The organism is Chromobacterium sp. W521 (assembly GCF_052805975.1).
Genome location: NZ_JBRBAF010000014.1, coordinates 57489 through 106032, shown reverse-complemented (window position 1 = coordinate 106032; position 48544 = coordinate 57489). Strand labels below are relative to the sequence as shown.

Genomic DNA, 48544 nt, shown 5'->3' with positions numbered 1-48544 from the left:
ATATCCACTGTCTTCTGATTCGCCCGGCGGCGGCGCGCCGCCGGGCCCGAGAACGGAGCGGAAACCAGTTCCGTTCCATCCAGTTTCCCGCTGCCTTAGAGCTTGTAATTAGCCCGGAGGAAGAAGGAACGTCCCATCGGATCGGTAAAGCGCGGATCGTAGTTTTGCTGCGTGGTGCGCGTCATCTGATTGGAGTACGGCGGCTCTTGATCGAACAGGTTCTTGATGCCGGCGGTTACCGTCAGTTGCTTGTTCCAAGCGTAGGTGCCGGACAGATTCCAGGTGGAATACGGTCTGACCTGATGGAACGGCTGCCCCTGCTTCAGATAGGGATTGGAATCGGTGTAGCCGGACTTGTAGTTCTGCGCCAACATCGTGCTCCACGGACCATAGGACCAGCCCAGCGTCAGGTTGTGCTGCCAGCGGAAGGTAGGGGCACCATCCAGGAAAGTACCCAGATTGCTGTAATACGGGCCGTTCTTCTCGGTCTGATAGGAGTACTTGGACAGATAGGTGCCATCCAGCGTTGCCGTGAAGGTACCCACCGAAGTTTTGGGCAAGACCCAGTTCAGCTTGATGTCGACACCCGCGGCGCTCAGATTGCCCAGGTTGTCGTAGTCGTCGATGATATAGGACAGATTGCCGCTGCCATCCCGTACAAAACGATTCGCGTACTTGGCCGGGTCGGCGAAGATGGCGGTTTCGTCCAGGAAGCTGATCTGGCCCTTGATCATGGTCCACCAGAAGTCGGCGCTGGCGGTGAAGTCCTTGACCGGCTCGATCACCATGCCGAAGGACAAGGAGGATGACTTTTCCGGTTCCAACTTCTTGTTGCCGGCGATGCGTTTATTGCGCTGCATCTTGGTGCAAGCGGTGCCATCTGCGCCCGGTGCCGGGTTGACGCCGTCCGGACAAGCGCCGTAATCAACATAGCTGCTGCTGGTCAGCTGCAACTGGTTGGGACGGTAGATGTTGTACAGCGACGGCGCGCGGAAGCCGGTGCTGGCGGAGCCGCGGAACATGACTTGCGAGCTGGGCTGGAACTTGAACGCGACCTTCGGATTGATCGAGCTGTCGGTATCGCTGTAATGGTCGTAGCGCGCAGCCAGTTGCACGTCCAGGTTCTTCAATACCGGAATGTCCGCTTCGCCGTAGAAAGCGTAGGCGGAACGGCTGCCGCTGGAGTCTTCGGTCTTGTCCTGGCCAGTGCTCAAGGCATCACGAGTCACCGCTTTGTTGTAGATCGTGCTCAAGGACTCGCGGCGCACTTCCGCGCCCAAAGCGATAGCCATCATCCCCGCCGGAAGCTGCAACACTTCGCGGCTGGCCTTGATGTCCGCCATGTCGATGGTGGACTTGGCTTCCTTGGTTTGACCGGTCATGCCCACCGAACGCCAGGCCGCCAGATTATTGCCGGACAGATCGAACGGATCCAATGCCCCGCTATCAACCGCGGACTGCATCTTGCTCTTGCTGACATAGCCGGAAGTCAGGTTTTCCTTGATCAGGTTTTCCGAACGCCCGATGCCGGCGCGGTAATCCCAACCGGCGATCAGGCCTTCCATATTCAACATCAAGCGCTGCGTCACCGAGTTGGCCTCGGTTTCGCGATTACCCAGCGGGATGGTGCGCACATACAGCTTGTCGCGTTTGCTCGGATCCACCGCGTTGACGCGGGTGATGTCGCCAGCCGTGGGCAGCGGCGCGTTCTGCGCAGTGGTGATGGTCTCGGTGCGGGTGTATTGCAACGACAGCTCGTGATTATCGCCTATGCGCTTGGTGGCCTTGACCAGGCCGGAAATCTGCTCCACCTGCGGGATAATGCTGGGGTACAGAGAATAGTACTCCAAGCATCGGTTACCAAGCTTAGAGTCACTAACGTATTGGGAAAACGGCGGACGGCAATTTGGCGCGGACGGAGCCACCCACTTGCCGGTGACGCCATCGATATAGTTGCCCGGCCATGCACTAGAGCTGGTACCGGTGAATTTGTTGACTTGGTGGGCGTAGTCGCGCTGCCCCGCCATCACCATGTCCTGCTTCATGTAGTCAATGGCGCCATAGACGTTGAAACCGTCCTGGCCCAGATCGCCAATACCGTAGGAAGCATTGATGCGCTTTTCATCACCGCCGCCATGCTGTGGATTGGCCAGGCTGCCGCCGATGCTGAAACCCTTCAGGCTTTTCTTGGTGATGAAGTTCATCACGCCGCCGATGGCGTCGGTGCCGTAAATGGCGGAGGCGCCGTCCAGCAATACTTCCACGCGCTCAATGGCGGACAGCGGGATGGCGTTCAGGTCGGCGGACGTGCCGTCGATCGCCTGGTTGGCCATGCGGCGGCCATCCAGCAGTACCAGCGTGTATTGATTGCCCAGGCCGCGCAGGCTGGCGAAGGAACCGCCGCCGGAGGAGGAGCCGACAGAGGAGCTGGCGCCTTGCGACGACTGGTTGGCTGCGATGCTGTTGACCACCTGTTCCACGGTGGTCAGGCCTTGCTTGGCCAGATCTTCGGTTTTGAGAATGGTGACGGGCAGCGCCTTTTCCTGCTTGATGCTGCGCTTGATATTGGAACCGGTAACCTCTACCCGATCCAGCTGACCGGAGTTCGCCTCAGCGGCGAATGCGAACGGCGCATGGCTCGCCATGCCGGCCATGGCCAGGGCAAGCACTAGCTGCTTCTTTTGACTTCTCAACTTGATTTCTCCTTAACTGCACACGGAAACCAGCAGCGCTTCTGGCGAACGTTTGCTGGATACTGCAGGTCGTCGACAATCGAACGTCATGACCATGTTTCGAGTGTGTTAAGGATTGTTGCTTCTCGTCAATATTTGTTGAGGGACGATCCACGGTGTCCGGCGGTTTGTTCCAGCGCCCCATTTGGCGGAGAAATGCGTAAAAATCATGTTAGCGCTTGAAAATCAATAGACTATCCCCCTGATTTTTGCCAGCAGCTTTTACAATCACCTGCTAATTCCATGTCATTTTTTATAGTGAACACCCCTTGCCATTGTTGCTTTTTTGCATTTTTACGACAATTTTGTACAAGAATTTCAGATTAGACTAATTTTGCAAAAACTTATGCATTCGTTTTTTTAATGGCTGGTATGAAAAAAGTCTTCCTCTCATAATCAAAGCCTCCCTGCCTGCCTCCCGCTCAAATAAGAAAAATAACTCTAAAAGCATAAAACCCCGCCACACCAGATGGTGCGACGGGGCTTGATCAAACGACTCTTGGCGAGGATTAGAGTTTGTAGTTGGCTTTCAGGAAATAAGCGCGCCCCACCGGATCCGCCACCACTGGATCAAAGCCATACTGGAAGGTTTTGGTCTGGTTGCTGTAAGGCGGCTCCTGATCGAACAGGTTGCGGATGCCGGCGGTAATGGTGAGCTTCTTGTCCCATACATAGCTGCCGGACAGGTTCCAGTTGGAGTACGGACGCACGTTATGACCTTCATCATTGGGATTCAGGTCGGTATAGCCGGACGAATAATTCTGCACCAGCACTCCGCTCCACGGTCCCCGCGCCCAGTTGAACGCCAGGCTATGCTTCCAGCGCAAGGTCGGCTGCAGAATATCCTTGTACCACCCGCCCAGCGAGCTCAAATAGGGGCCCTTCGGCTCCAACTGCTGCTGGTACTTGGAAGTGTAGGTGCCATCCAGGTTGACGCTGAAATTGCCCAAAGCATTCTTGGGCAAGCGGAAGGCCAGGCTGATGTCCACGCCGGCCGCGCTCAAGGTACCCAGGTTCTGAGTGGTGGTGATCACATGGTTGAGCGAGCCGTCCGCGTTGCGCACGAACTTGTCGGCGTACTTGCCCGGATCGGCGAAAATCACGCCGGGGTCCAGCGAGTTGATGGTGTCTTTCACCGTAGTCCACCAGAAATCCGCGCTGGCGGTGATTTCCTTGATCGGCTCAATCACGATGCCGAAGGTCAGCGAACTGGCCTTCTCTGGCGACAAATTGTTGTTGCCGCCCTGCAAGGCTTCGAACTGGGTGTTGCAATCGTCCACCTTGTTGCCGCCGTTGGCCGGCGTGCCGCCCGGGCAACGCAAGGGGTCGTTGAACTTGTTGGCGGTGTAGGTCTTGCTGTTGGGCGTGAACACATCGTACAGCGTCGGCGCGCGGAAGCCCTTGCTGGCGGAGGAACGGAACAAGACCTGCGGGATAGGCTGGTACTTGACGGCGACCTTCGGGTTGAAGGAGCTACCGAAGTCGGTATAGCGGTCGTAGCGCGCAGCCAACTGGGCGTCGAAGTTTTTGAAAATCGGAATATCCGCTTCCACATAGGCCGCGGTCACGCCGCGGCTGCCGCTGGTGGACTTGGAATCGGCGATGCCGGACCCCAGCGCGAACTGGGCGAGGTCCTGGATCTGGCTGTCCAGTTTCTCGCGCCGGGTTTCCACGCCGAAAGCCGTCGCCATCATGCCGGCCGGCAGCTGCAACACCTCCTTGCTGACCTTGAAGTCCGCCATCACCGTCTGGTATTTGGCGATCCAGCCGTCGCCCTTCAGTTCAGTGCTCTGCCAAGCGCCGGGCGCAGAATCTCCAAAGGGATTGATGGTGCCGTCCTGGAAAGCGGCGGCGATCTTGTCGCCGTGCACATAGCCGGACTTGTAATTGATGGTGGTCTTGTTTTCGGAGTAAGCCACCCCGCCGCGGTAATCCCAGCCCGCCAGCAAGCCTTCGGCATTGAAAGCCAGCCGCTGCGTGGTGGACAGACTCTCGGTCACGCGCGGCCCCAGCGGCACCGAGCGCGAGTTGATCACCACGGCGCTGCCGTCGGTGGGCGTGCCGTCCGGCAAGTGGGTGGGATAATACTTGTCGCCCGCCTTCAGGGTGGCGATCTTGCTTAGCGGCGCCGGCGAGATATGCGTGGTGCTGACGTTGCGCGCGCCCATGTACTGCAGCGACAGCGTGTGATCCCCAATCTGCTTGGTGCCCTTGACGAAGGCGGTCAGTTGTTCCACCTCCGGCGTCAGATCCATGTAGAGGTTGGCGTTTTCGCCACAGGAGTTGGCGTCTATCGGCTTGGCGTACGGTGGTTTGCAATTGGGCGCAGCCGGGTTGTAGGCGTTGCCCTTGTAAGTGAAGTTGGATGGGAAGACTCGGCCGCTCAGGTTGTCCGCGGTCAGGTATTTGTTGGCGAAGGAACGGTTTAGCGTGGTGATGGCGTCCAGCTTCTGGTAGCTCAAGGAGCCGTAAACGTTGTAGCCGTCCTTGTTCAAGTCGCCGATGCCGGCGGTGATGCTGGCGCTGCCGGTATTGCCGCCCTTGTGATCGGTGGACACCAGTTCGCCCCCCACCGTCACGCCTTGGTAACTCTTCTTGGTAATGAAGTTGATCACGCCGCCGATGGCGTCGGTGCCGTAGATGGCGGAGGCGCCGTCGCGCAGTACCTCGATGCGCTCAATCGCCGACAAGGGAATGGCGTTCAAATCCGTTGCGTAACCGCCAATCGCCTGGCTGGCGACACGACGGCCATCCAGCAGCACCAGCGTGTACTGCGACCCCAGACCGCGCAGGCTGGCGTAAGAAGCGCCACCCGACACGGACTGCACCGACGAGGCGCCCACCATGCTGGACTGGTTGCTGGCCAGCGAATTCACCACCTGCTCCACCGTGGTGAAACCCTGCTTGCTCATTTCCTCGGTGCGCACCACCGTCACCGGCAGCGCCTTTTCTTGCTTGATGCTGCGCTTGATGTTGGAACCGGTGACTTCCACCCGATCCAGGGTGCCGCTGCTGGACTCCGCCGCCCAGGCGCTGCCGGCTTGGCCGCCCAGGCCTGCCAGGGCCAAGGCAAGCACCAACTTCTTCTTGCTAGTTCTCATGATTTCTCCAGTCATGTGCCTAACCTGCTTAGCGCGCTTCTCTAGACACGCTTTCAGCAGATCATCCAGCCACAGACTATTTGTCATATGGCCTGACACGATGCTTGAAGCATTTATTACAGACGGTCAATCAGCATCACGATTCGTCACATACGGTCTTCCCGCCCATGGCGGCCTCCAAAGCGGAAAACACCATGCCCCAACCTTCCGGAAAGACCGCCGGCAAAGGGTTTCATGCCATGAGCAAGCATGAGCCCTCGTTGTGAAAAGCGCAGCGGCGCGTTGCCTTTTTGCCAATAGGCTGCGCCGCGCAACACTTTCATGACATGTGTAAAAATCAGAAAGACGATTAAATCAATGCGTTTAACTCATATCTGTAGAGGACTGCGCCAAACACCGGCTCATGGCGCAAGACCCGGCTTACAGTCCTCTAAAGAAACCGTGCGCTCCGGCTGTCCGGCCAACTGCGCTCGCATCGCCTGGCCGGCCAACTCGCGCCCTTCAAGCAAGCGCGGCTCCGCGCTGAAATTGACTGTCAGCCGGCTGCCGTCGGCGAAACGGGTCTGTTGAGCTAGGCGATCCGGCGTCAACCAGGCAAAGCCGGTCATGGCCTGAGTCGCCAGTTGTCGGTGCAAGGGCCGAAACACCTGATCCGCGCAACGCATCAGCGGCAGCCGCCTCGTCAGGCTTTCCGCGCTCACATGCCAGAGCGGCGGCGTGTTGTACAACCATTGCGCCAATAGATTGTCGGCATAGGCGTTGCTGAACTTCAGGTTGTCGTACAGCCAGTGATTGGTGGTGACGATGGAGTCGTGGAACACCGCCTGATAGAGCGGCAGCCGGTAGCGCGGCTGGTAGTAAATGTTCAGATAGGGTTGCTTTAAGGGTACCGAGCGGAAAAACACCTCGGGCTGATCCGCCGGAAACCAGCGGCCCAGGAAGTACGGCGACTTGGGGTTTTTCTGCAAATCGGGATCGCCCCACCCCAGCACCGGCACCTGCATGCCGTGCGCGAAGGCGATTCCTCGCGAGGTGGCCGCGTTGCCGTTCTCAGACCCCACCGGCACGCCGAAACGATCCCTCACCCAGGCCATGCTGCGTTCGTTGCCGGCCGCCACGCCGGCCTGGCTCATGCGCCGGCCCGGCGTGTAATCGTCAAACACCATGCCGGTGGCGTAGGCATCCAGAAACCAGCTGTTGAAGCCCAAAGCCTTATGCAGCGCCTGACTGCGCTGACGCAACACAGGCCGCACGCACTCCGGATTGGTGTAATAGCCGGACTGCTGGAAACCGCTCTTGCGCCGGCCGCTGGCCAAGGTGATGCCGCAGTCTCGATACGCGGCGGCGCCCTGCTGCGCCGTCAGCCAGTCTTCGCGCTTCCCTGGCGGCAAGGCGGTTTCGTAGGAGTCGTAGGACGCCATCAGATAGCCAGCGCGCACGCCCTCCGCCATCGCTTGCGGCTGCCACAGGCCCCCTTCCCAATTGTCCACCCCCAGCCATAGCCGCTCCAGTCCGGCCGCGCTCAAAGCCCGGAGCGTGCGGCGCGATAAGCCGCCTCCCCAATCGTCCGGCTCGGCCAAGGCTGCGCCGAACACCGCTCTCACCTCGCGCCGCAAGCGGCGGTAAGGCGCGGCCAACTTGCTCCACTCCGGCGCGGCGCTCAGCCAACCGGCGCGCGCCTCCGCCGTGGCCGCCTGATTGAAAGCCGTCAACAAGACCCGGCGCTGGTAGGCGTCCGGCCGGGCCGAAGCCGCCCGCAACGCCGCGGCGGCTTCCGCGTCGAAGCGCCCTCTCAAGCGCCGCGCCAGCGCGCTGTCGCCGCGCAACAGGTTCACCCAGCGTCCCCAGTCGCGCACATCGGCCGCACCCAGCAAATCGTTGCCCCATAGATAGACATGGCTGGCGCCCACCAGCTTGGCGGTTTCCGGCTGCGCTCGCATCTTGTCCGCCAGGCTTTCGAAGCGCCCCGCCTCGAACAACCATTGCCGATAACGTTTGGCTCCGGCCAAGGGGTCCCCGTCCGCCAAATGCAACAGCAGCGTCATCGGTTCCTGTCGGTTCAAGACGTTGAAGTCATGACTCAGCGCCAGCCCCAGACCGGCGCCGTCCCGGCTGACCTTCAAACGATTGTTGAAGGGATTCAGCAGCAGCCAATGCAAACTGCTTGCGCCGTAATCCATGCCCCACAGAGGCAGGCTGAGGTTTTCCGAGGTGTTCAGCCCATCGCCGGCGAAGCGCGGTAGAAAATCCAGCCACAGCGGATCGCCGGCCGGCGCATAGCTGCCCTCCGCCAAGGGCAGCAGCAAGCCGCGCCCCATCGCCGCCGCCGGCTGCCGCAGCAGCGGCATGGTTTCCGCTGCTCCGGTCCCGGCTTGCACCGTCAACGTCAGGTCCGGACCATCCAGGCGCGCGCTCAAGCGATAACGATCGTGCTCCCAGGACCATGCCGCCCCGGCCGCGTCCGCGCTCAGGTTCGCCACTTCCCGCGCGGGGCCGCCCATCGACACCTCCAGCGGCGGTTGTCCGGCCGGCGTCGCGGTCACCGCCAGGGTGGCCGGGTCCAGCGCCACCCGCCACTGGGCGTTTTCCAAGCGGATCTGCGCCCAGGCGCTCAAGGGCAGGCTCATTGCCGCCAGCGCAAAAACAAGGGAACGGGGGGATATCGACATCGCGGGCACTCTCCATATTCGAATCAAGATGAAGAGATTAGAAAGGCAAAGGCCGTCGCGATTGTCAGGCGAATGTCAGGATTTCAACGCGGCCCGACCTGGCGGTGCGCCACCCTCAGAACCAATTGACCGCGCGCCTCGACGCGAACCAAGGCCACGCTCTGCCATAGCTCGCCCCGGCTGGACGGCCAGCGCAGCGCCTCGCCCAATTCCCGCCGCCGCCACCAGACAAAACCGTAATCGCTGCGCCTCAGCAGCGATTGCTCCAGCCAGGGCTGCGCGCAAGCCGCGCGCGGCGGCGGCAAGCGCGATACCGCCAGCGGGCTGCGCGACAGCCAGTCCAGATTGGCCACCTCCGGCAACGCCAGCTCGGCCTGCCATTGCCGGCCGGCGGCGCTAAGCTGCAACCGGTAGGCCCCCGCCGCCAGAGGCCGGCTCAAATCCGCGCTTTCCAAGCGGAAATTTTGTCCTTCCTCCCGCTCCAGCAAGCCGCCGCGCAACAGGTCATGCCCGTGCGCGTCCAATAAGCGCGCGTCCTCCAGCGCGCCGTGCCCGCTCAGCACGACCCGGTACGCACGCGCCAGCGGCATGTCGCGCTGCGCCAGCTCCAGCGTTAAACGCGGCAGCCAGGCCGGCAGCGTCAACGGCGCGTCCTTGCCGCAATGCTCGGCGCTCAGCGCCGCCAAAGCCTGGGTCCAAGCCCGCCGCTGCGCCTGGCTGCGCAGAGCCGGCCAGCTTTCGGACAGCGCGCGCCAGGCGGCGTCATCGTCCGCCCCCAGCAAGGCTCGGTTCAAAACCGCCAGCGGATCGGCGCAGGCCGGCGCGGCCAGCGCCAGCCACAAGCACAATGCGCGCCGCATCAGAGCTTCTCCAGCCGGTAGCCGACGCCGCGCACGGTTTCGATGCCAAGGCCGGGCAGTTTCTGCCTCAGTTGCAGAATATGCGTGTCCACGGTGCGAGTGGATGGGAAATGCTCATAACCCCAGACCTGGTTCAGCAATTCGTCGCGGCTCATCACCCGCCCGGCCATGCGCGCCAACAACGCCAGCAGTTCGAACTCGGTGCGCGTCAAGGCCACTTCCCTTCCCCGCCAGTTCGCCGACTGCCGGGCGGGCTGCAAACTCAAGGCTCCCAGGCTCAGGCTGCCGTCTCCCAAAGGCCGCAGCTGAGCGCGAATCCGCGCCAGCAATTCCGCATGGGCGAAGGGCTTGCTCAGATAGTCCCGCGCCCCCGCCTCCAGCCCGGCCACCCGGTCGCCCACCTCCACCCGCGCCGTCAGCACGATCACCGGCAAGGCTTTCTGCGCCAGCCAGCCGGGCAAATGCCGCAGGCTATCGCCGTCCGGCAAGCTGCGGTCTAGAATGACCAGATCGGCGCGCAGCCACTGCGCGGCGGCCTCTTCCGCCCGCCGCAGCCACAGGCAGCGATAACCGGCGTCCTCCAAAAAACGGCTCAGGCCATCGCCCAGCGTTGCGTCGTCTTCAATCAGCAGCAAAGTATTCATAAAGGGGAGTCCTGTTGCGGCGCTCGTTTGGCAGGCAGTTGCAAGCTAAACCGGGTGGGCGGCCCAGACAGGCGCAAGCGTCCGCCCAGCCGCGCCAGCACCCGCCTGACAATGGCCAGGCCCAAGCCCATGCCCTCGCCGCCGCTGCCCCGCCGCGTCAGCCGACGCAGCCGGTAATCCGCCAAACGGCCGCCGTCGCACACCGTCAGCGTCAGGCTGCGGCCGTCCCAATTCGCCAGCAATCGCCACGGCGGCCGGCCATGCCGACGCGCGTTGACCAGCAAATTGTCCAAGCACAGGCCCAACCAATAAGCAGGCAGCAGCAGCGTCGCGTCCTCGTTCAGGCAAAAAGCGGCCTGATGCCGCTCCGCGATCGCATCCAGCCATTCCGCCAGCCGCACCGCTTGCCGTCGTTCGTCCAACCTGTCGGCGGACAAATAATGACGGCTGGCTTCGGCCAACTGGCGCAGGCGGCTAACGCCGCCGGCCAAATGTCCAAAATGATCTTGAGCGGAATCCGGCAAGCGATCGAAGTCCCGTCGCAGCCCCTCCACCACGCCGGCCAGGCCGGCGATAGGCGTGCGCAGCTCATGGGTCAGCATCTGCAGGGCGAAACGCCGCTCCCGCTCCAGACGTCGCCGCTGCCAAGCCAGCCAGCCGCCGCCGGCCAGCGCCAGCCCGGCCAGCCCCGCCCATAGAGCCCGCCAAGACCAGGCCGACGCCGGCGCGGGGTTCAAACACAAGCCGTCCAAACGCTCCACGCAGGCACCCGCGTCCGCAGACACCCTCACCCCAACCGCTTCCGCTCGCTCCCGCCAGGCCGCGGCCGGGTAAACCCGCCAGTAGCCGTCGCGCAGCCGCCACAACGCGCCGTCCTGCCACAACCAGTGCGCGCCGGCCAGCAAAGCGTCCAGATTGTCATCGGACAAGGCGCCCAACAGTCCCAGCTCGTCGTTGCGCTCGCGCACATGCAGCCAGTCCGTCGCCTCCGCCCTCGGCCGCCCTTGCCGCCAATGCGCGGCGCTGCTGCCGCCCAGGGGGTGGACCGGATGCCGGCGCAGCCAATCATCCGGCAAACGCCCGTCCGCACAGCGTCTGCGTTCAAAATCACGCCATAGCGCCGGCACGGACGACACCTCGCCCTCGCAGCCGCGCTCGTGCGCCGCCAGTTGCCGCAAGGCGCGCAGACCGTAGCGGGACCAGGCCGGCTGCAAGGAGGCCGGATCAATCAAGCCCTCGTCCAGCGACTGAATCCGAGCCAGCGCCAAAGACCGCGCCGGTGCGGATTCCGCCAAGACGGCGTCCAGCCTCGACGACAGCTCCCCGGCCCAGGCCGCATGACAGATCAGCAAGCAACAACACAGACGTAGCATCATGCGCCGCATTATACGGAAAACCCTCCACCGCTCGGCTGACAGCCCGTCGCGAATCCGCTAGCATGCGTTTCCGGCTCATGACACAAGATCGGCATCCACGTGAAAGCAGGCTTTTCCTTCTTCGCCACCCGGCGCTTCTTTCCGCTGTTCGGCACCCAGTTCCTGGGCGCGTTCAACGATAACCTGCTGAAAACCGCCATCGTGGTGCTGATCAGCTTTCACGGCCTCAGCCTGGCCGGCCTGCCGCCGGAACAGCTGGTCAACTTGGCCGCTGGCGTGTTCATCCTGCCCTTCTTCCTGTTTTCCGCCACCGCCGGCAAGTTGTCCGAACGCTACGACAAAGCCGTCATCGCCCGCTGGATCAAGCTGGCCGAAATCGCCATCATGCTGTTGGCCGGCGCCGGCCTCTTCCTTCACTCCGCCGGCCTGTTGCTCGGCGCGCTGTTCCTGATGGGCGCCCACTCCGCGTTTTTCGGTCCGCTCAAGTATTCTGTACTGCCGCAATATCTGAAGGAACACGAATTGGTGGGCGGCAACGGTCTGATCGAAATGGGCACCTTTCTCGCCATCCTGATCGGCCAGATCGGCGGCAGCATGCTCACCACCGGCGGCCCCTACCTGATCACCGCCACCTTGCTGGCCACCGCCCTGCTCGGTTACTGCGCCAGCCGCGCAATGCCGCCGGCCAAGCCCGGCGCGCCAAAGCTTAAGCTGTCCTTCAATTTCCTCAAGGATTCCGTGCTGCTGATGCGCGACGCCTGGCGCATCCGCGACGTGCGCTGCGCCATCCTCGGCATTTCCTGGTTCTGGTTGATGGGCGCGGTTTACACCACCCAGTTGCCCACCTTCACCCGCCTGCACCTGGGCGGGGACGCCGGCGTCTACACCCTGCTGCTGGCGCTGTTCTCCATTGGCATCGGCCTGGGCTCGGTGGTCTGCGCCAAGTTGTCGCAAGGCAAGCTGCAACTGGGCATGGTGCTGGTGGGCAGCGCCGGCATGACGCTGTTCGGCGGCGATCTGGCGCTATCGGCCATGCAGCACTATCGCGGCGAGCTGATCGGCCTGAGCGAGTTCCTGGCTCGCGCCGGCAGCTGGCGCAATATGGTCGACGTGGCGCTGCTGGGCTTTTTCGGCGGTTTCTTCACCGTGCCGCTGTACACTTGGCTGCAAACCGCCAGCCCTGACGATTTCCGCTCCCAGGCCGTGGCCGCCAATAATATCGCCAACGGCTTCTACATGGTGGCCGCCGCCATCGGCAGCGCGCTGGCGCTGAAGCTGTACGACAGCATCGCCATCCTGCTGCTGGCCACCGCCGCGCTCAACATCCTGGCCACGCTGCATCTGCTGAGTGCCGCCCCGGTGATTTGGCGACAGCGGCTGGACTGGCTGCGGGCGCTGCGCGGCTGATTAGAGAAAACCACGCGCCTCCGTCCCCTCTCGCTCAGCCTCGTTGATCCCATGAAAAAACCGCCCCGATGCCTTGGGGCGGTTTCACAATACGCTAGGCTTTCATTGCAGCGCACAGTAAGTCGGCTCCGCGGGACAATAAGAGCGAGGAAGACAACGCCCATCCCAGCACCATCAACCCGATTCCCGCCACGCACAGCGCCATACGTTCATGGTTCATGCATTTCTCCAAATAATTTACCGGCGATCTTGCCTGGCCTGGGGAGATGCACAACAGGCGCTGATAATCCGCTGCCTTTTACCAAACAGCAAGACAAGGCGAAAACGAGCGAAAAAACGGTTTGAGATGGTTTTCAACGCCCTTGCCTAAAATCCCGCTGAAGCACAGTGGACATTGAACAGGGTCTTAACCGCGTCGCCATAAAAAAGCCCGCCATGGCGGGGACCATAAGCGGGCGTGCGGTGCCGGATGCGGACCGAAACCGGGGCATCCAGCGCGGCAAGCTTTAAGCAAGCACCTTGGCCGCGGCGTCGCGCAGCGCGGTGCGCAGGCCTTCCTCTATCACCGGGTGGTAGAACGGCATCTCCAGCATCTGGGCGATCGTCAGGCCTTGCTGATGGCTCCAGGCCAGCAAGTGGGCCAGGTTCTCGGCGCGCGGGCCTATCATTTCCGCCCCCATGAAGCGGCCGCTGGCGCGATCGGCGTAAACATGCAGCAAGCCTTGGTTGACGCCCATGACCCGGCTGCGGCCCTGATCTTCGAAGCTGACTTCGCCCACCACGAATTCGCCCTCCGGCAAATCGGCGAAGCGGCTGCCCACCATCATCATTTGCGGGTCGGAAAACACCACGGCGATGCTGGAGCGGCGCAGGCCGGGCCGTACCGCCGGATACAGCGCGGCATTGTCGCCGGCGGTCTTGCCTTCGTCCGCGGCCTCGTGCAACAGCGGCAGGATGTTATTGGCGTCGCCTGCGATGAAAACCGGCGAGTTCCCGCACTGCAGGGTCCGCGGATCGAACTTGGGCACGCCGCCCGCATCCAGATCCAGACCGGCGTTCTCCAGCGCCAGGCCGCGCACATTGGGCGCGCGGCCGGTGGCGGTCAGCACGTAATCGAAACGCTCGCAAACCTCCTCGCCGTCCAGATTGACGTAGCGGATTTGCGCCTTGCCGTCGGCCAAGCCCATTTCCAGTATCTTGGCGTCCGGGTCCAGATAAAACTCCCGGCCCAGCGTCTGGCTGGCGTAGTCGCGCACCGCCGGATCGGACAGCGGCCCAATGCCGCCTCCGCGACCGAACACGCGCACCTTGACGCCCAGCCGGGACAGCGCCTGGCCCAGTTCCAGACCAATGACGCCGGGACCAAACACCGCCACGCTTTCCGGCAGCGTTTCCCAGTCGAACACATCGTCGTTGATGATCAATTTGTCGCCGAAGGCCTGAAACGGCGGCGGGATCAACGGCGAAGAACCGGTGGCGATCACCACGCGGCGCGCTTGCACCAACGTGTGTTCGTCTACCTGCAAAGTGGTGTTGTCGATAAAGCGGGCGTAACCGCGCAGCCGGTCTTGCGGCGGAATGCTTTCCACGCCATTGAGCACGAAGCCGACGAAACGATCGCGCTCCCGCTTGACTCGGTCCATCACCTCGCGGCCATTGATGCGCACTTCGCCATCGATATGCACGCCGAAGGGCGCGCTGTGGCGCGGCTGGTGCGCGGCCTCGGCGGCGGCGATCAGCAGCTTGGACGGCATGCAGCCGACGCGGGCGCAGGTGGTGCCGTAAGGGCCGCCTTCAATGACCACGGCGCTGGCGCCGCGAGCCTTGGCGGCGCGGTAGGCTGCGAGGCCGGCGGTGCCGGCGCCGATCACAGCGACATCGATGTTCAAGGTATGCATCTCATTCCTTTCGGTATCGGGATACGGCACGGCACGCTGGGCATGCCGTCTCGTATCCCGGTAAAAAAAGGGCCGGACGGAGCATCCGGCCCGCAACAACTCCGGTGGCGTCAGGGCCCGAGCCACCGGGGGACGAACACGGTTGAGGCTTACTTGGAGAAGTACTTTTCCACTTCGTCGGCGGAGCCGATCAGCTGGCCGTTGATGAACACCTGCGGCGCGGTCATCTTGCCGGCCACGGCGCCCAGCACCTTGCCGCGCACCTTGTTGTCCAGCGGCACTTCAACGAAGTCGTAGCCGTTTTCGCTCAGCACCGCCTTGGCGCGCGCGCAGTGCGGGCAGCCCGTCTTGGAGAACACCACCACTTGGTCCGGCTTCTTGGCGCTGGGGTTGATGTAATCCAGCAGGGTATCGGCGTCGGACACCTTGAACGGATCGCCCGGCTCTTGCGGCTCGATGAACATCTTGTCCACCACGCCGTCCTTCACCAGCATGGAGTAGCGCCAGCTGCGCTTGCCGAAGCCCAGGTCCTGCTTGTCCACCAGCATGCCCATGCCCTCGGTGAAATCGCCGTTGCCGTCCGGAATCATCACCAGGTTCTGAGCTTCCTGGTCCTTGGCCCATTCATTCATCACGAAGGTGTCGTTGACCGATACGCACAGGATGGCATCCACCCCGTTGGCGAAGAAGGCCGGCGCCAGCTCGTTGAAGCGCGGCAGGTGGGTAGAAGAACATGTGGGGGTGAACGCGCCCGGCAGCGAGAACACCGCTACGGTTTTGCCGTCGAACAGCTCGGCGGTGCTGACATCTTTCCACTCGTTGTTGTCACGAACACGGAAAGTGACATTCGGTACGCGTTGGCCTTCACGGTTTTGCAACATGGCGAGACTCCTTGTTTGGATTGACTGACAGGTTTAATAAATCGATGGGTGCATTCTGATAGCCGACGGCAAATTCGTCTAATTGATTGTGCCAAGGCTGCTGATTTGCTTTTTTAATCGACAAGCAAGCGGCCTCACTAACCGTTAAAATTGCATAAACAAACCAACAATCAGGCCAACGCGGTGAAGATTCTGATTCTCGGCGGCGGACAGGTCGGCGCCAATGTGGCGGAGAACCTGCTTTCGGAAAACAACGACATCACGGTGGTGGATCAAAATGCCGCGCGGCTCAAGCAGCTGCAGGACAGGTTGGACATCCGCACCGTGGCCGGCAACGCCGCTCACCCGCAGGTGCTGGCCGAGGCCGGCGCGGCGGACAGCGACATGGTGCTGGCGCTGACCCGCGACGATGAAACCAATCTGGTGGCCTGCAAGATGGCCGAAGCCTGTTTCAACATCCCCACCCGCATCGCCCGCATCCGCTCCAGCGACTACTTGGCGTCCGAGCACGGCGACCCGCTCGCCCATTTCGGCATCGAGTCCGCCATCTGTCCGGAACAGATCGTCACCGACCACATCTATCAGCTGTTCGCCTACCCCGGCGCGCTGCAAGTGCTGGACTTCGCCGACGGCAAGCTGCAGCTGGTGGTGTCGCGCGCCCACTCCGGCGGACGGCTGCTGGGCATGCCGCTGCGCAATATCCGCGAACACATGCCGGACGCGGATTGCCGCGTCTGCGCCGTCCACCGCCGGGACAAGCTTCTGGTGCCGGACGGCGACACCGTGCTGGAGGAAGGCGACGAGGTGTTCTTCGTCGCAGCGCGCGAACACGTGCAGGCGATGCTCAAGGAGCTGCGCTTCAGCGAGCGGCCCTTGCGACGCATCATGATCGCCGGCGGCGGCAACATCGGCTACCGGCTCGCCAAACTGCTGGAAAACGATTTCAGCGTCAAAGTGATAGAGGCGCGGCCGGAACGCGCTCAGTGGCTGGCGGAACGGCTGGAGCACGCGCTGGTGCTGCGCGGAGAAGCCACCGACGAAGAGCTGCTGGACGCCGAGAACGTGGACGAGATGGACGTGTTCTGCGCGCTGACCAACGACGACGAAGACAACATCATGTCCACGCTGCTGGCCAAGCGCATGGGCGCGCGACGGGTGGTGGCGCTGGTCAACCGCACGAGCTATGTGGACCTGCTGGAAGGCCATCGCATCGACATTGTGATTTCTCCCCACCTGTCCACCATCGGCTCCATCCTGGCCCATATCCGCCAGGGCGACGTGGAGGCGGTGCATCCGCTGCGCCGCGGCGCGTCCGAGGCGATGGAGGTCATCATCCACGGCGACGCGCAACAATCAAGGCTGACCGGCCGCCGCATCGATCAAATCGACATGCCCCACGGCAGCCACATCGTGGCGGCCATCCGCGGCGAACAGGTGCTGATGGCGCATCACGATCTGACGGTGGAAAACGGCGACCATCTGATCATCTTCCTATCGCGCCGCCGGGTGATCCGCCAGGTGGAAAAACTCATTCAGGTCAAACTGGGCTTTCTGTGACCATGCATCTCACCGGCTTGCACCATGTGGCGATCATCGCCTCAGACTACACCCGCTCGCGCGACTTCTACCACCGCATACTGGGTCTGCCAGTGCTGGCCGAGCACTGGCGAGCGGAGCGCCAGTCCTGGAAGCTGGACCTGGCGATCCCGGGCGGTGGCCAGCTGGAGCTTTTCAGCTTTCCGTCTCCGCCGCCTCGCCCCACGCGGCCGGAAGCCTGCGGCCTGCGCCACCTGGCCTTCGCCTGCTCCGACATCGCCTCCTGCCGCCAAAACCTGCTGGCCGAAGGCGTGGCGGTGGAGGATATCCGCGTGGACGAATACACCGGCGCTCGCTTTTTCTTCTGCGCCGATCCGGACGGCTTGCCGCTCGAGTTCTATCAGCCGCGGGACTGAGACATGCGCAAGATACTCGCCATCCTCTACGTGCTGTCCAAGCTGATCATGCTGTTTTCCTGCACCTTCCTCGCGCCGGCGCTGGTCTCCATCTTGTACCGCGACGGCGCGCTGGACACCTTCGTCACCGCCGCCGTGGCCGGGCTGGCCATCGGCCTGACGCTGTGGTCCGCCACCCGGCGTTACCAGCGAGAACTGAAGCCTCGCGACGGCTTCATTCTGGTGACAACGCTGTGGGTGGGGTTTGCCATTACCGCCTCCTTTCCCTTCATGCTGGCGCGTCCGGACATGCCGTTCAGCCATGCGTTCTTCGAAGCGATGTCCGGCCTCACCACCACCGGCTCCACGGTAATCAGCGGCCTGGACACCCTGCCGGCATCGCTCAACTTCTGGCGCCATTTCCTCAATTGGATGGGCGGCATGGGCATCATCGTGCTGGCGGTGGCGATACTGCCCATTCTCGGCATCGGCGGCATGCAGCTGTACAAGGCGGAAACGCCGGGGCCGATGAAAGACAGCAAGCTGGCGCCGCGCATCACCGAAACCGCCAAGAACCTGTGGCTGGTCTACAGCGGCTGGACGCTGGCGGTGGCGTTGGCGCTGAAAGCCGCCGGCCTGAGCTGGCTGGACGCGGTGTGCCACGCCTTCGCCGCGCTGTCGCTGGGCGGCTTTTCCACCCGCGACAGCAGCGTCGGCGCCTTCGACTCGCTGCCGGTGGAACTGATCCTGAGCTTCGGCATGATAGTCGGCGCGATGAACTTCGCCACCCACTTCCTGGCGCTGCGCCAGCGCTCGCTACGCGCCTACCTGCGCGACCCGGAAGCCAAGGCCATGCTGTGGCTGCTGCTGGGCAGCATCCTGGCGATGAGCGTCTACCTGTGGGCCCACCATGTCTACGACTTCCCCACCGCGTTGCGCCACGTCAGCTTCAACCTGATCTCCATCGCCACCGACAGCGGCTTCGCCAGCGTGGACTACGCGCGCTGGCCCATCTTCGTGCCTTTGTGGATGCTGTTCCTATCCAGCATCACCGCCTGCTCCGGCTCCACCGGCGGCGGCATCAAGATGGTGCGCACCCTGATGCTGAGCAAGCAGAGCATCAACGAAATGACGCGGCTGCTGCACCCGGCGGCGGTGCGGCCGGTGAAAATCGGCGGCAAAGTGGTGCCGCAAGACGTCATGCTGTCGGTAATGGGCTTCATATTTGTCTACTGCATGTGCATAGTGATATTAAGCTTCGCGCTGATCGCCAGCGGCCTGGATTTTCTCAGCGCCTTCACCGCGGTGATCGCCTCGATCAACAACGCCGGGCCAGGGCTCGGCGTGGTCGGCCCGGCGTCGAACTATGCGTCGCTGTCCGACTTTCAAATATGGATTTGCAGCCTGGCCATGCTGTTGGGCCGGCTGGAAGTGTTTACCCTGCTGATCCTGTTCACGCCGGCCTTCTGGCGCAAATAGGACGCGAAGAATTTACCCGCCGCGCGCGGGTCTGAACCAAAGCGGCGCTCAGCGCCGGATAATAAAGACGAAACCGGATCATGAACCCTATGACATTCACCGCCCCAAGCCGCATGCTCGCCCTCAGCCTGGCGCTGACGGCCGCCCTGCCCGCCTTTGCGGGCGCCGACGACGAACTGATCGCCGCCCGCGACGCCTTTCGCGGCAACAAGCTGGGGCAGCTGGCCAGCCTGGCGGGCGGCATGCCGTCCAACTACCCGCTGAAGGACTACCCGGCCTACTGGCTGGCGCTCAAGGCGCTGGACAGCGACGACGACGGCCCGGCCCAAAACTTTCTGGCCCGCGTGGACGAAGGCCTGATGCCCGAGCGCGTGCGCAACGAATGGCTGAAAAAGCTGGCGGCTCGCGAAAGCTGGAGCCGCTTCGCCGCGGAATGGAAAAAACTGCCGCCGGAAGGCCGTGACGAAGAATCCAGCTGTTACGGCCAGCTCAACGAACTCAATCAGGGCAAGACGCCCACCGACCTGGACCGTTTCCTGGAAAGCCGGCCGCTGCCGGAGGGCTGCAACCGCCTGATCGCCGAGGCGGCGCGGCGCGGCGTCCTGAAACGGGACTGGCTGTGGCAACGCGCTCGCCTGCTGCTGGCCGGCAACTACCTGAGCCAGGCCCGCCAGCTGGCCTCCAATACCGGCTTGCCGCTGGACAATGCCGCGCTCAGCAAACCCGCCACCGCCGACCTGTCCACCCCTGGCGGTCAGGAAGCGGCCGTCTACGACATCGTAATCAAGGGCAAGGCCAATATCAGCAACGGCCTGGGCAAGCTGCTCGAACACGAAAAAACCTTAAGCAAGGAGCGCGCCGGCTTCGCCTGGGGCCAGCTGGCGCTGCTGTCGGCACGCAAACAGCAGGCGGCTCAGGCGCTGCAATGGTTCGACAAAGCCGACGCCGATCAACTGACCGCCGAACAATGGGAATGGTGGGCGCGCTCCGCCCTGCGTCTGGAGCAATGGACCCAGCTGGAGAAAATCATCCGATCCATGCCGGCCAACGTCGGCGCCAAGCCGGCCTGGCGCTACTGGCGCGGCCGCTCGCTGCAACAGCTAGGCCGGCAGAACGAAGCCACGCCGCTGTTCAGCCAGGCCAGCGTAGGCCACAACTACTACGCGCTGCTTTCGCTGGAAGAGCTAGGCAACAGCCTGTCCACCCCGGCCAGCAAGAGCGGCCCCGGCAAGGACGACATCAAGCAGATGAGCGAGGAACCGGCAGTCAAGCGCGCGCTGGCGCTGCTGGAGCTGGCCGAACGCCACGTCAAGCCTGAATTCCGCGCCGACGCGCAGCGCGAATGGCGCTGGGCGATGCGCAACCGCAGCGACATCGAACTGCTGGCCGCCGCCGAAGTGGGCCGCCGCGCCAGCTTCTACGACATGGCCATCTACAGCGCCGAGCGCACCAAGGAAGAACACGATTATTCGCTGCGCTATCTGACGCCCTACCGCGATGTCACCCAGCGCTACGCCAAGCAGTTGGATATCGACGACGCCTGGGTCTACGGACTGATCCGCCAGGAAAGCCGCTTCATCACCATGGCGCGCTCCGGCGTCGGCGCATCCGGCCTGATGCAACTGATGCCGGCCACCGCCAAATGGGTGGCCAAAAAAATCGGCCTGGGCCAGTACGCGGTCAACGACATCGAAACCAATGTGCAACTGGGCACCTGGTATTTGCGCTATGTGCTGGACAGCCTGTCCAGCAACGAAGTGATGGCCACCGCCGCCTACAACGCAGGCCCCGGCCGCGCGCGCGCCTGGCAAGCGGACCGTACGCTGGACGGCACCATCTACGCGGAAACCATCCCCTTCACCGAGACCCGCGACTACGTGCAGAAGGTGATGGCCAACGCCGCTTACTACTCCAGCACCTTCGGCCACGCCAACATCTCCTTAAAGAACCGCATGGGCGTGGTGCCGGCGCGCTGAAAACCTGCGCCGCCCCAAGGGCGGCGCCCTCTCCCACAAGCACCATAAAGAGCCTGTTCAAAGGCTAGCGAGCTAGAACGAGACAAGGCGAAACCATTGAGAAAGCGAAATCTACATGCGCTGTATGAGCTTTTCGAAATCGTTTTTTAACGCCGTATCGCCGACGCGCAGCAGGCTTTGAACAGGCACGAAGAAAGGGAACCCATGACGTATCAACGCATCTGCATCATCGGCGGCAGCGGTTTCATCGGCAGCTACATCGCGGAACGCCTGACCGAACAAGGCTGCCAACTGACTATCGCCACCCGCCGGCGCGAACGCGCCAAGGCCTCGCTGCTGGTACTGCCCGGCGCGCAGCTGGTGGAGGTGGACATTCACCGCCCGGAAGCGCTGAAATCATTGATTTCCGGCCATGACGCGGTGATCAATATGGTGGGCATCCTGCACGGCAACGCCGCGCAGTTCGACAAAGCCCATGTGCAATTGACCGAAAAAGTCATCGCGGCCTGCCAAAGCCTGGGCGTGCGCCGGCTTATCCATATCAGCGCGCTGGGCGCCGATGAACGCGGCCCCAGCCTGTATCAGCAAAGCAAGGGCCGCGCCGAGGCCCGCGTGCGCGAGAGCGGCCTGGAGTGGACCATACTGCGGCCGTCGGTGGTGTTCGGCCATGGCGACAGCTTCCTCAATATGTTCGCCATCCTGCTGCGCAAAGCGCCCTTTCTGCCGCTGGCCGGCGCGCATACGCGCTTCGCGCCGATCTGGGCCGGCGACGTGGCCCATGCGGTGGAGGCCAGCCTGTCGCGCCGCGCCGCCATCGGCCAAAGCCTGGACTTGGCCGGCCCCGGCGTCTACACGCTGGCGGAACTGGTGAGCCTGGTGGGCCGCCACATCGGCAAGCCGCGGCCGGTGATCGCGCTGCCGCAAAGCCTGGCCATGCTGCAGGCCGCGTTAATGGAATGCCTGCCCGGACCTACGCTGATCAGCCGCGACAATGTGCGCTCGCTAAGCGTGGACAACATCAGCGATCAACCCTTCCCCTCCGCGTTGCTGGGCTTCAGCCCCACCGCGCTGGAAGCCTTGGCGCCGGGCTTGCTGGGCAGCGATGAATTCAATCTGACAATGTCCGCCTACCGCCGCCAGATTGCGCGCTGAACGGAAAGAATCAATGCAATGCTATATCGTCGGCGGCGCCGTGCGCGACCGCCTGCTGAAACTACCGGTGAAAGACCGTGACTGGGTGGTGGTGGGCGCCAGTCCGCAAGAAATGCTGGCGCTGGGCTACAAACCGGTGGGCAAGGACTTCCCGGTGTTTCTGCACCCGGACACCCACGAAGAATACGCATTGGCCCGCACCGAACGCAAAACCGGCAAGGGCTACCACGGCTTCGCCGTCTACGCCGCGCCGGACGTGACGCTGGAGCAGGACCTGGCGCGGCGCGACCTGACCATCAACGCCATCGCCGAGGCCCCGGACGGCAGCCTGATCGACCCCTACCACGGCCGGCGCGACCTCGAAGCCGGCGTTTTGCGCCACGTCAGCCCCGCCTTCGCTGAAGACCCGGTGCGTATTTTACGGCTGGCGCGTTTCGCCGCCCGTTTCGGCTTCACCGTGGCCGACGACACCATGGCGCTGATGCGGAAAATGGTGGCGGACGGCGAAGCCGACGCGCTGGTGGCGGAGCGGGTATGGCAGGAATTAGCCAAGGGTTTGATGGAGGAGCGGCCATCGCGCATGTTCCTGGCCCTGCGCGCCTGCGGCGCCCTTGCCCGCGTGCTGCCGGAAGTGGACGCGCTCTTTGGCGTGCCGCAACGCGCCGACCATCATCCGGAGATAGACACCGGCGACCACGTGATGCGGGTGCTCGACTGCGCCGCCGCCGAAGGACTGCCGCTAACGGCGCGCTTCGCCGCGCTGACCCACGACCTGGGCAAGGCGCTGACGCCGGCGGAGGTGCTGCCGCGCCACATCGGCCATGAGGCCGCCGGCGAAGCGCCGCTGCTGGCCTTATGCCAGCGCTTGCGCGTGCCGGCGGACTGCCGCGACCTGGCGCGCATCACGCTATTGAGCCATACCAAAGTACACTGTGCTTTCGAATTAAAGCCAAGCACAATACTACGATTGTTCAAGCAAACCGACGCCTTGCGGCGGCCGGAGCGCTTCTTGCTGATGCTGGACGCCTGCCGCGCGGACGCGCGCGGACGCTTGGGTTTTCACGACCGGCCCTATCCGCAGGCGGACTATCTGTCCGCGCTGCTGGACGCGGCGCTGGCGGTGGATGCCGGCGGCATCGCCCGTCAGTGGGAAGACAAGCGCACCCTTCCGGAAGCGATAGACCGCGCCCGGACCCGCGCCATCGCCGTCCGCAAGGAGCAACTGGAGACGCACTGACATGGCCTCGATCTATCGCCTGCCGTCCACGCTGATGCGCGGCGGCACCAGCAAGGGTCTGTTCATCCGCGCCGACGTGCTGCCCGAGGATACCTCAACCTGGGAACGCATGTTGTTGCGCGCCATTGGCAGCCCGGACCCGCACGGCAAGCAGATAGACGGCCTGGGCACCGGCCGGGCCAGCACCAGCAAGGTGATGATCCTCAGCCCGTCGCGGCGCGAAGACTGCGACGTCGATTGCCTGTTCGGCCATGTGTCGATAGAACACGCCTTGATAGACTGGTCCGGCAACTGCGGCAACCTCAGCGCCGCGGTGCCGCTGTTCGCGGTGATGGAAAAACTGGTGGAGCCGCGCGACGGCGTGGCCTCCATCGGCATCTGGCAGGCCAATGTTGGCAAGCGCATCATCGCGGAACTGGAAATCATGCACGGCCAGCCCGTCTGGCAGGGCGACTACCACATCGACGGCGTCGCCTTTCCCGGCGCGCCGATCCGACTTCGTTTCCTGGACCCTGCCGGCGGCAGTTCCGGCGAACTCTACCCCACCGGCAAGCTGGTGGACGAACTGGCGCTGCCGGACGGCAGCCGAGTGGAAGCCACCCTGGTGGATGCCGGAAACCCCACAGTGTTCGTTCGGGCCCGGGATTTCGGCCTCAAGGGCGATGAGGAAATGGCTGCCCTGCAGGAAACCGCGCGCCACCGGCTGGAATGGGCGCGGGAAATCGCCGCCGTGGTCATGGGCTTGGCCCCCGACATCTTCGCCGCCCGGCGCGAACGGCCGGGCTCGCCGCGAATCAGCCTGCTGTCGGAAAGCCGGGACGAGGATTGCCAGATCAACGCCCGCATCCTGACCTCCGGCCGCTCGCTGCACCACGCCTTCACCGGCACCGGCGCCATCGCGCTGGCTTGCGCCTGCGCCACCGAGGGCACGCTGCCTCAACAATTGGCCGGCGCGCCGGTGCGCGGCATGCCGCTGACCTTCAGCCACGCCAGCGGCAAGCAAACCGTGGAAGCGGTGCTGGGCCACTCCGCCGAATACGGCTGGACCATCAGCGAGGTGGTGATGACCCGCACCGCCAGGCCGCTGATGCGCGGCGAAGTTTACATTCCGATGGATTAGCGGCTTGCAGCGTCAAGGCTGCGCGGGCTAGGCGGCCTGCTGTTGACGCAACTGCGCCGCCAGCTCGCTCAAATCTTCTGACCCCAACGCTTGGCTCGCCTGATGCGCGCCAAGCGCCGCCGCCCCGGCCAGCGCGATGAACATCAACAACCGTTGCAGCGGACGCCGCTTCAATCGGTCCAACCAGCCCAGCACGCCCAGCGGCAGGCCGGCCAACAAGCCACCGATATGGCAGGCCTGGTCCACGCCGGACACCATGAAGCCCATGCCCAGATTCAGCAGCACCACTTGCGCCAAGGCCTTGCCCTGCGAACCGCCCATGTCGGCGTCGCTGAGGCCGGCCACGCACAAGGCGCCGGCTAGGCCCATCAGGGCGCCGGACGCGCCCACGCTGGCCACCAGGCGGATGCTGCTCTGCATCAGCAGATTGGTCACCGGATGCGTGCCGTACCACCAAGCGCTGACCAGGCCCGCCGCCAAGCCGGCGGAAAGATAAATCGCCAGGGAACCAACACCGCCAAAGCGCTTTTGCGCCAAGGGGCCAATCAGCAGCAACATATACATATTGAGCAACAAATGCATGGCCCCGCCATGCACGAACATGCTGCTCAACAGCCGCCAGCTATCGCCGCTCAAGGTGAACGGCGCCAAATTGGCGCCCCAGCTCACCAAGTGCTCGGGGTCGGGCTCGGTCCAGGAGACGCCAGAAGCGCCCATCCAGATGTATACCATCAGATTGGCGAGGACTAGGGCGATAGTGGCCCATTGTTGCTGCACAAGAGAGGACAGCCCGCCAAGGCGGGATACGGAAGAGTCAAGCGCGGATTCATTCATATGTACTGGTTTCCTGTCTTTCAATTTGCCGTTTAAATATCACCGACGCATGATAAAGCAAACCAGCCAAAATAAAAACCAATCGCTACTCAATATTCATACGCGAAGACTCAAGCCATTGCCTCGCCGCGCAACAACTCCCGCTCCACCTGCCGCAGCATGCGCCGACGGATCAGGCCGCTGACCGGCCGGATCAAATACCAGTAGGGAGCAAACCGCAAACGGGTGGCCGCGTCGGGGCAATGCACGCGGGTTTGAGTCGATAGGCGAACACCCTCTGCGACGGTTTCGCAATGGAAACTCAACAACAGCCGGGCAACGCCCGGCTCGTTCAACGCCATGAAATCCTCAAGGCCGCCGATCTCGCGCAGAGCGAAGTCCGCGCGCCAGAACGCGCCCGCCAGACCCAGCGTCAATTCCCTATCGCCGTCGCGCGCCAGCGGCGTGAAACTGTGCATGCCGAACGGCGGCCGGTTGCCGGGCAAGGCGCCGCTCAGGCGGCCGGGCAGCTCGCGCAGCGCCATGAAGCGCCGTGCCCAGGGATCGTCCGCCGGCGCAATGCGCTGCACCGCGTCCAACACCGAACCCGACACCGCCGGCAAAATCCGGGAGTGGGTTTCAACATACTGATAGCTCGGCAGAATCCGCTCCGCCAACGCAAAACGCTCCACACGTCCCTCTCTATTTCTAGCGACGGAGGGTGCGGCTCAACCGGCCGCCACTTCCAGCTGCCGTACCCGCTCGAATAAGCACACCGTCGCCGCCATCGCCACATTCAGCGATTCCGCATGGCCCGGCATCGGAATCCTCACCCGCGCATCGGCCAGGGCCAGCGCCTCGGCGCTGACGCCGGCGCCCTCGTTGCCAAACACGAAAGCCACCGGCCCGCGCAAATCCTGCGCGTACAGCGAGGTGGAGCCCTCCAGATGAGTCACTAGCTTGCGGCCGTCGTAGCTCGCCAGCTCCGCGCACAAATCGGCTTGTTCATGGATGTTCAACACGAAGTGCGCGCCCATGCCGGCGCGAAGCACCTTGGGCGAATACACATCGACGCAGCCCTTGGAGAGCGCCACATCGCGGACCCCCGCCGCGGCCGCGCAGCGCAAGATGGTGCCCAGATTGCCCGGATCCTGTATATCCTCCAGCATCACCCGGGACGCGCCCGCCGGGCTGGGGCGCGGCTGCGGCCGTGGGCACAAGGCCAGCAACTCCCCGGCGGTAGCCAGTGCCGTGGCCTTGGCGAGCACGGTTTCCGGCACCGTGATCACGACAGTCGGCGCGCTCAAACGCCGCAACAAGGCTTGCACCTCCGGATGCGCTGCCGCCGCCTCGTTGAGATACACCCGCTCGGGCACGATGCCGGCGTCCAGACAGGACTCGGTCAGATGAATGCCCTCCAGCAACATCGCTTGTTGCTTGCGGCGTTCGCGCGGGCTCTGCGCCAAGCGCGCCAATTGCTTGATTTCGTCGTTATGGGCGGAGGTGATGGTTTTGCTGATGTACGACATGTGTCCTATTGCGGCAGCAGGGTCAGGCGCGCCACTAAATCCTTGAATCGGTGATAACTGTCCTCGTCGATCGCTTGGCCGCTATGGCCGTTGTCGACATAGAACACGCCGGACAGCGCGTGCCCGACAAACAGGGTGATCAGGGCGAATTCATTGTCCCCGACATGCTCGAAAAACAGATCCTCGTAGCGCCGCTCCAACTGCTGGCGCACCGAGGCCGGCGCGTGAAAACTTTGCGGCTTGCTGGTCAACACCGCGAAGAAGGAGCCCGGCTCCAGCCCCAAGGACAGCTTGCGCAACGGGTGGCTATCGCCCAAGCCCAACTGATAACGCAGTTTCAACGCATGCGCGTCCTGATCATAGCGGTAATACAGTACCCGCTCGAACTTGAGGTCGTTGGCCAGGTGGCGGATGGATTCGCGTATCGCCTTCTCCATCTGCTCGACGTCGCTCAAAGCGGCGGTTTTCTGCAAACTCGGGCGCTTATACTCGCCTTCCAGCATCAACAGGCTGCGCACCGGGTACATATAACCCACCGCCCTGGGGTGGCGCGCCACCGACAAAGCCGCGTGCACCACCGCCTGATGCGCCAGAGACGGCGCGCAGCCTATCAGCTTGGCCGCGGCCTCCACCCCCACCTGCCAGGTGCTGCGCCAAGTGCCCTGCTCCAAAGAGTTGGCGGTGGCCATCGCCAGACGCAGCAACTGGCGGCGCTTGGTCGGGCTGCCCGGCCCCAGCAAGGCGTTCAGGCCGGTCGGCAAAGGCATCAGCTTGATGAATTGCTCCAGCACCTGAGCGTAATCGCAATCGAAGGCGTTGGACATTTCCTGCAGCAGCGGGCGGTCCGGCAACTGATTGCGCTGCATCATGAACAAGCAGGCGGGCAGATTGTACAGCAAGGCGGCCACGAAACAGTCCTCCACCTTGTGATCGCCCTGCAAAGAGAGCCACTCCTTGATCAGCAAGGCCGCCACCCGGGAGCGGCCCAGCCAATCCTCCACGGCCTCCAACACCTCCACGTCCAGCTTGTCCGGCACCGCTTCCAGCGCCGCGACGCGGCCAAAGCGGTTGGTGACCGCCTCCAGCCCCATCAGCAGCAGCGTCTGCTCCACCGAGGGGATGCTCTCATTGCGTTGCAAGGCGCGCGAACCGCCCACCACCCGGACCAAGTCCAACAGCAGGAAGGGATCGGACAAACAGAGATTGGCGAGGTCGGTAAAATTGATCAGATCACTGTGGCGAGCGCAGATGTCCTTCAGCTCGCCCAGCGTATTGGGCAGAATCGGCCAGCGCCGTTCGGCGATGGACTTGATCCAGTTAGCAAGCTCCATGAGGGTGGCGCCAGATCAGTAGTTCGGTTTGCAAAGCGCCTCCCAGCGGGATGCGTTCATCAGGTTCGACATCGGGAACGGCAAAAGTATTGCTGACCAGCAGGCTGCCGGGCCGTCCCTCAGCCACAAACTTGCGCCAGACGCGCGCCATCGGCTCCGGGGACAGAAACACATAGACCGCATCGTACTCTCCCCACGGCTCCCGCCAAAAACTGCGGCAGGAGAACTCCAACCGCCGCGGCCGCCGGGCCAACCACCAGCGCGCGCGGGCCAACAGCCAACTGCCCCAGGCGCTTTCCAGCGCCCTCACCCGGAGATCCGGCCGCAACCGGCACAGCCAGACCGCCAGCCTGCCGTCGCCGCAGCCGGCTTCCAGCAAGGCGGCCCGCCCCGGCAGGAGCTCGGCCAGGCGCTCCGCCGCCTGGGCCGAGGAGCGATACAAGGGCACACGCTCCAGCACGGCGTTGCGGCCCAGCGCGAAAGTCAGCGCCAACCCCAGCAAATACACCCAGGACGGCAAGGCCGCCTGATGCATCAAGGCCAGCGCGGGCACAAACAAGCCGTGCAGCAAGCGCTGCCAGCCGGGCAAACGCATGAAAATGGCCAAGGCCGCCGCACACAGGCCTTGCAGGATCGCCCAACCCAGGGGCTGGGCGGCGGGCGCGACGAAAAACATCGCCGCCAACGCAGCCAGCAGTTGCAGGCCAAGATGACGCAAGCGGCTCAACAAGGCAACGCTCGCATCAGGATTATTTGGCCGGCGTTTCCGCCGGCGCGGCGGCTGGCTCGGCCCCGCTTTCCGCGGGCCCGCCGATCACTTCCTGGTTCATCTGCGGCTTGTAGCCGTCGTTGAGGATATTGCTCTCCGCTTCCTTGTTCAGCACCACAATGGCGATGCGCCGGTTTTCCGGGCTGAACACATTGGTTTTGACCAAGGGGTTGGCCGAAGACAGGCCCACCACGCGCAACACCTTGTTGTCCTGTAGGCCGCCGGCCACCAGTTCGCGCCGCGCCGCGTTGGCCCGGTCCGCGGACAGCTCCCAGTTGCTGTAACCGCCCTGGCCGCTGCCAAAGGGCTTGGCGTCGGTATGGCCGGAGATGCTGATCTTGTTCGGCATCATGTTCAGCTCTTTTGCCAGTTGCTGCAGCAACACGCGAGTATGCGGCAGCATGCGCGAGCTGCCGGAGTCGAACATCGAGCGGTTCTGCTCATCGACGATCTGGATCTTCAACCCATCAGGGGTGATCTCCAGCTTGAGCTGATTCTTGTACTCCTTGAGCAGTTCGCTGTGATCCACCGTGCTCTGGATCTTGTTCTGCAACTGCTCCATCGCCACTTTTTCCTGCTGCTTGCGCATGATCTCGTCCTGCGGCGAGCCCGACTTGTTGACCTGGCCGGTCTGTTTGGTCAAATCGTTGCCGCCGCCCTTGATCACGGAAGTGGCGTCGCCGGCGCCGGCGCCGCCGGACAGCGCCACTTTCAGCGGCGTCTTGAAGTATTCGGCGATGCCGTTCAGCGTGCCCTGCGAGGCCGAACCCAGCAGCCACATCAGCAGGAAGAAGGCCATCATCGCGGTCACGAAGTCGGCGTAGGCAATCTTCCAGGCCCCGCCATGGTGGCCGTGGCCCCCCTTCTTGATGCGTTTGACAATAATGGGCCGTTGCGATTCGTCAGCCATGATCGCGCCCCCGCTTATTTCTTCGCCTGTTTCACATGGTCTTCCAGTTCCTTGAAGGACGGACGATCATGCGAAGCCAAGACTTTGCGGCCAAATTCCACCGCCACTTGCGGCGCGTAGCCGTTGAGGCTGGCCAGAATAGTCACCTTGATGGTCTGGTACACCCGGGTGCCGTCTCCCAGTTTGTGCTCCAGAATGGTGGCCAGCGGGCCGACAAAGCCGTAAGCCAGCAAAATACCGAGGAAGGTGCCCACCAGCGCGTGGGCGATCAGCATCCCCAGTTCGGACGGCGGCGCGCCCACAGACTCCATAGTGTGCACCACCCCCATGACCGCCGCCACGATACCAAAGGCCGGCAGGCCGTCGGCCAGGCCTTTAACCGCGTTGACGGGCACTTCGCCTTCGTGATGGTGGGTTTCGATCTCCACATCCATCAGGTTCTCGATTTCGAAGGCGTTGAGGTTGCCGCCCACCATCAGGCGCAGATAGTCACAGATGAACTCCACGACATGGTGGTCGTGCAGAACGGTGGTGTATTTGGAAAAGACAGGACTGGCTTCCGGATTCTCGACGTCGGCCTCGATGGACATCAGGCCTTCCTTGCGCACCTTGGTCAGAATCTCGAACAGCAGCGAGAACAACTCCATGTAAAAGGCCTTGCTGTAAGGCGAGCCCTTGAACACGGTGGGGAAAGCCTTCATCGTGGCCTTGAGCGGCGCGCCGCCGTTGGCCACCACGAAAGCGCCGAGCGCGGCGCCCGCGATCATCACCACCTCCAGCGGCTGCATCAACGCGGCGAGGTGCCCCCCCGCAGCGACGAATCCCCCCAGCACGGAGCCAAGAATAATGAGGTACCCGATTCCGACGAACATGCGTCAAGTCCTGTCTTTGTGATTTTTCGGATCGCTGCGATTTCCATTACAGCACGACTTTTATTCTATTCATAATAGAAAAAGCGGATTGAATTGTATCAACCCGCTTTCCCAGCTGCAAAAAACATGGAGGGTGATATTCACTAGCGCTGAAAAATGACGAAACCAAGTCGAGACATCGCCTTTAAACCACTAAGACAAAGTCATTTTCAGGCAAGCGCCCGCCAAGCGCCGCAAGAAAAAAGCCGGAGCTTACCGCTCCGGCTTGATCCCAGCGCATGCGCGCCCCCGGCTCAGACAAGGCCGCTGTCCTTCAGCTTGCGTTCGAATGTCTCCATGCAACGCGCGGCCACGCCCAGCATTTCATCGATTTCAGCCTTGCTGATCACCAGCGGCGGCGCGGACACGATGTGGTCGCCGCAGGCTCGCATGATCAGGTTGTTGCTGAAGAAAATGTCGCGGCACATCAGGCCGACGTCGCCGAACTCCGGGAACAGCTCGCGCTTGCTCTTGTCCTTGACCAGGGTGAACGCCTGGATCAGGCCGACGCCGCGCACATCGTCCACGTGCTCGAACTGGCTAAAGGTCTCGCGCCAGCGCTTCTGCATATAGGGACCGGTTTCGTTCTTGACGCGGTCGATGATGCCTTCGTCGCGCAGGAGTTCGATATTGACGCGCGCCACCGCGCTGGCCACAGGGTGGCCGGAGTAGGTGAAGCCGTGGTTGAAATCGCCGCCGGCGATCAAACCCTGGGCCACGCGTTCGCCCACGAACACCGCGCCGATGGGCAGATAACCGGAAGACAAGCCCTTGGCGGTGGTGAAAATGTCCGGGCGGAAGCCGAAGTGTTCAAAGCCGAACCATTCGCCGGTGCGGCCAAAGCCGCAGATCACTTCGTCGGCCACCAACAGCACATCGTATTTGCGGCAGATGCGCTCCACTTCCGGCCAGTAAGTGGCCGGCGGAATGATCACGCCGCCGGCGCCCTGGATGGGTTCGCCCACGAAAGCTGCCACTTTTTCCGGACCGATTTCCAGAATCTTCTCTTCCACCCAACGCGCGGCCACCACGCCGAACTCGTCCGGGCTCAGATCTTTGCCGTATTTGTACCACCACGGCTGCTCAACGTGGGCCATGCCCGGAATCGGCAGGTCGCCCTGCTCGTGCATATACTTCATGCCGCCCAGGCTGGAACCGCCGATGGTGGAGCCGTGATAACCGTTCCAGCGGCCAATCAGCGTCTTCTTGTCCTTCTTGCCTTGCACGTCCCAGTAATGGCGCACCATGCGTATCATGGTGTCCACCGCCTCGGAGCCGGAGTTGGTGTAGAACACATGTTCGTAGCCGGCCGGCGTCACTTGCGCCAGCAGGTGGGACAGCTCCACCACGGCCGGGTGGGTGGTCTTGAAGAAGGTGTTGTAGAAGGGCAGTTCGTCCATCTGGCTCTTGGCCACCTCGGACAGTTCCTTGCGGCCGTAGCCGATATTGACGCACCACAGGCCGGCCATGCCGTCGATGATCTTATTGCCCTCGGAATCCCACAGGTAAATCCCCTCGCTGCGAGTCATCACTCGCGCGCCCTGCTGGTTCAACGATTGGGTATCGGTAAACGGATGCAGATGATGCGCGGCATCCAGTTGGCGCCATTGTTCGGTCGTGCGTTGTTGATTCTGCATAGGACTTCCTTCCAGTATTCTCCAACGGGGCGTAGATGTTCTCTGCCGCCCCTCCTTCGCCATTGGCGTATTTTCAGTGCTTATCCTGGCTGTCCGGGCTGATTCTAACGGACAAATCAGCCCAATGTCATAGCTAAATCACACGTGCAGCAGCAGGAACTTGCGCTCCCACGGGCTGATCACGCGGAAGTATTCGGAGAACTCCTTCTCCTTCATCCCCACGTACATGCTGACGAAGCGTTCGCCCAGCACCTCGGCCATTTCCTTGCAGGAAGCCAGTTGCTCCAGGGACTCCTCCGAGGAGTTGGGGAACTGGTAAGGCAGCTCATACGCGTCCGTCTGGCGCGGCTCGCTGGGTTGCAGCTTGTTGATGATGCCCAGGTAGCCGCAGGCCAGCGTCGCGGCCATGGCGATATAAGGGTTGACGTCCACGCCGGGCACGCGGTTTTCAATGCGGCGCGCCGCCGGCGAGGAATGCGGCACGCGCAGCCCCACGGTACGGTTGTCGTAACCCCATTCGACGTTGGTCGGCGCCGCGGTATAGCGCGACAAACGGCGGAATGAGTTCACGTACGGCGCAAACAACGGCATGGACTGGGGCACGTATTTCTGCAGGCCGGCGATGTAGTGGAAGAACAGGTCGGACGGGCTGCCGTCTTCATTGGTGAACACATTGCGGCCGGTGTTCTTGTCCACCAGGCTCTGGTGCATGTGCATGGCCGAGCCCGGCTCGTTTTCCATCGGCTTGGCCATGAAAGTGGCGTACATATTGTGGCGGAACGCCGCCTCGCGCACGGTGCGCTTGAACAGGAATACCTGGTCCGCCAGTTCCAGCGGGTTGCCGTGCAGGAAGTTGATTTCCATCTGCGCGGTGCCCACTTCGTGAATCAGGGTGTCCACTTCCAGATTCTGCGCGTGGCAGTAATCGTAGATGTCCTCGAACAACGGGTCGAACTCATTGACCGCATCAATGGAATAAGAACGGCGGCCGAACTCGGCGCGGCCGGTTCGCCCCACCGGCGCGGCCAGCGGGATATCCGGGTCCGGGTTGGGGGACAGCAGGTAGAACTCCATTTCCGGGGCCAGCACCGGCTCCAGACCCATCTCGTCAAACAGGCCGATCACGCGTTTGAGCACATTGCGCGGCGCCACGTCCACCGGGCTGCCGTCGGCGCGCTGACAGTCATAGATCAATTGCGCGGTGGGGTCGACGGCCCAGGGCACAAAGCGCAGGGTGTTCGGGTCCGGGGCCAGCACCATGTCCGGGTCGGTCAGGTCCAGCATGCTGTCGTCGGGGTAGTCCCCGGTCACGGTCTGGATCAGCACGACTTCGGGCAGGCGCATTTCCGGGTCGGACACGAATTTGTCCTTGGGCACGATCTTGCCGCGCGCCACGCCGGTCATGTCGGGAACGATACACTCGACTTCAGTGATTCGGTGCTCTCGCAGCCATTCATTGATCTGATGGGTCATGATGTTCTTCCTCTGTGTGTGTTATTCCGAGTGGTGACACAAGGTCTCGGTTAATTGCGGCCCGCGTTGCCGCTGGTTGCGGCGTTGGCGGCAGGCGTCGCCAAATGCCTTGAAGATGGCCATGGACAGCGGGTTGTCCCAGTACTTCCATTCCGGATGCCATTGCACGGCGAAGGCGAAGCCCTTGGCGTCGCGCACGCGGTAGGCCTCCACCAGGCCGTCGTCGGCCACCGCCTCGCAGATCAAGCGATCGGAAAGCCGCTTGATGCCCTGCTGGTGCAGGGAATTGACCATGGCGGAGTCCTGGCCGGTCCATTGCCGCAGCAGGCCGTCATCGGCGAAACGCACCGAGTGGGACAAGGCGTACATCGCGTCCACGTCCGGCGTGTCCGGCTCGCGGTGATCCCGCTTGCCCTCTTCTTCCTGCACGTGCTGGTACAGTTCCCCGCCCATCGCCACGTTGATTTCCTGAAAGCCGCGGCAGATGCCCAGCAGAGGGATGCCTTGCTCCAGCACTTGCTGGATCAACGGCAAGGTGGTGGCGTCGCGCATCGGGTCGTGCATGGTGCCGGGCCGGCTGGGCGCGCCGCCGTAACGGTACGGTTCGACATTGGACAGCGAGCCTGGCAGCAGCACGCCGTCCACCAGCTCCAGCACGTCCTTCAGCGCGGTCTTGTCGCCCAACGCCGGCAGCAGCACCGGCACGCCGCCGGCGCCGCCGGCCGCCGCGGCGATGTATTTTTCGCCTGCGGCGTGGAACGGCAACGGGCCTACCATCTTGATGTCACAGGGTATGCCGATGATAGCTTGCAACATTTCGGATCCTTGATACGGGTTAGGAAGCCGCCTTGATGGCTTCTATCGGGTCGATGAACGGGTGACCCAGCGCCTGAGCCACCGCCTGGTAAGTGAGCCGGCCGCGACAGACGTTGAGGCCGTTGCGCAGATGCGCGTTGTCCAGCAAGGCCTGGCGCCAGCCATTGTTGGCCAGTTCCAGCGTGTACGGCAGCGTGGCGTTGGTCAGCGCCTGAGTGGAGGTGCGCGCCACGCCGCCGGGCATATTGGCTACACAGTAATGGACGATGCCGTCCACCACATAAATGGGGTCTTGGTGCGTGGTGGGCCGGCTGGTTTCAAAGCAACCGCCCTGGTCTATGGCCACGTCCACCAGCACCGCGCCGGGCTTCATGATCTTCAGCATCGGCCGCGTCACCAGCTTGGGCGCCGCCGCGCCCGGAATCAGCACCGCGCCGATCACCAGATCGGCCTCGCGCAGGCAGTCTTCGATATTGGCGGAGTTGGACACCAGCGTCTTGATGCGGCCGCCGAACACCATGTCGATTTCTTTCAAGCGCGGCAGCGATTTATCCAGGATGGTGACCTCTGCGCCGGCGCCCATGGCCATGCGCGCGGCATTCAAACCCACCACGCCGCCGCCTATCACCACCACTCGCGCCGGGGCTACGCCCGGCACGCCGCCCAACAGCACGCCGCGGCCGCCCTGGGCTTTTTCCAGCGCATGAGCGCCAGCCTGTATCGCCATGCGGCCGGCCACTTCCGACATCGGCGCCAGCAGCGGCAGGCCGCCGCGTTCGTCGGTGACGGTTTCGTAAGCAATGGCAATAGCATCCGATTCCAGCAATAATTTGGTCTGTTCCGGATCCGGCGCCAAATGCAGATAGGTGAACAGGATCTGATCCCGGCGCAGCATCCGGCACTCCACCGGCTGCGGCTCTTTCACCTTGACGATCATGTCGCTGCGTTCGAAGGTTTCTTCGGCGCTGGAAGCAATGGAAGCGCCGGCCTGGATATACTGTTCATCGGTGAATCCGATGGCGAGGCCGGCCTGGGTCTGGACCAAAACCTTGTGACCGTTGGCGACTAACTCCCGGACTCCAGACGGGGTTAGGCCAACACGATACTCGTGGTTCTTGATCTCCTTGGGAACACCGATCAGCATGTCGCTCTCCTCACTTAGATTTGTTGCGGAAGTGCCGCGCAAGCGTTTAAGAAAATTCACAACACGCTTGCCCCTTGTTTCTGATTCTGACTATAAACCCCCAACGATGCAAAGATATTCGATTTTGCGTCGCAGCAAGTAGTGCAGAGTCCGTACAAAATAATTATCATAAAGCGTCTAAAATTATTAACATACTGACGGAGCAGGAATCCATGGACGTTGGCGCGAGATTACGCATGGTCAGGGATCGTTTCGGGCTGTCTCAGCGGGAGCTGGCCAAACGAGCCGGAGTCACCAACGGCACCATTTCGCTGATAGAGCAAAATCGGGTCAGCCCTTCGATCAGCTCGCTGAAAAAAGTGCTGGAAGGCCTGCCGATGACGCTGGCGGATTTTTTCACCTTCGATTCCGACCCGGAACAAGCCCGAGTGTTCTACCAAGCCCACGAATTACCCAATCTGGGCAATGAACAGATCCAGCTGCTGCTGGTGGGCACCGCCCACGACAAGCGCGACATCGCCATCCTGCGCGAAGTCTACGAAACCGGCGCAGACACCGGGCCGGACATGTTGACGCACGAAGGCCAAGAGGGCGGCGTCATCATCAAAGGCAGTATAGAAGTGACCGTGAACAACGAGAGCCGCATCCTGGGACCAGGCGACGCGTATTACTTCGACAGCCGGTTGCCGCATCGCTTTCGCAATACCGGGGCGGAAACCTGCGAAGTGGTCAGCGCCAGTTCGCCCCCCACATTCTGAGCACCATTGAGAACAAGAAACGCCGGCAAGACCGCATCCGGCGACCAGCAGGCCATAAGGCCAGGCCGGGGAGCTTTGCCCGCCGCGCCGGCTCCAAGCCCACGACAGACGACAACGCAGTCAAACCCGCGTCAAGCGATACCGGCGCCGCCAACGAACGGCGCAGGATCAATCAAAGGAGAGAGTAAATGGCTAGAACGCATGCCGAATGGAAGCAATTCGCCGCTCAATTGAAGATCGAAGGGCGCGCCTTCATCGCCGGCGAGTACTGCGCGGCGCAAGACGGCAAAAGCTTTGCCTGCAACAACCCCGCCAACGGCGAGAAGCTGGCCGACGTGGCCTGGTGCGGCGAAGCCGACGTGGAGCGCGCGGTGCGCGCCGCCCGCCAAGCCTTCGACTCCGGCGCCTGGTCCGGCCTGCCGCCGCGCGAGCGCGGCCGCATCCTCAAGCGCTTCGCCGCGCTGATCCACGAGCATGGCGATGAGCTGGCGCTGCTGGAAACCCTGGATGTGGGCAAGCCCATCAGCGACACCCTCAGCGTGGACCTGCCCGGCAGCGCCTACTGCGTGGAATGGTTCGCCGAAGCCATCGACAAGATTGGCGGCGAAGTGGCGCCGGTGGACCCCAAGGTAGTGGGCCTGGTCACCCGCGAAGCCATCGGCGTGGTGGCCGCCATCGTACCGTGGAACTACCCCATCATGATGGCCAGCTGGAAGTTCGGCCCGGCGCTGGCCGCCGGCAACCCGGTGATCATCAAGCCTTCGGAAAAATCCCCGCTCACCGCCATCCGCCTGGCGGCGCTGGCCAAAGAAGCCGGCATCCCCAGCGGCGTGTTCCAGGTGCTGCCCGGCGCGGGCGACGTGGGCAAGCTGCTGGCGCTGCACATGGATGTGGACTGCGTCGCCTTCACCGGCTCCACCGGCGTGGGCAAGCTGATCGCCGGCTACGCCGCGCAATCCAACCTCAAGCGCGTCTGGCTGGAACTGGGCGGCAAATCGCCCAACATCATTCTGCCGGACTGCCCGGACATCGCCCAAGCGGCGCGCGCCGCCGCCGGCGGCATCTTCTACAATATGGGCGAAGTCTGCACCGCCGGTTCCCGCGTGCTGGTCCACCGCGACATCAAGGCGCGCTTCCTGCAGGAACTGGAAGCGGCCGCGGCCCGCTACTATCCGCAAGACCCATTGGACCCGGCCACCAATATGGGCGCCATCGTGGACCGCATCCAGTACGACAAGGTGCTGTCCTACATCGGCAAGGGCGACAGTGAAGGGGCCAAGAAGCTGTTCGGCGGCAAACCGGCCCACACGGATACCGGCCTGTTCATCGAACCGACGGCGTTTGACTGCCCCAGCGCGGACCTGACCATCTGCCGCGAAGAAATCTTCGGCCCGGTGCTGTCCGTCATCACCTTCGACGACGTGGAAGACGCCATCCGCATCGCCAACGATACCGAATACGGCCTGGCGGCCGCGGTGTGGACCTCCAACGTCAGCACCGCGCACCAGGTGGCCCGCCGCCTGCGCGCCGGCACGGTATGGGTGAATTGCTATGATGAAGGCGGGGACATGAACTTCCCCTTCGGCGGCTTCAAGCAATCCGGGAACGGCCGCGACAAGTCGCTGCACGCGCTGGAAAAATACACTGAGCTGAAGAGCACGCTGATCAAGCTGTAAACCGCGTTTACAGCGCCACCGACAGGCTGCCCCTCCGGCAGCCTGTCTTGTTTTCATCTCCCTCGGCAAAGGATGCGACATGATCAAGTGCCTGACCGCCCTCCTCTGCCTTTACGCCGCGGCGGCGGCGGCCGGTTCCGCGGCGCCCGCCTGCCCGGCGGAAGGACTGAAGATAGGGTACTACCCAACGGCCACCGCCTATGAAGGCGGCAAGGGCTACGACGTGGATCTGGTCCACGAACTGGCGCGCCGGCTGGGCTGCAGCATCCGCGAAGAGCGCGAATGCCCGCGCTTGCGCGTGCTGTTGCTGGTGCAGCACGGCAAGCTCAACCTGGCCACCTCCACCATCCCGCTGCAAAAGCGGCTGCGCTACGCCTGGGTGCTGCCCTACACCCGCGACCGCAACATGACCCTGCTCAACCCGGCGGTGCAAGGCAAAACGCCGGAGCAATGGCTGAACGACCCCAAGCTGAAATGGGGCGCCGTCATCGGCTACCGCAACAGCCCGCTGCAGGACTATTTCCTGCAGCAGATGGCCAAGCGAGACAAGCTGATCTGCGCCTCCAACGAAGAAGACCTGCTGGACATGCTGCGCAGCGGCGCCATCTCCGCCGCCTTCTCCCAGCCTCAGATTTACGACCACTGGATCAACGGCCAACCGCGCGGACGGCTGCAAGTCAAAGTCATGGACCCCTTCCACGACAGCAGCCTGGAAAACGGCCTGGTCCTGTCCCACCGCAGTTTCAGCGAGGTCCAGATGCGCCGCTGGCAGGCTGAACTGGACAAAATGCGCGCTGACGGCAGCCTGCAACGCATTCTGCGCAAATACCTGAGCGAAGACAGCGTGCGCAGCATGCTGGAATAACCCTCTCTCTCTCGCGGCAAGACTCGGCGAATCCGGCTATAGCTAAACGGAACGCGTACGGGAGAACGGCATGAAAGCACACTGGGCGGCGCTGCTTGGCGGCGCGCTGGCCTCAATGGCGGCGCTGGGCGATTCGCCCTGCCCGGCGGATGGCCTGAAAGTGGGTTACTACCTGATTGGCAGCGCCTATGAAAACGGCCACGGTTACGACGTGGACCTAGTGCATGAGCTGGCGCGCCGGCTGGGCTGCAAAATCGTTCAGGAAGACGTTTACCCTCGCATCCGTGTGCTCAAAATGCTGGAACACGGCCAACTCAACCTGGGCACCTCCACCGTCCCCACCCCGGATCGCCGCAAATACGCCTGGATCTACCCCTACTTCTACAGCAAGAACATGATCTTGCTATCCAACCAGATTGGCGCGCGCACGCTGGACCAACTGCTGGCCGAGCCAGCCGTTAAATGGGGCGTGATCCGCGGCTACCGCCACAGCCCGGAACAGGACGCCTTTATCGAACAACTGACCAAGCGCGGCAAGGTAGTGATGGCCAACGACGAGCGCGACCTCTACGCCATGTTGTCCCAGCGCATCGTCACCGCCGCCTTTGCCCACCCTTTCAGCTACGACAACTGGCTCAACTCCCCGGCCCTGTCCGGCCAGGTTGCGGTGCTGGACCTGTTCCCCAGCTCGGAACGCATCGCCGGCGGCCTGATGCTGGCGCATAGCGCTTTCAGCCAACAACAGGCGGAACAATGGCAGGCCCAGCTACAGCAAATGGCCAAGGATGGCTCCCTGCGCAAGATCTTCAGCAAATACTTGAGCGCGGACAGCGTGGCCCAACTGCAACTGCAGCCCTGACCCTAGGTCCAGCTTGCCGTCTGGCGCAAACGCGCGCGACACTGCGCTATGCTCACCACAGGAGTTATCCGATGAAAACCCTGAGTCGCCTCGCCCTGCTGCTCTTGCTTGCGGCCTCCCCCGTCCATGCCGCCAACGATGACGGCACGGTGCAAACCCTGGTCATGATGCGCCACGGCGAAAAGCCGGAAGGCGGCTACGGCCAGCTAGACTGCAAGGGCTTCAACCGCTCGCTGGCGCTGGCCAAGGTGCTGCCGCAGCGCTTTGGCAAACCGGACCAGATCTACGCGCCGTCCACCGCCAGCCAGGCCAGCGACCCGGCCGGCACCTTCAACTACATCCGGCCGCTGGCCACCATCGAACCCACCGCCATCTCCCTGGGCCTGCCCGTCAACACCAACTTCGAAACCGCGGCCATAGACGGCCTGCAGCAGCAATTAATAGACCCGCTGCACCATGGCAAACTGGTCTTCATCGCCTGGGAACACAAGCTTTTGCAAGTCCTCGCCAGCAACATCATGCGCCAGTACGGCGGCAAGAACGGCGCGGATCAGGTGCCCAAGTGGGACAAGAATGACTTCGACGGCCTCTTCATTCTCACCCTCGACTACAGCCACACTCCGCCCAAGGCGAAGTTCCGCCGCGAGCAGCAAGGACTGGATAAATTGTCGTCTACTTGCTGGCTGCCCTGAGAATCTTTTTGCCATCAACTGAGCATTGTGAGGCGACACAATGCGTACGTCTTGTCTCGCCTTCTACGAGCCTGTTCAAAGTATCCTGAACAAGAGCGAAGCAAAGCGAAAACGGCGGAGGAAACGGCATTTACAAGTGATAAGCGAGCATTCCGAATGCCGTGCTCACCGTGTCACATCTCGCGAAGCGCAGTAGATTATGAACAGCTTATGAGAAGCTGCTGACGCAAAAACAGCCGGCCCATCCAGGGCCGGCTGTCTTCGTTTGCGTCTGGAGGATTACAGCGCCAACTTGGCGATGGCGTCCTTTGCCGCGTGAATGGCGGTGGCGCGCTTGTCTTCGCCCATGTTCACCGCTTCTGCGCGGACAAAGGCCACGTCGTTCACGCCCAGGAAGCCCATCACCGTCTTCAGGTAGTCTTCCTGGAAATCCATCAGTTGACCTTGCTCGGTGCTGTAAACGCCGCCGCGCGAGGACACCACGATCACCTTCTTGCCGCCGGCTAGGCCCACCGGGCCGTTTTCGGTGTATTTGAAAGTGCGGCCGGAGGCGGCCACGCGGTCCACCCAGGCTTTCAGCTGCGACGGAATAGAAAAGTTGTACATCGGCGCGCCGATCACCACCACATCCGCGGCCAGGAATTCTTCGATCAGCTCATTGCTCAGCGCGGCCTCACTGCGCTGAGTGGCGGTCCAATCCGCCTCGGCGGTGAAGTTGGCGCCGATGATTTCGCCGGACAGATGGGCGATGGGCTGGCTGGCCAGATCGCGGTAGGAGGTTTCCACATTGGCGTGACGCTGGCGCAGGGTGTCGGCGACAACGGCGGTCAGTTGGCGGGAAACCGAGTTGGCGGCGAGGATGCTGGAGTCGAGATGCAACAGTTTCATGGTCGGGTCCTTCGTGTCTTGGTAGAGAAAGTGATTGCATGATAGTTTTCCGCACCAATCCGCACTAGACTGCAAAAACCGGAAACATTGTTCCATCAGCGAGACAATCATGCAGGACCTGAACGATCTGCTCTACTTCGCCAAAGTGGTTGAGCACGGCGGCTTCATGGCTGCCGGCCGCGTACTGGGCATCCCCAAGTCCCGGCTTTCCCGTCGCGTGGCGGAACTGGAACAGCGGCTGGGAGTGCGGCTGCTGCAAAGGACCACCCGCCGCCTGTCCTTGACCGAAATCGGCCAACAGTACTACCAACACTGTCAGGCGATGCTGGAAGAAGCCGAGGCCGCGGACGAGGCCATCGCCCGCAGCAGCGCCGAGCCGCGGGGCCTGATCAAGGTCAGTTGCCCGGAGTTGCTGTCCAAGACCCTGCTGGCCCCGGCGCTGCCGCGCTTCATGGCTCGCCACCCGCTGCTGCGAGTGCAGCTGGATTCCAGCAACCGGCGCGTGGACCTGATAGAAGAAGGCGTGGACGTCGCCATCCGCGTGCGCAACGTGATAGAAGACAGCGCCAACCTGGTGGTGCGCCGGCTGGCCACCGCCCTGACCTCCCTGGTGGCCAGCCCGGCCTTGCTGGCCGAGCGCCCCGCCCCCAGACATCCGGCCGACATGGCCGGCTGGCCGGCGCTCACCATGAGCCGCCCCGACGGCCGCGGCCAATGGGCCTTGCTGGACCAGGCCGGCCACGCCTACACCGTACAAATAGACAGCCCAAGGCTGATGACCGACGACCTGATCGTCCTGCGCGACGCCGCCATCGCCGGCCTGGGCGTGGCCGCGCTGCCGGAGCTGGTCTGCCACGAGGCGCTGCAGGCCGGTCAACTAGTGCGGCTACTGCCGGACTACGACATCCCCTGGGGTATTCTGCACGCCGCCTTCCCCACCCGACGCGGCCTGCTGCCGGCGGTGCGCGCCTTCATCGATTTCCTCGCCACCGAACTGATTCCGCCGGACCACCCGGTTTATCAGCTGGCGCCTTAAGCCTGCTCAAAGTCTCGCGAGCTAATGAGCATTCCGAAGTTGCACTCACCGAGCCACGTTTCACGACACGCATTTACGATCACGCGAGCAAGGGTGAGACAAGGCGAAAACGAGCGAAAAAGCGGAATGTACACATGGTACATGAGCATTTTGAGCTTGTACTCACCGTGCAACGCTTCACGACGCGCAGCAGATCGTGAACAGGTTCTTAGAGCCGCTAACAAAACCTCGCAGAGAACCTGAGCCAAGGCGCGCCGACGCAGGCAGTACCAGTAGTACGGCAAGGAGGCGCAACGCAGGATCAGGGGTTTTTGTTAGCGGGTCTTAGCGCGCCTTGCCGGGCATGCTCTCCAGACACGCCAAGGCCCGTGCCGCCAGCGGGGTCAACCCGCTCGCCGCGCCGGCAGCGCGCCAATGCCCGAGCAAGCCTTCCCGCATGGCGGGCGTCCAGAAACGCTTCAGGTGCTGAGCAATCTCGAACGCTGCGTCGCCGCTCTGGGCATCCTCGAAAAAACGCGCAATCTCATTAAGCATCTTCACCAGCGGTTCCGGCCTCATCCCGCCTCGCTCCCCGCGCGCCGTCCGGCATCCAACAACCTTAGCTGCTCATCGCCAAAGCCCCGGAAATGGCGCTGCCAGTCCGATGGACTGGCAGTCTTACCCACTTCCACCGCAGTCACCTTGTACTCCGGGCAGTTGGTGGCCCAATCCGAATTGTCGGTGGTCACCACATTGGCGCCGGACTCCGGGTGGTGGAAGGTGGTGTACACCACGCCCGGCGCTACCCGCTCCGTCACCTTGGCGCGCAAGGCGGTGTCGCCGGCGCGGCTGCGCACCGCCACCCAGTCGCCGTCGACGATGCCGCGCGCTTCGGCGTCGGTCGGATGGATTTCCAGCCTGTCCTCGGCGTGCCAGACCCGATTCTCGGTGCGTCGCGTCTGCGCGCCCACGTTGTACTGGCTGAGAATACGTCCAGTGGTCAGCAGCAGCGGAAAGCGCTTTCCCGCCCGTTCCGAAGTGGCCACGTAACGAGTGACGACGAAGCGTCCCAAGCCGCGTGAGAAGGCATCGACATGCATCACCGGCGTGCCCTCGGGTGCCTCCTCGTTGCACGGCCATTGCAAGCCGCCCAGCCGGTCCAGCTTAGCGTAGCTGACCCCGGCGAAGCTGGGTGTCAGCCGCGCGATCTCATCCATGATCTCCGATGGATGACGGTAGGCCATCGGATAGCCCAAGGCGGCCGCCAACGCCGAGGTCACCTCCCAGTCCGCCATGCCGGCCAGCGGGCGCATCGCCCGACGCACCCGCGAGATGCGCCGCTCGGCATTGGTGAAGGTGCCGTCCTTTTCCAGGAAGGAACTGCCGGGCAGGAAAACGTGGGCGTATTTTGCGGTTTCGTTCAGGAACAGGTCCTGCACCACCACGCACTCCATCGCCAGCAGCGCGGCGGCCACATGCTGGGTATTGGGGTCGCTCTGCACGATGTCCTCGCCCTGGCAGTACAAGCCCTTGAAACCGCCGTCCAGCGCCGCATCCAGCATATTGGGAATCCGCAGCCCCGGCTCTGGCGACAAGACGACACCCCAGTCCGCCTCGAAGCTCGCACGCACCGCGTCGTCGGACACATGGCGGTAACCGGGAAGCTCGTGCGGAAAAGACCCCATGTCGCAGGCGCCCTGCACATTATTCTGACCGCGCAACGGGTTGACGCCGACGCCGACGCGGCCAAGATTGCCGGTGGCCATGGCCAGGTTGGCGATGGCCATCACCGCAGTGCTGCCCTGACTGTGTTCGGTAACGCCCAGGCCGTAGTAGATGGCGGCGTTGCCGCCGGTCGCGTACAACCGCGCCGCCTCGCGGATCAGATCCGCCGGCACGCCGCAGAGCTCGGCGACACGCTCCGGCGCGTTGTCCGGCTCGACGACAAAATCGCGCCAGCGTCGGAAAGCCTCGGCTTCGCAGCGTTGAGCGATGAAGTCCTGATCCAGCAGCCCCTCGCTCACCACCACGTGAGCCAGCGCGTTGAGCACGGCCACATTGCTGCCGGGCCGCAGCGCCAGGTGCAGCGCCGGCCCCGCGTGCGGCGTATCGGCCAGGTCGATGCGGCGCGGGTCGATGACGATCAGCCGCGCGCCCTCGCGCAGCCGCCGCCGCAGCAAGGAGCCGAAAACCGGATGAGCATCGCTGGGATTGGCGCCTATCACCAGAATCACGTCGGCGCTCAGCACCGAGTCGAAATCCTGAGTCCCGGCAGACTCGCCCAGCGTCTGCTTCAGACCGTAGCCGGTGGGCGAGTGGCAGACCCGAGCGCAAGTGTCGATATTGTTGTTGCCGAAGGCCGCGCGCACCAGCTTCTGCACCAGATAGGTTTCCTCATTGGTGCAGCGGCTGGAGCTGATGCCGCCGATGGCGTCTCGGCCGTAGCGCAATTGCAGGCGGCGGAACTCGTTGGCCACATGTCCCAGCGCTTGCTCCCAGCTCACCTCCCGCCAAGGTTCGTGGATGCCGGCGCGGAGCATAGGTTTGACGATGCGGTCCGGGTGGGTGGCGTAGCCCCAAGCAAAGCGGCCCTTGACGCAGGAATGGCCATGATTGGCGCGGCCGTCCCGGTCCGGCGTCATTCTCACCACCCGCTCGCCCTTGAGTTCGGCGCGGAAGCCGCAACCCACGCCGCAATAGGCGCAGGTGGTCGCCACGCTGCGCTCCGGCTGCCCCAGCTCCACCACGCTTTTCTCCACCAGCGTGGCGGTGGGGCAGGCTTGCACGCAAGCGCCGCAGGACACGCATTCCGAGCCGAGGAAGTCCTCGCCGCCTGCGGCGCGGACGCGGGAATCGAACCCCCGGCCGACGATGCTCAGCGCGAAAGTCCCCTGGGTTTCCTCGCAAGCGCGCACACAGCGGTTGCAGACGATGCACTTGGCCGGGTCGTAATCGAAATAAGGGTTGGACTCATCCTTGGCCTCAGCCAGATGATTAGCGCCGGTCAAGCCGTAACGCACCTCGCTCAGGCCCACCTGGCCGGCAACGGTCTGCAATTCGCAAGCACCGTTGGACGCGCAAGTCAGGCAATCCAGCGGGTGGTCGGACACATACAGTTCCATCACCCCGCGCCGCAGCCTGGCCAGCGTCTCGCTCTGCGTGCGCACCGCCATGCCTGCGCTCACCGGCGTGGTGCAGGCGGCCGGGTAGCCGCGATGCCCATCGATCTCCACCATGCACATACGACAGGAGCCAAACGGCTCCAGGCTGTCCGTGGCGCACAGCCGAGGCAGGCGCACGCCCTGCAGCGCGGCCGCGCGCAACACCGAGGTGCCGGCCGGCACGGTGATCTCGACGCCGTCTATGCTCAGACTCACCGGCGCACCGGTACGCATTGGCGTGCCCAGGTCCACCGTGGGGGCAAGCTTGGGGTCAAACTGGCAGCTCATGGCGCATCCTCCTCGACGATGGCCGGATCCAGGCCGAAATCCGCGGGGAAACCCCGCGCCGCGCTCAGTACCGGCGAGGGGGTCAAACCGCCCAGCGCGCACAGCGAACCGTGCCGCATGGTCTCGCACAAATCCCGTAGCAGAGTCCAATGCCGGCCCCGCTCCGTCGAGTCGCCGGCCGCCAGCAGCCGGTCTATCACCTCGACGCCGCGGGTGGAGCCGATGCGACAGGGCGTGCACTTGCCGCAGGATTCGGCGGCGCAGAACTGCATGGCGAAACGCGCCATGCGCGCCATATCGGTGCTGTCGTCGCACACCACCACCCCTCCGTGGCCCAACATGGCGCCGACGGCGGCAAAAGCTTCGTAGTCCAAGGCGGTATCGAACTGCTCGGGCGTCAGCCAGGCGCCCAGCGGCCCGCCCACTTGCGCCGCCTTCACCGGCCGGCCGCTCGCGCAGCCGCCGCCGTAGTCCTCGATCAGCTCGCGCAAGCTCAGGCCAAAAGCGCGCTCCACCAGGCCGCCGCGCCGCACATTGCCGGCTAGCTGAAACGCCATGGTGCCGCGCGATCGGCCAACCCCGAAATCCCGGTAATACGGCGCGCCGCGGGCCAGGATGGCGGGCACCGACGCCAGCGTCAGCACGTTGTGCACCAAGGTGGGACGCCCGAACAGGCCGCTGATCGCGGGCAACGGCGGCTTGGCCCTGACCTCGCCGCGTCGGCCCTCCAGCGATTCCAGCATGGACGTCTCCTCACCGCAGATATACGCGCCCGCGCCCAAACGGAGCTCCAGCTCCAGCTCGCGGCCGCTGCCCTGCAGATCTGGCCCCAGATAACCCCGCTGACGGGCAATCTCCAACGCCCGCCTCAGTGTCTCCGCCGCAGCGGCGTATTCCGAGCGGACATAGATATAGCCGCGATTCGCCCCCACCGCCAGCGCCGCGATGCTCATGCCCTCGATCAACAGGAAGGGGTCGCCCTCCATCAGCATGCGGTCGGCGAAGCTGCCGGAATCGCCCTCGTCAGCATTGCACACCACGTACTTGCAATCCGCGGCCGCCTCACGCACGGTGCGCCATTTGATACCGGCGGGAAAGGCCGCGCCGCCCCGGCCGCGCAGGCCGGACTCCAGCACACACTCCAGCGCGCCCTCCCCGCCCAGCTCCAGCGCATGGGCCAGGCCGCGATAGCCGCCGTGGGCCAGGTAATCGTCCAGCGACAGAGGGCGGGTCAGCCCCGCACGCGCAAACAACAGCCGCTGCTGGCCGGCAAGATAGGGCAGCCGCTCCAGCAGGCCCAATGCCAGCGGATGCTTGCCGTCCGCAGTCAACACGGCGTCGAGCACGCTGTCCGCCTGCTCCGCCGGCAATGGTCCAAAACCAGAGCGGCCTTGCGGCGTATCCATTTCCAACAAGGGCTCCAGCCAGTACAGCCCGCGCGAGCTATTGCGCCGGATCTCCACTTCCAGCCCGCGTCGCGCCGCCGCCGCGGCCAACGCCCGCGCGGTCTGGTCAGTACCCAGCGCCCGCGCAACGGAATCACAGGATAGATGGAAGGTCAGCATGCACCGCCCTCCTCCAAACAGCCGGCCAGCAAGACATCCAGCGCGGCGGCGTCGACGCGCGCGTGCAATTCGCCATCCAGCAGCAGGGCCGGCGCGCAGGCGCAGGCGCCCAGACAGTACACCGGCCGCAGCTCCAGGCCGCCGTCGGCGCTGCGGCCCGCGTCGTCCAGGCCGGTGCGGGCGCGCAGCCTTTGCGCCAGCGCCTCCGACCCCATGCTCTGACAGGCTTCCGCTCGGCATAGCCGCAGTTGGTGGCGCGCCGGCGGCTCGCTGCGGAAATCGTGGTAGAAGCTGAGCACACCACGCACCTCCGCCTGGCTCAGGCGAAAAGCGCGGGCGATGGCCGGTGTCGCGGCATCCGGCACATAGCCCAGTTCACCCTGCAAGGCGTGCAGCAAGGGCAGCAAACCGCCCGGCTGCGTTTGGTGATCCGATACCAGCGCGGCGATGCGCGACTGTTGTTCCGCGGTCAAGGACATGGCAACTCCAAGCAAGTGCGAACGGGTCTTCTGCGTCGCTTATCTAATCTGCTCGGCCAAACGCAGCAGCCAAGCTGAATTATAGGTTTGCCGCGTATCTGGGCCGGCCTCGTCCCATACTTTGAGGCTGTAAAGCTTTTGTCGACTGGCCCAGCTCAACTCGGACACTCGCCTACCGGAGCGTGTGTTCCGGAGCTGGAAGCGGCCCGGATGGCCCCGCACTGTCGCGTTCATTTCTTCCTGCAGCACCAACACGCCGCCGCGGTCGGCGACAAAGGCCCATTCGCTCAACACCAGCAATACGCCGTCGGGCCGGGTGAACACCCAGTCGAAGCTGCTCCATGGCCCGCTCCGACCCGGCCCCTGCGGGATGATGCCTTCGAGACGATAAGCGCTCAGCTCGCTGGCGCTGATATCGCTGAGCCTGGATTTAGCCTGCGCCCGAACCGCCTCGGGACTCAAGAGGCCGCTCCGGTAGATGTCGGCGTCCAGCACGGCTTCG

Annotated in this window: 39 protein-coding genes (1 of these 39 running past the window's edge); 14 read left to right on the top strand and 25 right to left on the bottom strand. The window is 63.4% G+C overall.

Annotated elements, in window-relative coordinates; translation table 11 throughout:
* Positions 1 to 95: 95 nt before the first annotated feature.
* From ACUXV1_RS20110 to ACUXV1_RS20085, 6 genes are all read right to left on the bottom strand, one after another.
* Positions 96 to 2693 (bottom strand): TonB-dependent receptor plug domain-containing protein, encoded by a 2598-nt coding sequence (locus ACUXV1_RS20110; protein WP_446016317.1) that lies wholly within the window; start codon positions 2691 to 2693, stop codon positions 96 to 98.
* Positions 2694 to 3241: 548 nt separating this feature from the next.
* Positions 3242 to 5833 carry a TonB-dependent receptor plug domain-containing protein gene (locus ACUXV1_RS20105; protein ID WP_081556728.1) on the bottom strand — a complete coding sequence of 864 codons (2592 nt, stop codon included), beginning with the start codon at positions 5831 to 5833 and terminating at the stop codon, positions 3242 to 3244.
* 401 nt (positions 5834 to 6234) lie between these two features.
* Entirely contained in the window at positions 6235 to 8502 is a 2268-nt protein-coding gene (locus ACUXV1_RS20100) for a glycoside hydrolase (protein WP_446016316.1), read from the bottom strand.
* A gap of 83 nt (positions 8503 to 8585) precedes the next feature.
* Positions 8586 to 9362 carry a DUF2861 family protein gene (locus ACUXV1_RS20095; RefSeq protein WP_446016315.1) on the bottom strand — a complete coding sequence of 259 codons (777 nt, stop codon included), beginning with the start codon at positions 9360 to 9362 and terminating at the stop codon, positions 8586 to 8588.
* Positions 9362 to 10006 (bottom strand): response regulator transcription factor, encoded by a 645-nt coding sequence (locus ACUXV1_RS20090; RefSeq protein ID WP_043638643.1) that lies wholly within the window; start codon positions 10004 to 10006, stop codon positions 9362 to 9364. The genes ACUXV1_RS20095 and ACUXV1_RS20090 overlap by 1 nt, the downstream gene beginning before the upstream one ends.
* Positions 10003 to 11382 carry a DUF3404 domain-containing protein gene (locus tag ACUXV1_RS20085; protein ID WP_446016314.1) on the bottom strand — a complete coding sequence of 460 codons (1380 nt, stop codon included), beginning with the start codon at positions 11380 to 11382 and terminating at the stop codon, positions 10003 to 10005. The genes ACUXV1_RS20090 and ACUXV1_RS20085 overlap by 4 nt, the downstream gene beginning before the upstream one ends.
* Positions 11383 to 11481: 99 nt before the next feature.
* Between ACUXV1_RS20085 and ACUXV1_RS20080 the strand changes: the two genes are divergently transcribed.
* Positions 11482 to 12789 carry an MFS transporter gene (locus ACUXV1_RS20080; RefSeq protein ID WP_446016313.1) on the top strand — a complete coding sequence of 436 codons (1308 nt, stop codon included), beginning with the start codon at positions 11482 to 11484 and terminating at the stop codon, positions 12787 to 12789.
* A 506-nt stretch (positions 12790 to 13295) separates the two neighbouring features.
* Here the strand turns inward: ACUXV1_RS20080 and ACUXV1_RS20075 are convergent.
* Both ACUXV1_RS20075 and ACUXV1_RS20070 read right to left on the bottom strand, forming a co-directional pair.
* Positions 13296 to 14687 carry a dihydrolipoyl dehydrogenase gene (locus ACUXV1_RS20075; RefSeq protein WP_446016312.1) on the bottom strand — a complete coding sequence of 464 codons (1392 nt, stop codon included), beginning with the start codon at positions 14685 to 14687 and terminating at the stop codon, positions 13296 to 13298.
* A 149-nt stretch (positions 14688 to 14836) separates the two neighbouring features.
* Positions 14837 to 15568 (bottom strand): glutathione peroxidase, encoded by a 732-nt coding sequence (locus ACUXV1_RS20070; RefSeq protein WP_043593907.1) that lies wholly within the window; start codon positions 15566 to 15568, stop codon positions 14837 to 14839.
* Positions 15569 to 15751: 183 nt separating this feature from the next.
* Between ACUXV1_RS20070 and trkA the strand changes: the two genes are divergently transcribed.
* The 7 genes from trkA to ACUXV1_RS20035 all read left to right on the top strand — a co-directional run bounded on the left by trkA (position 15752) and on the right by ACUXV1_RS20035 (position 24463).
* The gene (gene trkA, locus ACUXV1_RS20065) at positions 15752 to 17125 is read left to right on the top strand and encodes a Trk system potassium transporter TrkA (protein ID WP_039755462.1); all 1374 of its coding nucleotides are present in this window, start codon (positions 15752 to 15754) and stop codon (positions 17123 to 17125) included.
* Between the two features lie 2 nt (positions 17126 to 17127).
* Positions 17128 to 17520 (top strand): SMU1112c/YaeR family gloxylase I-like metalloprotein, encoded by a 393-nt coding sequence (gene gloA2 / locus ACUXV1_RS20060; protein ID WP_205208358.1) that lies wholly within the window; start codon positions 17128 to 17130, stop codon positions 17518 to 17520.
* Between the two features lie 3 nt (positions 17521 to 17523).
* Positions 17524 to 18978, top strand: a complete 1455-nt coding sequence (locus ACUXV1_RS20055; protein WP_179140827.1) for a TrkH family potassium uptake protein — start codon at positions 17524 to 17526, stop codon at positions 18976 to 18978.
* A gap of 80 nt (positions 18979 to 19058) precedes the next feature.
* A complete protein-coding gene (locus tag ACUXV1_RS20050; RefSeq protein WP_446016311.1) occupies positions 19059 to 20954 on the top strand; it encodes a transglycosylase SLT domain-containing protein in 1896 nt (631 codons plus the stop codon).
* A gap of 204 nt (positions 20955 to 21158) precedes the next feature.
* Positions 21159 to 22106: a complex I NDUFA9 subunit family protein gene (locus ACUXV1_RS20045; protein ID WP_446016310.1), complete on the top strand. Its 948-nt coding sequence runs from the start codon at positions 21159 to 21161 to the stop codon at positions 22104 to 22106.
* Between the two features lie 13 nt (positions 22107 to 22119).
* Positions 22120 to 23343, top strand: a complete 1224-nt coding sequence (locus tag ACUXV1_RS20040; RefSeq protein WP_081556735.1) for a multifunctional CCA addition/repair protein — start codon at positions 22120 to 22122, stop codon at positions 23341 to 23343.
* A gap of 1 nt (position 23344) precedes the next feature.
* Entirely contained in the window at positions 23345 to 24463 is a 1119-nt protein-coding gene (locus ACUXV1_RS20035; protein ID WP_043638665.1) for a 2-methylaconitate cis-trans isomerase PrpF family protein, read from the top strand.
* A gap of 27 nt (positions 24464 to 24490) precedes the next feature.
* Here ACUXV1_RS20035 and ACUXV1_RS20030 read toward each other — a convergent pair whose 3' ends face one another.
* The 11 genes from ACUXV1_RS20030 to ald all read right to left on the bottom strand — a co-directional run bounded on the left by ACUXV1_RS20030 (position 24491) and on the right by ald (position 35796).
* Complete coding sequence (locus ACUXV1_RS20030) at positions 24491 to 25297, bottom strand: rhomboid family intramembrane serine protease (protein WP_446016309.1); 807 nt, start codon at positions 25295 to 25297, stop codon at positions 24491 to 24493.
* Between the two features lie 110 nt (positions 25298 to 25407).
* A complete protein-coding gene (locus tag ACUXV1_RS20025; RefSeq protein ID WP_446016308.1) occupies positions 25408 to 25968 on the bottom strand; it encodes a hypothetical protein in 561 nt (186 codons plus the stop codon).
* A 36-nt stretch (positions 25969 to 26004) separates the two neighbouring features.
* Positions 26005 to 26805: a TrmH family RNA methyltransferase gene (locus tag ACUXV1_RS20020; RefSeq protein ID WP_446016306.1), complete on the bottom strand. Its 801-nt coding sequence runs from the start codon at positions 26803 to 26805 to the stop codon at positions 26005 to 26007.
* 5 nt (positions 26806 to 26810) lie between these two features.
* Positions 26811 to 28136 (bottom strand): HDOD domain-containing protein, encoded by a 1326-nt coding sequence (locus tag ACUXV1_RS20015; protein ID WP_081556738.1) that lies wholly within the window; start codon positions 28134 to 28136, stop codon positions 26811 to 26813.
* The gene (locus ACUXV1_RS20010) at positions 28123 to 28866 is read right to left on the bottom strand and encodes a class I SAM-dependent methyltransferase (protein ID WP_231138213.1); all 744 of its coding nucleotides are present in this window, start codon (positions 28864 to 28866) and stop codon (positions 28123 to 28125) included. The genes ACUXV1_RS20015 and ACUXV1_RS20010 overlap by 14 nt, the downstream gene beginning before the upstream one ends.
* Positions 28867 to 28885: 19 nt before the next feature.
* The gene (motB, locus tag ACUXV1_RS20005) at positions 28886 to 29815 is read right to left on the bottom strand and encodes a flagellar motor protein MotB (RefSeq protein WP_043593929.1); all 930 of its coding nucleotides are present in this window, start codon (positions 29813 to 29815) and stop codon (positions 28886 to 28888) included.
* A 14-nt stretch (positions 29816 to 29829) separates the two neighbouring features.
* The gene (gene motA, locus ACUXV1_RS20000; protein WP_043638687.1) at positions 29830 to 30687 is read right to left on the bottom strand and encodes a flagellar motor stator protein MotA; all 858 of its coding nucleotides are present in this window, start codon (positions 30685 to 30687) and stop codon (positions 29830 to 29832) included.
* A 293-nt stretch (positions 30688 to 30980) separates the two neighbouring features.
* A complete protein-coding gene (locus ACUXV1_RS19995; RefSeq protein WP_043638691.1) occupies positions 30981 to 32363 on the bottom strand; it encodes an aspartate aminotransferase family protein in 1383 nt (460 codons plus the stop codon).
* Positions 32364 to 32501: 138 nt separating this feature from the next.
* Positions 32502 to 33836 (bottom strand): glutamine synthetase family protein, encoded by a 1335-nt coding sequence (locus ACUXV1_RS19990; RefSeq protein ID WP_019104434.1) that lies wholly within the window; start codon positions 33834 to 33836, stop codon positions 32502 to 32504.
* 21 nt (positions 33837 to 33857) lie between these two features.
* Positions 33858 to 34652, bottom strand: a complete 795-nt coding sequence (locus tag ACUXV1_RS19985) for a gamma-glutamyl-gamma-aminobutyrate hydrolase family protein (protein ID WP_446016305.1) — start codon at positions 34650 to 34652, stop codon at positions 33858 to 33860.
* Positions 34653 to 34671: 19 nt separating this feature from the next.
* Complete coding sequence (gene ald, locus ACUXV1_RS19980; protein WP_446016304.1) at positions 34672 to 35796, bottom strand: alanine dehydrogenase; 1125 nt, start codon at positions 35794 to 35796, stop codon at positions 34672 to 34674.
* Positions 35797 to 36008: 212 nt separating this feature from the next.
* On the opposite strand from ald, the gene ACUXV1_RS19975 reads away from it, so the two are divergent.
* The 5 genes from ACUXV1_RS19975 (at position 36009) to ACUXV1_RS19955 (ending at position 40646) form a co-directional block, all read left to right on the top strand.
* Positions 36009 to 36554: a cupin domain-containing protein gene (locus ACUXV1_RS19975; protein WP_039756808.1), complete on the top strand. Its 546-nt coding sequence runs from the start codon at positions 36009 to 36011 to the stop codon at positions 36552 to 36554.
* Between the two features lie 188 nt (positions 36555 to 36742).
* A complete protein-coding gene (locus tag ACUXV1_RS19970) occupies positions 36743 to 38230 on the top strand; it encodes an aldehyde dehydrogenase (RefSeq protein WP_043638698.1) in 1488 nt (495 codons plus the stop codon).
* 79 nt (positions 38231 to 38309) lie between these two features.
* Positions 38310 to 39095, top strand: a complete 786-nt coding sequence (locus ACUXV1_RS19965) for a substrate-binding periplasmic protein (RefSeq protein ID WP_446016302.1) — start codon at positions 38310 to 38312, stop codon at positions 39093 to 39095.
* 70 nt (positions 39096 to 39165) lie between these two features.
* Positions 39166 to 39954, top strand: coding sequence for a substrate-binding periplasmic protein (locus ACUXV1_RS19960; RefSeq protein ID WP_203390469.1), 789 nt, complete (start codon positions 39166 to 39168; stop codon positions 39952 to 39954).
* 71 nt (positions 39955 to 40025) lie between these two features.
* Complete coding sequence (locus ACUXV1_RS19955; protein ID WP_043638706.1) at positions 40026 to 40646, top strand: histidine phosphatase family protein; 621 nt, start codon at positions 40026 to 40028, stop codon at positions 40644 to 40646.
* A 279-nt stretch (positions 40647 to 40925) separates the two neighbouring features.
* Here ACUXV1_RS19955 and ACUXV1_RS19950 read toward each other — a convergent pair whose 3' ends face one another.
* Entirely contained in the window at positions 40926 to 41534 is a 609-nt protein-coding gene (locus tag ACUXV1_RS19950; protein WP_019104426.1) for an FMN-dependent NADH-azoreductase, read from the bottom strand.
* 109 nt (positions 41535 to 41643) lie between these two features.
* Between ACUXV1_RS19950 and ACUXV1_RS19945 the strand changes: the two genes are divergently transcribed.
* A complete protein-coding gene (locus ACUXV1_RS19945; protein ID WP_043638708.1) occupies positions 41644 to 42570 on the top strand; it encodes a LysR substrate-binding domain-containing protein in 927 nt (308 codons plus the stop codon).
* Positions 42571 to 42894: 324 nt separating this feature from the next.
* Here the strand turns inward: ACUXV1_RS19945 and ACUXV1_RS19940 are convergent, their stop codons facing one another.
* The 5 genes in view from ACUXV1_RS19940 to ACUXV1_RS19920 are tightly spaced (at most 39 nt apart) and all read right to left on the bottom strand, a layout consistent with a single transcriptional unit that may run on beyond the window.
* Positions 42895 to 43104 (bottom strand): formate dehydrogenase subunit delta, encoded by a 210-nt coding sequence (locus ACUXV1_RS19940; RefSeq protein ID WP_218673485.1) that lies wholly within the window; start codon positions 43102 to 43104, stop codon positions 42895 to 42897.
* A 20-nt stretch (positions 43105 to 43124) separates the two neighbouring features.
* Positions 43125 to 45998 (bottom strand): formate dehydrogenase subunit alpha, encoded by a 2874-nt coding sequence (fdhF, locus tag ACUXV1_RS19935; protein ID WP_446016301.1) that lies wholly within the window; start codon positions 45996 to 45998, stop codon positions 43125 to 43127.
* Positions 45995 to 47563, bottom strand: a complete 1569-nt coding sequence (locus ACUXV1_RS19930) for an NADH-ubiquinone oxidoreductase-F iron-sulfur binding region domain-containing protein (RefSeq protein ID WP_114155128.1) — start codon at positions 47561 to 47563, stop codon at positions 45995 to 45997. Before ACUXV1_RS19930 ends, fdhF begins: the two co-directional genes overlap by 4 nt.
* A complete protein-coding gene (locus tag ACUXV1_RS19925; RefSeq protein ID WP_446016300.1) occupies positions 47557 to 48042 on the bottom strand; it encodes a formate dehydrogenase subunit gamma in 486 nt (161 codons plus the stop codon). The genes ACUXV1_RS19930 and ACUXV1_RS19925 overlap by 7 nt, the downstream gene beginning before the upstream one ends.
* 39 nt (positions 48043 to 48081) lie before the next feature.
* Positions 48082 to 48544 carry the 3' portion of a hypothetical protein gene (locus ACUXV1_RS19920; RefSeq protein WP_446016299.1) on the bottom strand. It continues 161 nt past the right edge of the window, so only the last 463 of its 624 coding nucleotides appear in the window; its start codon lies off the right edge, out of view — the gene reads right to left on this strand; its stop codon occupies positions 48082 to 48084.

Bases quoted from the DNA above. Each gene is read 5' to 3' on its own strand.
- ACUXV1_RS20105 (WP_081556728.1), bottom strand. From the start codon at position 5,833: ATGAGAACTAGCAAGAAGAAGTTGGTGCTTGCCTTGGCCCTGGCAGGC.
- ACUXV1_RS20100 (WP_446016316.1), bottom strand. From the start codon at position 8,502: ATGTCGATATCCCCCCGTTCCCTTGTTTTTGCGCTGGCGGCAATGAGC.
- ACUXV1_RS20095 (WP_446016315.1), bottom strand. From the start codon at position 9,362: ATGCGGCGCGCATTGTGCTTGTGGCTGGCGCTGGCCGCGCCGGCCTGC.
- ACUXV1_RS20090 (WP_043638643.1), bottom strand. From the start codon at position 10,006: ATGAATACTTTGCTGCTGATTGAAGACGACGCAACGCTGGGCGATGGC.
- ACUXV1_RS20085 (WP_446016314.1), bottom strand. From the start codon at position 11,382: ATGATGCTACGTCTGTGTTGTTGCTTGCTGATCTGTCATGCGGCCTGG.
- ACUXV1_RS20075 (WP_446016312.1), bottom strand. From the start codon at position 14,687: ATGCATACCTTGAACATCGATGTCGCTGTGATCGGCGCCGGCACCGCC.
- ACUXV1_RS20070 (WP_043593907.1), bottom strand. From the start codon at position 15,568: ATGTTGCAAAACCGTGAAGGCCAACGCGTACCGAATGTCACTTTCCGT.
- gloA2 (WP_205208358.1), top strand. From the start codon at position 17,128: ATGCATCTCACCGGCTTGCACCATGTGGCGATCATCGCCTCAGACTAC.
- ACUXV1_RS20055 (WP_179140827.1), top strand. From the start codon at position 17,524: ATGCGCAAGATACTCGCCATCCTCTACGTGCTGTCCAAGCTGATCATG.
- ACUXV1_RS20050 (WP_446016311.1), top strand. From the start codon at position 19,059: ATGAACCCTATGACATTCACCGCCCCAAGCCGCATGCTCGCCCTCAGC.
- ACUXV1_RS20045 (WP_446016310.1), top strand. From the start codon at position 21,159: ATGACGTATCAACGCATCTGCATCATCGGCGGCAGCGGTTTCATCGGC.
- ACUXV1_RS20040 (WP_081556735.1), top strand. From the start codon at position 22,120: ATGCAATGCTATATCGTCGGCGGCGCCGTGCGCGACCGCCTGCTGAAA.
- ACUXV1_RS20035 (WP_043638665.1), top strand. From the start codon at position 23,345: ATGGCCTCGATCTATCGCCTGCCGTCCACGCTGATGCGCGGCGGCACC.
- ACUXV1_RS20030 (WP_446016309.1), bottom strand. From the start codon at position 25,297: ATGAATGAATCCGCGCTTGACTCTTCCGTATCCCGCCTTGGCGGGCTG.
- ACUXV1_RS20020 (WP_446016306.1), bottom strand. From the start codon at position 26,805: ATGTCGTACATCAGCAAAACCATCACCTCCGCCCATAACGACGAAATC.
- ACUXV1_RS20015 (WP_081556738.1), bottom strand. From the start codon at position 28,136: ATGGAGCTTGCTAACTGGATCAAGTCCATCGCCGAACGGCGCTGGCCG.
- motB (WP_043593929.1), bottom strand. From the start codon at position 29,815: ATGGCTGACGAATCGCAACGGCCCATTATTGTCAAACGCATCAAGAAG.
- motA (WP_043638687.1), bottom strand. From the start codon at position 30,687: ATGTTCGTCGGAATCGGGTACCTCATTATTCTTGGCTCCGTGCTGGGG.
- ACUXV1_RS19995 (WP_043638691.1), bottom strand. From the start codon at position 32,363: ATGCAGAATCAACAACGCACGACCGAACAATGGCGCCAACTGGATGCC.
- ACUXV1_RS19990 (WP_019104434.1), bottom strand. From the start codon at position 33,836: ATGACCCATCAGATCAATGAATGGCTGCGAGAGCACCGAATCACTGAA.
- ACUXV1_RS19985 (WP_446016305.1), bottom strand. From the start codon at position 34,652: ATGTTGCAAGCTATCATCGGCATACCCTGTGACATCAAGATGGTAGGC.
- ald (WP_446016304.1), bottom strand. From the start codon at position 35,796: ATGCTGATCGGTGTTCCCAAGGAGATCAAGAACCACGAGTATCGTGTT.
- ACUXV1_RS19975 (WP_039756808.1), top strand. From the start codon at position 36,009: ATGGACGTTGGCGCGAGATTACGCATGGTCAGGGATCGTTTCGGGCTG.
- ACUXV1_RS19970 (WP_043638698.1), top strand. From the start codon at position 36,743: ATGGCTAGAACGCATGCCGAATGGAAGCAATTCGCCGCTCAATTGAAG.
- ACUXV1_RS19965 (WP_446016302.1), top strand. From the start codon at position 38,310: ATGATCAAGTGCCTGACCGCCCTCCTCTGCCTTTACGCCGCGGCGGCG.
- ACUXV1_RS19960 (WP_203390469.1), top strand. From the start codon at position 39,166: ATGAAAGCACACTGGGCGGCGCTGCTTGGCGGCGCGCTGGCCTCAATG.
- ACUXV1_RS19955 (WP_043638706.1), top strand. From the start codon at position 40,026: ATGAAAACCCTGAGTCGCCTCGCCCTGCTGCTCTTGCTTGCGGCCTCC.
- ACUXV1_RS19950 (WP_019104426.1), bottom strand. From the start codon at position 41,534: ATGAAACTGTTGCATCTCGACTCCAGCATCCTCGCCGCCAACTCGGTT.
- ACUXV1_RS19945 (WP_043638708.1), top strand. From the start codon at position 41,644: ATGCAGGACCTGAACGATCTGCTCTACTTCGCCAAAGTGGTTGAGCAC.
- ACUXV1_RS19940 (WP_218673485.1), bottom strand. From the start codon at position 43,104: ATGCTTAATGAGATTGCGCGTTTTTTCGAGGATGCCCAGAGCGGCGAC.
- fdhF (WP_446016301.1), bottom strand. From the start codon at position 45,998: ATGAGCTGCCAGTTTGACCCCAAGCTTGCCCCCACGGTGGACCTGGGC.
- ACUXV1_RS19930 (WP_114155128.1), bottom strand. From the start codon at position 47,563: ATGCTGACCTTCCATCTATCCTGTGATTCCGTTGCGCGGGCGCTGGGT.
- ACUXV1_RS19925 (WP_446016300.1), bottom strand. From the start codon at position 48,042: ATGTCCTTGACCGCGGAACAACAGTCGCGCATCGCCGCGCTGGTATCG.